Source organism: Caballeronia sp. BCC1704 (assembly GCF_902833455.1).
Lineage (GTDB): Bacteria > Pseudomonadota > Gammaproteobacteria > Burkholderiales > Burkholderiaceae > Caballeronia.
This window is the reverse complement of the sequence record NZ_CADFFT010000001.1, coordinates 230,687-288,357: the sequence shown is the minus strand read 5'-3', so window position 1 is coordinate 288,357 and position 57,671 is coordinate 230,687. Positions and strand designations below refer to the sequence as shown.

Genomic DNA, 57,671 nt, shown 5'->3' with positions numbered 1-57,671 from the left:
AGCGGTTCCAGCAGGCTCGTGAGGAACATCGTGCGGCGTTCGAGTTCGCGCGCTTCGCCTTCGGACGCGCGGTCGAGCATCGTGGTGACGTCGCCGGTGGCTTCGCCCGAGCGGATCAAATGCACCAGCACGGGCGGAAACGTCTTCGTATTGGCGAGCGCGCGCGAGAGCGCCGAGCCTTCGCGCACGCGCACGATGGCGTCGTCGACGTTCTGGCGCATCGCGGTATTGCTCAACGTTTCGCCCGCCGCTTGCAGCGCGCGCAGGATCGGCACGCCGGCGGCCGTGAGAATCGCGAGCGTGCTGGCAAAGCGCACGGTGTTATAGCCGCGCACCAGCTTGCCGACGAGTGGCGCCGTCAAGAGCCAGCGGTCGAACGCCAGGCGCGGTCCGGGCCGCGACAGAATGCGCCGCACGAGCCACGCGACCAGCACCACGCCGATCAGCACCGCCCACCAGTAACTGCGCACGAACGCGGACAGCGCCATCATCATGACGGTGAGGAACGGCAGCGCCTGCTTCGTGCTGGCGAACACGTTCACCACCTGCGGCACCACGTAGCTCAATAGGAACGTGACGATGCCGAACGCGATGATGGTCACGATGCCCGGATACGTGAACGCGAGCACGATCTTCTGCTTCAACGCGTTGCGCTGCTCGATGTAGTCCGCGAGACGCGAGAGCACGAGCCCGAGCTTGCCGGTATGCTCGCCCGCCGCGACGAGCGCGCGATAAATCTCGGGGAAATCCTTCGGATGCTGCGCGAGCGCGTTCGCGAACGAATGGCCGCCGAGCACTTCGGCGCGGATCGCGGCCATCAGTTCGCGAATGTAATCGCGCTCGGACTGCTCGGTCAGCACGGACAACGTTTCGCCGAGCGGCAGGCCGGCGATCAACAGACTCGCGAGCTGGCGCGTGAGAATGGCCTGCTCGCGCTGCGAGAGCCGTCGCCCGAGCGAGAGCCGCTGCTGCCGTTCGCCGCGCGTGCGCGTGCCCGCCGCCTCGACGACGAGCGGCGTCAGTCCTTGCGTGCGCAAATGGCTGCGCGCGGCGCGGGCGCTGTCGGCGTCGAGCACGCCGGTCTGCGTCTTGCCCGCCTGGTCGATGGCTTCGAAACGGAACGCCGGCATACGCTTATTCTCCGCCTGTCACGCGCAGCACTTCTTCGAGCGATGTCACGCCCGCGTTCAGCCAGCGGTTCGCGTCCTCGCGCAGCGTGCGCATGCCGTTCGCGCGGCCTGCGGCGAGAATCTCGGCATCGGCGGCGTTGCGATGGATCAGCGGGCGAATGGCGTCGTCGATCAGTAGCAGTTCGTACACGCCGCGCCGGCCCACGTAGCCCGACTGGCCGCATCGGTCGCAACCGACGGGATGCCAGTGCTTCACGCCGTCTTCTTCCTCGCGCGCTTCCTTGCATACCGGGCACAACTGGCGCACGAGACGCTGCGCGAGCACGCCGAGCAGCGACGACGCGAGCAGATACGGCTCCACGCCCATGTCCGTCAGACGCGTGACGGCGGAGGCGGCGTCGTTCGTGTGCAGCGTCGCGAGCACGAGGTGACCGGTCAGCGAAGCCTGCACCGCAATCTGCGCGGTTTCCAGGTCGCGGATTTCGCCGATCATGATGATGTCCGGGTCCTGACGCAGAATCGAGCGCAGCGCCCGCGCGAACGTCATGCCAATGCGCTCGTTCACCTGCGTCTGGCCGATGCCCGACAGATCGTATTCGATCGGGTCTTCCACCGTCATGATGTTGGTGGTCGTGGTTTCGAGCCGCGACATCGACGCGTAGAGCGTGGTCGTCTTGCCGGAGCCGGTCGGCCCGGTCACGAGCACGATGCCGTGCGGCCGGCCGATCAGCTTGTCGAACTGGACGAGCGTGTCGCGCGCCATGCCGAGCGTTTCGAGATTCAGCCGTTGCGCGTCCTTTTCGAGCAGACGCAGCACGGCGCGCTCGCCGTGGCCGGTCGGCAGCGTGGACACGCGCACGTCCACCGGGCGGCCGCCGACGCGCAGCGTGATGCGGCCATCCTGCGGCAAACGTTTCTCGGCGATATCGAGCTGCGCCATGATCTTGATGCGCGAGATCAGCGCGCCGTGCAGCGCCTTCTTCGGGCGCACGACGTCGCGTAGCGTGCCGTCGACGCGAAAGCGCACGACCGACGCGTTCTCGAACGGCTCGATATGAATATCCGACGCCTGCTCGCGCGCCGCCTGCGTCAGAAGCGCGTTGATCATGCGGATGATCGGCGCGTCGTCTTCCGATTCCAGCAGGTCTTCCACTTCGGGAATGTCCTGCATCAGGCGCGAGAGATCGACTTCGCCTTCCACTTCGCCGACCACTTGCGCCGCGCTGCCGTCGTTACGGGCGTACGCCGAGTTGATCGCGGCGGCAAGTTCGTCGCCGGACTTGCGGACAATCGTCAGCGCGCCGAAGTTGCGCGCGACTTCGGCGAGCGCCGCGTCGTTCGTGCGCTCGCTGATCCACACTTCGATGCCGTCGGCATGCTGCTGGGCGACCAGAATCTGGCCGGTACGCGCGAAGCCGTAGGGCACGAGCCGCGCTGCGAGCGGCGACGCGGCCGTTGCTTCCGTGGCGGTCGTGGTTTCGGCTTCGGCGTTCAGCGTGTTCACGGCTGTCCTCCCGTCTGATTGCCGCCGAGCGGCGCGGCGCTCGGCGCGTTGTTCGGCACCGCGTAGCCCGTCGCGGCGTTGCCAGGCATGGCGTTCGTCGCCGCGTTGCCGGGCATCGCGTTGGTCGCGCCGTTCGCGGGCGCCGGGTAAGTGCTCTGCGGCGCGCTCTGATACGGCTGCGGCGCGGGACCGGCGTTCGGATCCTGCGGCAGCGTGGTGCTCGGCACACCGCGCGTCAGGTTGTTCCAGTCGAGCAGATTCTGGGCCGGAGCGCCACCGCCTTCGCTCGGACCGAGCGGCTTCGGCGGCATCATCGGCACGTTCTGGTCCTTGATCAGGCGGTTGTCCGTCGTCGAACCGTACTGCTGATTGCGCAGATATTCATAGCGCGTATTGGCGATCTGCGAGGCCGTCGCCTGATCGCGAACGATCACCGGGCGCAGGAACACCATGAGGTTCGTCTTCGTGCGCGTCTTGCTTTCGCTGCGGAACAGGCTGCCGATGAACGGAATATCGCCGAGCAGCGGAATCTTGCTGTTGTTGTTGTTGTACTGATCCTGCATCAAACCGCCCAGCACGACGATCTCGCCGTCGTCGGCCAGAATGGTCGATTGCACCGAGCGCGTGTTGATGGTCACGCCGCCCGGATCGGTCTTGGTCGTCGCGTCGACGCTGGAATCTTCCTGATAGATCTGGAGCTTGAGCACGCCGCCGTCGGTGATCTGCGGCTTGACGTGCAGCGTCACGCCCACGTCGCGGCGGTCGAACGTGTTGAACGCGGTCACGGACGTGGCGGCGTTCGCGGTCGGCGTGGCATAGGAGCCCGTCACCACCGGCACGTTCTGACCGACGACGATCTTCGCTTCCTCGTTGTCGAGCGTGATCAGGTTCGGCGTGGACAGAATGTTCGCATCCGCCGAGGTGGAAAGCGCCTGAAGCAGGCCGCCGAGCCCGAACAGATTGCCGAAGCGGTGCAACAGACCGATGTTCAGGCCGTTGGCGAGGAGGCCCGTGGTCGAGGTGACCGCCGACGGATTCTGCGCGATCGCATTGCCCTGCACGGTCAGATCGAAGATGTTCGTGTTGCCGGAGCCGAAGCTCGTGCTGCCGTAGAGCGCGTTGTTGCCGCCGTTCGAGAGCAGCAGGCCCTGCCACTGAATGCCGAGATTCGCGCCGGTCGTGGCCGAGAGTTCGACGATCAGCGCCTCGATATAGACCTGAGCGCGGCGCGCGTCGAGCTGATCGATCACCGCGCGCAAGTTGCGATAGACCGGATCGGCTGCCGTGATGATGAGCGAATTCGTCGCGGAATCCGCCTGGATCATGCCGCCGCCGCCCGTGTCGTTGCCGGTGTCGTTGTCCTTGTTCGACGAAAAGCCCGCGTCGCGCGTGCCGCCGGTGCCGGACATCGGGTTGTTGCCCGTGCCGGAACCGCTGCTGCCGAGGCCGCCGGGCAGTGGCGGAACGCCGGACGTGCCCGTCGAGGTCGACGAGTTGCCGAGCCCGCTCTGCCCGAAGGAATTCGACGAGTTGGAGCCGGAACTGTTCGACGAGTTGTCCGAGTTGCCGCTGCCCTTGCCCAGCATGGCGCGCAGCGTCTTCGCGAGCCGCGTCGCGTCGGCGTTGCGCAGCGGAACGACGTGCATGTTGCCCGGTTGCGAGGTCGGCGCATCCAGCTTCCTCGCCAGTTCCTTGGCCGCCGCGAGCCGCGCGCTGCTGGAGGCGCGGAACATCAGCGAATTGGTGCGCGCATCGGGCGTGACGGTGACCTTCAGCGTCGCGTCCGTGCTGCCGATGGTGCCGGGATCGAGCAGCTTGTTCATCTGGTCCGCGACGTCGATTGCGTTCGCGTTCTTCAGCTGCACGATGTCGACTTCACGGCCCGCCGCCGTGTCGATGCCCGCGATGATGCCCGCGATGCGCCGCACGTTGTCCGCGTAGTCCGTCACGACGAGCGTGTTGTTCGCCGGATAAGCGGCGATGGTGTTGTTCGGCGAGATGAGCGGCCGCAGCACCGGCAGAATGTTGTTCGCCGACTCGTTGTGCAGCACGAACACCTGCGTGACGACCTGATCGCCGCGCGCCGGCGGCGCATTGCCGACGTAGGTCGGCACGCCTTGCAGCTTGGCGTCGGCTTCGGGCACGACCTTCAGAACGCCGTGATCCTGCACGAGCGAGAAGCCCTGCATCCGCAGCGACGCCTGAAGCGTCTTCAGCGCCTGCTCCTCCGGCACCGGATTTTCGGAGACGAGGTTGAGCTGTCCCTTGACGCGGGGATCGACGATGATGGTTTTGCCGGTGGCCGCGCCGATCGCCTTCGCGACCTGGTCGATATCGGCATTGACGAAATTCAACGTCACTTGCGCGTGCGCGGCTTGCGCGACGATAAGTCCCGCCGCCAGCAGTGCCGTCGCGATGCGACGCAGTGCCATAGGTTGTCTTCTCATGGATGTGATGTCTGAGCCGGAATACAAAGAACCGGCTAAGGCAGCACCGTTCGTCAATCCGAGGGCGCTGCCAACCGTGATGCGAACGTGTCCGCCCGACCACGATTATTTATAAAAATGTGACGATAGCAGCTTTGTGTAACGAAATAGTGCAACTTCGTTCGCCGCCGCTTTCGCCCGGCGGCTGCATGCCAAGTGTTCCAGCGCGCTCAAGCTTTCCGACGCCCTGCCGATAACCCATCGGAAGGCTTTTGTCAGACAAGCGACGCACACGGGACCCGAATTGTAACCCGATTAGATTACTTGATTATTCATACGTTTAAGAAACCGCCGATAGGCAGCCGATGATTCCCGTTGGTCCAATCCGCCCTCGGTTGGGCCTATGTCGGCTAGCCAACTTATGGTCGCAGACGTCAGCCGGTATCATACGGGCGGTTCCGTTCCCCAGGCGGCGACGCGTAGCTCGGGTTTTCCCGATGCCGCCGCGCCGCAGACGAGAGCGGACAACGAATCTTGGCGCACGCGCGAGGCGCGGCGCCAGCAGCATGACGGTTCCGCACAGGCGGATGGAGTAGAACGAAGATGAAGCGATTCCTGCGAATACTTGCGATGGGATGCGGCGCCATGCTGGCGGCCGCGTCCGCTCACGCCGACTGTTTCGACGAAGCAGCGAAGTATCAGAAGGTCAATCCGCTCATTCTGCGCGCCATCGCCTGGCAGGAATCCCACAACAAGCCCGACGCCATCAACAAGAACGCCAATGGCTCGACCGACTACGGGCTGATGCAGATCAATTCGATCCACCTCAACACGCTCTCCCAATACGGCATCTCCAGCGGCACGCTGATGGAGCCGTGCAAGAGCGTCTACGTCGCCGCATGGCATTTGCGCCAGAAGATGAACAAGTACGGCAATTCGTGGCAGGCCGTCGGTGCTTACCATTCCGAAACGCCCGCGCTGCGCGACAAGTACTCGGCGCAGATCATCGAGATTTTGCGGCGCTGGAAGTTGTTGCAGGCGTCGAAGTAATTCCCGGTTCTCCAGTGCGCGAGCCGCCGCGCCGCTCGGTGGCTAGCCTCCGCTCACCCCGCGTTTGATGCAGAATCGTGACTTCGATTCTCGTCCAGACGCCCGCAATGAACCAAACGCCACTGCCAGTCACCGTGCTCTCGGGTTTCGTCGGCGCGGGCAAGTCCACGCTCCTCGATGCATTGCTTAACAACAGCGAGGGCGTGCGCATTGGTTCCTTCGCTTGCAGCGCGGGCGATGACGCGATGCAGTCCATCGCCGATGCCATCACGCGGCTCACCGAGCAGCAGCCTCGTTTCGATGCGATCGTGATCGAAGCGCCGCCCGGCGTGAATCCGATGGATATCGCCGAGCACTTCGCTTTCGGCGACGACGAAGACGCGCCTTTCCGAGGCCGCGCGCAACTCGATACGTTCGTCAGCGTCGTCGATGCATCGACTTTCATGCGCGACTACGCGTCGGCGGAGTCGCTTGCGGAACGCGGCATCTTGCTCGGTGGCGAAGCGTCCGACGAAGACAAAACGGTCGTGGAGGCGCTCGTGGAGCAGATCGAATTCTGCGACGTGATCGTGATGAGCAAGACGGACCTCGTCGGCCAGGACGAAGTGGACCGGCTCGCGCACATCTTCCACGCGTTGAATCCGCGCGCTGTCCTCCTGCGGACGGAACACGGCAATGCGCTGCCCGGCGAACTGGTGAACACGGGCCGTTTCGATCTTGACGCAACCGGCAGCGCCGCAGGCTGGCTCGCGATGTTGAATGATGAACACGAAGCCAGCAGCGACGCGGATGCGTCGGGCGTCCGGCATTTCGTCTATCGGGCGCGTAGGCCGTTTCATCCGGAACGGCTGTGGAATCTGCTGCATGAGGAATGGCGCGACGTGCTGCGCGCGAAGGGCTTCTTCTGGCTCGCGACGCGCAGTGTCGTCGGCGGGTCGCTGTCGCAGGCGGGCGGCACGTTGCGGCATGGTCCGGCTGGCGTATGGTGGGCCGCGCAGGACAGAAGCGAATGGCCAACGGATGATCCGGAGCTGGAAGCGGAGATCGTCGCGGAATGGTTCGGCGATCCGGACGACAACAGCATCGGCGATCGACGGCAGGAACTGGTGCTGATGGGCGTCGATCTCGACATCGAGGCGTGGCAGCGAAAGTTCGACGCGTGCCTGTTGACCGACGACGAATGGACGCTCGGCAGCCATGCATGGCAGCAGTTCGACGATCCGTTTCCCGCGTGGGATGTCGAAGATCACGACCATGAGCACGATCACGACCACGGCCCCGACTGCGACTGCGAAGACCATCATCGACATTAGAAGATGAAAAAAAACCCGCCGATGGCGGGTTTCATGGTCCTCTTGGTCTCCGGCTTTTTTCCGCTCATGCGGACGAACCTGAGTAGCTTGCGCAAGACGGGCGCTATCAAGATACGAACACGGTACAACTAAACACGAGCGATGGCGCTGATAAACGCTGAAAGAGCTGCCAGGCGCTGCGCAGCGAGGCGGGCCGCGACGGGCCAGACGCTCAGCGCTTGTTGACTGCGTCCTTGAATGCCTTGCCAGCCGTGAACTTGACGGTCTTGGCGGCCGGAATCTTGATGGATTCGCCGGTCTTCGGGTTACGGCCCGTGCGTGCTGCGCGCTTTCCCGAACCGAAGCTGCCGAAACCGATCAACTGAACTGCGTCACCCTTCGAGACAGCCTTCTTGATGACTTCGAGCAACGTGTCCAGCGTCTCGCCGGTTTGAGCTTTGCTGGCGCCGGTCTGAGCGGCTACGGCGTCGATCAATTCCTGTTTGTTCATTAAGGTTCCTTTATCAGTTTAGGTTGACACGAACAGCGCGAACGCGCCGATTATACGTGCGCAAGCCGTGCAGTCGAGTAGGGACGGGCCTCTGGCGCGTCCGTCCGACGATTCGGCGCAGTTTCGCGCCATGTCACCGGCGTTGCATCCCATCAAATCCCTCGCGCCGCCTTCGAACGAGGCGCTTGGTATGATAGCGCAGCGCAAACCCAATCTGGACAAGGGTTTCAAAGATTTACCCTTATGTAACGGGCTGTTCCGGGCGGCCTCCGTGGGCCGATCACGCGCGGCTCGCTTTCGTGTGCCAAAGCCGCCTGATCGGACAGCGCGCCGTTGGTTTTTGCCAACGTTTCATCGCCAATTCCTTGGCCGTTTCGCGCTGTAAGCCTTGTCGGTACTGGCTTTCGCGGATGCAACCGGTCGTGCTTCAGTGCGGCGCGCGGCGGCGTTCGCCGACTATCCGACGCCTCACAGACGCCCGCTTTCCCTCCCAGGTTCGATGCATGACCGATACATCGCCCGTTAGCGAGCCGCTTCTCGCGCTGCACGATCTTCCGGCGCGCTGGAAGACGAAGCGCGTGTTCACCTTCGTCGATGCCGCCGCGCGCTTCGACACTCGCAGTCTCTTTCTGGCGCTATGGCGCCTCTGGCGCGACGACGCCTCGCGCTGCGAGCGTCTGCATGTGGTCGCGGTGGCACCGCTGCCCGCCCTCGATACGCCGCCGCCCGCCGACAGTGATCCTCTTTTAGCCGAACTCGCTCGCGTCTGGCCGATGCGCGTGCCCGGCGTGCATCGGCTCGAATTCGAAGCGGGGCGTGTCGTGCTCACGCTTGCCGTCGGCGACGACATGCTGTCGAAGCTCTGGCTGCGCGCCGACGCGTTTCATGTCGACGCGACGCCAGACGACGATCCGCGCAAGTGGAGCAAGACGCTCGCGCGCTTCGCGGGCGATGGCGCGACGCTCTGCGTCGACGTCGCCGAGCCAGGCCGCGACTCGTGGACGCGCGCGCTCGCTGCCTCCGGCTTCGAATGCCGTCCAAGCGACGGTCGAATCGCTGCGCATTTCGCGCCGCGCTGGCGCGTTCGACGTCACGAGCCGCCGCTGCCCGCGAATGTCACCACGCGCGAGGCCATCGTCATCGGCGCGGGACTGGCGGGGTGCGCGGTGACGTCGTGCTTCGCGTCGCGCGGCTGGCGCGTGACGCTGATCGACCGGCACGCATCGCCCGCGCGAGACGCGTCGGGTAATCCTGCCGGCGTCTTTCACCCGATCGTGTGGCGCGACGACAGCAGCGCCGCGCGCCTCACGCGGGCGGGCTTCCTGTGCGCGCTGCAACGATGGCAGACGCTCGAAGCCGCAGGCCACGACTTGGGGCGCAGCGCGGGTTTGCTGCAGATCGCCGATTCGGAAGAAGACGCAAAGGCGCTCGCCGACGCCATCGCGCGATTCGGCTATCCGCGCAACTACGTGACGCCGACGACGTGCGACGACGCATCGCGCGTGGCGGGCGTCGAAGTGGCGCGAGGCGGCTGGCTCTTTCCGCGCGGCGGCGCCATTTCGCCGGCCGCGGTCTGCGCGGCTCAACTCGCCGCTGCCGGCGACGCGCTCACCATGCGCATGAATTCGGCCGTCGCGCAGATCGCATTCGACGGCCGCGACTGGCGTGCTTTCGACGCCCGAGGCGAACTGATCGCGAAAGCGCCGGTTATGGTGCTCGCCAATGCGCACGACGCGGCGCGTCTGGCCAGCCTGCACGGAGATCCGACCCGCGGCGTGCGCGGTCAGCTTTCGATTGTCGAGATGAGCCCGCTCGATGCGCTGACGCTGCCCGTGGTCGGCGACGGCTATGCGGTGCCGCTCGGCGCGCGGCGCACGCTGATCGGCGCGACCTACGACATCGACGAGACTGATCCGCACGTGCGCGAAGCCGGGCATGCGGAGAACGTCGAGCGCGTCGGGCGCATGCTCGGCGGCATCGGCGATATACGCGCCTCGCAGGGCCGCGTCGCGTTTCGCTGCGTGACGAGTGATCGCATGCCGATGATCGGCGCGCTCGCCGACGAAACCGCCGCCCGCCGCGATGCCCGTCGCCTTTCCGGCGCATGGCCGCTCGACCTGCCGCGCATGCCGGGCTTGCACGGCGCGTTCGCCTTCGGTTCGCGCGGGCTCGTCTGGGCGACGCTCGCGGCAGAACTGATCGCGTCCCAAGCGGAGGGCGAGCCGTGGCCGATCGAACGCGAACTGGCCGAAGCCGTCGATCCCGCGCGATTCTTTTTACGAGCGTTACGTCACGGAGAAATCGGCCCGCCCTAGTTATCCTCGGAAATCTGTGGATAAGTCGGCGAAATCCGCAAGAAGGAGCTGTGGGCGCATTGTGTACGTAAACGGGACAAGCCGGAGACCGCCCGTTAACCGCCGAAAGTTGTTCCGAGTTAACGGCGCGGGACGACCGGGTTTACCGCGCGCTTTTTCGGTTGACATGTGCTTGATCGGAAAGCACAAAGACCAGTTGTCCACAGCGGCTGCGGCGCCTTGTTAACTACTACTACGTTTAAATACAGTAAACCTGTAAACACCTGGAGACGACGTCATCGGAAGCCCAGGAAACGCGTGGACTGCCGGTCAGCTTTTCCGAAGAAGAACGTCTGCGGTCGGCTTTACCTCATAAGAATCATAAACTTGCAGTTTTCGCCGGGGACATGACTGTGTGGCACAATCGCGCTTCTTCCTGCGTCGCGCCGTCCAGACGGCGGACGCCTCAATGGAACGACGCTTGCAACGCGAAACTCCGATCATCGCGCTGCAACGCCGTTCGCTGCGTCCGGCCAGTCTCGCTCTAAGCGTCGCACTGGACCGGGACGCATCGTCTAATCCGTGCACGGCCGGTTCCGTGACGCCGTGTTCGTTCGTATTCGTTTCGCCTGAATGAACTACGCCCGTGGCGGGAGCGGGTCGTGAGCATGCGTGCCGTCCGCTGACGTTTTTCGCCCACCGCGCGGCCGGACGTGCCCCTCTGCCTGAAGCAACGAAGGAGAAGCCCACACGATGAATTCGGCATTTTCATTTCTGCCCGCCTGGCCGCTCGAACCCGACGCCATTCTCTGGGCCGGTCTCGCGCTCGTCACCGCGGGGCTCGCCGGAGAACTGCTATGGCGCGCGTGGCGTCTGCCGCGCATCACCGGCTATGCGGTGATCGGGCTGATCGCGGGCAACGCGGGCCTCGGCGTGATCGACGCGAGCGCGGGCGGTCTGTCGCGTCCGCTACTTGACGTCGCGCTCGGGCTGCTGCTTTTCGAACTGGGCGGCCGGCTCGATTTGCGCTGGATCCGCCGCAATCCGTATCTGATTCTGTCGAGCATCGCGGAATCGACGCTCACGTTCGGTCTCGTGCTGATCGCGCTGATCCTGTTCCATGTGCCGACGATGCCGTCGGTGGTGATCGCCGCCATCGCGATGTCCACGTCGCCGGCCATGGTCATTCAGCTGAAAACCGAGCTGCGCGCGGAAGGCCAGGTGACGCAGCGCCTGATGACGCTGACCGCGCTAAACAGCATGTACGCGGTGATCGTCGAAAAGCTGGCGGCGGGCGTGCTGCATCAGGAGATCTACGGCAATCCATTCGCGACGATCCTTCAGCCGCTTTATCTGCTGATCGGGTCGCTTGTGCTGGCGTTTTTGCTGGCGCGCGGCTGCAATCTGCTTTATCGACGCCTGAACGCCAACGATGAGCATTCGTTCGTGGCGCTCTTCGGACTCGTGCTGCTTGCCATCGCTATCGCTCACCTCTTCAAGCTCTCGACGATCTTCGCGTTGCTCGCGGCCGGCATCATCGTGAAAAACGCGGACGAGCGGCCGCAGTTGTGGCCATCGCACTTCGGTTCCGCGGGATGGCTGCTCACCGTCATTCTGTTTGCGCTCACGCTGACATCGTTTGCGTGGCGAGATATCGCGCTCGGCGGCGTCGCGGCGCTGGGCCTCGTGCTCGCGCGCTTCATCGGCAAGCTGATCGGCGTGCTCATTTTCGCGAAGCCGAGCGGGCTGGAATGGAAGCAGGGCGTGGCGCTCGGCGTGGCGTTGACGCCGATGTCGGCGCTCGCGTATCTGCTCGTCGACGATATGTATGTGCTGTATCCCGACTATGATCCGACGCTGCGCGCCATCGTGATGTGCTCGATCGTGCTGCTGCAGATCGTGACGCCGTTCGTGGTGTACCGTAGTTTGTCGGCGGTGGGCGAGCGGCGCGAGTAAGCGCATTCGAGTATCGCCCGGCCGGCAAAGCATTGATTCAACAAGAGGCGTCATGGCACTAGAACCCTTCATCAACTCGGAACCGTTCACGTTCGGCGTCGAGCTAGAAATCCAGGTCGTGAATACGCACGACTACGATCTGACCAAGGCCGCGTCCGACCTCATGCGTCTTATCAAGGACGAGAAGATTCCGGGCAACATCACGCCCGAGATCACCGAAAGCATGATCGAGCTGTCGACCGGCATTTGCACTACGCACGAACAAGCCGTGACGGACCTGCGCAAGATTCGCGATACGCTCGTGGCGGCGGCCGACCAGCTGAATGTCGGGCTGGCCGGCGGCGGCACGCATGCGTTCCAGCAATGGAGCGACCGCCAGATCTACGACGCGCCGCGCTTTCAGTACATCTCTGAGCTGTACGGCTATCTCGCCAAGCAGTTCACGGTGTTCGGTCAGCACGTGCATATCGGCTGCCCCGACCCGAACAGCGCGCTTTTCCTGCTGCATTCGATGTCGCGCTACATTCCGCACTTCATCGCGCTCTCGGCTTCTTCGCCGTATATTCAGGGCGTCGATACGGGCTTTCACTCCGCGCGGCTCAATTCGGTCTTCGCGTTTCCGTTGTCCGGCCGCGCGCCGTTCGTGCTGACGTGGGACAGCTTCGAGGAATATTTCTCGAAGATGGTCCACACGGGCGTCGTGAACAGCATGAAAGACTTCTACTGGGACATTCGCCCGAAGCCCGGCTTCGGCACCATCGAGGTCCGCGTGATGGATACGCCGCTTTCGGTCGATCGCGCGGCAGCCATCGCGTGTTATATCCAGACGCTCTCGCGCTATCTCCTGCTCGACAAGCCGCTCATGCCGCAGGAAGACGATTACCTCGTCTATACGTTCAACCGCTTCGAGGCATGCCGCTTCGGGATGGAAGGCACGTGCGTCCACCCGCAGACGGGCGAGCGGCGCACGGTCGCCGAAGACATTCTGGCGACGCTCGACGTGCTCGCGCCGCATGCGGAAGCGCTCGGATCGCAGGCCGCGCTCGCGCAGATCGCCGACATCGCGCGCGGCGGCGTCAACGATGCGACTTGGCTGCGCGGCGTGTTCGACAAGGAAAAGTCCCTGCATGAAGCTGTGAGACAGCAATGTCTGCAATGGCGTGCGTGACCGAAGGACGTGAATGCACAAGTCACGGAAATCCTTAAGGCACGCTTAAGACTTTTCGCGCATCGTGATGCTTTGACGGTTGCCCCACATAGGCCGCTTGGAACAAATCCTAAGCGGCTTTATTGTTTTCCGTGTGTATGGAATGCGTGCATGCCGCAGTGAGAATGAAATGCGCGCGCCAACGTTTGAGCAGAAGCTAATGCACTCTCCTCAAGATTTCTGTGAAGCGTCCGTATACATCGAGAAGGCTTCCGGCAATCGCAAACTTAGTCCGGACAACGCAGGAATCCTGTAGCGGTAAGAGTCGTTACCGTGCGTTACGGTCTGTGGAGCCGCTGGCAAAAAACCAGGCACCATGACGGTAATTGGCAATGAAGTCCTCTTGGCTTGAACGGCAGGTGCTTGGTGGTCCAGAGCGCAGTCTCAACGAAATACCGCGCTTTTCCACGGGTTATCCACAGTTTTGCGTGGATAATTAAGGTGTACGTTTGGTCTCAGTCGCTTAGAATGGCGACTTCGCTGATGGCGGGGTATAGTCGGCGAAAAAGCAGCGCCGGCATCACACAAGAAGGCGCAAAACGAAGAGGGTTGCAATGTCCCCATTCAGGCAAACCGAATTGGCTTGGTACGCCTGAATTTTGAGACGGCGGGGACCACAAACCGGGAGTTATCCCGAAGAACGGGCAACGTGAATCGGGGCGGCTTTCGGGGCGAGGTGTTCGCTTAACAGCGAACGGGCTGTCGAAACCCATAAAGCGGAAAACAAGCGAAATATTATGAGTGAAGGCGTTTACGGAGAGCAGGCGACGGGGCGGGTGACCCACGGCCTGCTGCGGCTGAGCACGGCGATGCGCAGCCAGGCATGGGAATGGGCGGAAGGTGCGGGGCTGACGCCTACCCAGGGTGAAATTCTCGTGTTGCTGATGCAGCGCAAGGGGCCCATGCGCCTCGGCGAGATCGCACGCGAAACGGCGCTGACGGCCGCGACCACGAGCGATGCCGTGAGCACGCTCGAAGGCAAGGGACTCGTCGAAAAGCGCCGCGCGCTGGACGACGGCCGCGCGCTAGCCGTGCGCCTGACGTCGCGCGGACGCACAGCGGCGAAGAAGGCGCTGCAATGGCCCGACTTCCTGTCGAAGGCGGTCGGCACGCTGCGCGAAGACGAGCAGGCGACGTTCTATCGCACGCTGCTCAAGACCATTCGCCAACTGGAAGCCCAGCAGCACATTCCGGCGCATCGCATGTGTCTCTCGTGCACGCACTTCGAGGTCAGCAAGAACCCGAAGAAGGTCCCGCACCATTGCGCGCTCCTGCAGATCGACATGGCGGACACCGATCTTCGTCTCGACTGTTCGGTATACGAAGAAGGCGATCTGAACACGCAGAAGAAAAGCTGGAAGGTCTTCGCGCAGATCGCCTGAGTTCGGGCGCAGCGGCATTTGCGGCATTCCACGCTGTGAGGCGGCGGCCAGTCGGTTAGACTGTGCCCGTCGCGCCTCGCCGCGAGGCGCGGCTCGTCATGTAGAGACGTTCCGAGCCACGCACGCCGATCCACGGAAAGCCGCCGATGAAACCTGAAGTCTTGGCCATTCGCCACGTTCATTTCGAAGACCTCGGCAGTCTGGAACTCGTCGTCGGCGATCGCGGGCATCTCGTGCGCTATCTCGATGTCGGGCGCGGGCGCATCGGCGCGCCCAATCCGCTCGATCCGTCGTTGCTCGTCGTGCTCGGCGGGCCCATCGGCGCGTATGAAGACGCGCAGTATCCGCATCTCGCTCCGCTTTTGTCGATGCTCGAAAAGCGCATCGCCGCGGGGCTTCCCACCATCGGCATCTGTCTCGGCTCGCAACTGATCGCGCGGGCGCTTGGGGCGCGTGTCTATTCATCGAATGATCTCGAACTCGGCTGGTCGCCGCTCACGCTGACCGAAGCGGGGCGCGCGTCGCCGTTGCGTCATCTCGAAGCGGATGGTCACGCGGTGCCCGTGTTCCACTGGCACGGCGACACATTCGATCTTCCGGACGGCGCGACGCTGCTCGCGTCCACCGAGCGATGCGCGCATCAGGCGTTCTCTTGGGGCGACCATGTTCTCGCGCTCCAATGTCACGCCGAAGTGCTTGCGGATCGCTTCGAGAACTGGCTCGTCACTTATCCGGGCGATCTCGCCCGCAGCGGCACGACCGCCGCCGCCTTGCGTGAAGCCACCGCGCAGCATGGCCCCGCGCTGGAACGCGCCGCGCGCGCGATGTTCGGCGAATGGCTCGACCGCTTTCCGGTCGACGCGCATCGCGACTAAGCCCGGCGGCGCTGCACGAACAAAACGCAGGTGCTATTCTCGTTCGCTTCTTTCTTCGCGACGGGCTTAACACATGAGCGCGCTGTTCACTCCGGCCACCCTGCGCAGTCTGCAGTTGCCGAATCGCATTGTCGTTTCGCCGATGTGCCAGTACTCCGCCGAGCGCGGCGAAGCCACCGCGTGGCACATGATCCATCTCGGCCATCTGGCGCTCTCCGGCGCGGGCATGCTATGCATCGAGGCGACGGCCGTGGAGCCGGACGGACGCATCACGCCGGGCGATCTCGGCCTCTGGGACGACGCGACCGAAGCGGCATTGCGTCCGGTGCTCGCCGCCATTCGCCAGCATTCGAACATCGCGGTGACGATGCAGCTCGCGCACGCGGGCCGCAAGGCATCGAGCCAGAAGCCGTGGGAAGGCGGCCAGCTCGTTCCCGTCGCGGATGGCGGCTGGATGACGCATGCGCCGTCCGCCATTGCTCACAAGCCGGAAGAAACACCGCCGCTCGCGCTCGATACCGCCGGCCTCTTGCGCGTGAAGGAAGCGTTTGCGGCGTCGGCGCGGCGCGCGGCGCGGCTCGGCATCGACGCGCTCGAAGTTCACGCGGCGCACGGTTATCTGCTGCACCAGTTCCTGTCGCCGCTCGCTAATCAGCGCACGGACGAGTACGGCGGCTCGCGCGAGAACCGCATGCGCTATCCGCTCGAAATCTTCGATGCGGTGCGCGCCGCGTTTCCCGCCGACAAGCCGGTCGGCGTGCGCGTCTCGGCGACGGATTGGGTCGAAGGCGGATGGGATATCGAAGACACTATCGCGTTTGCCGCGCGACTGAAGGAGCGCGGTGTCGACTGGGTCGACGTTTCCTCGGGCGGCGTATCGCCGCAACAGAAGATTCCGCTCGAGCCGGGCTATCAGGTGCCGTTCGCCAAAGCCGTGAAGGAAGCGACCGGCGCGAATACCATCGCCGTCGGTCTCATCACGGATGCGAAGCACGCGGAAGAGATCGTCGCGAGCGGGCAGGCCGATTTTGTCGCGATGGCGCGCGCCATGCTCTACGATCCGCGCTGGCCGTGGCACGCGGCGGCCGAACTGGGCGCGACCGTCAGCGCGCCGCCGCAGTATTGGCGCTCGCAGCCGCGCGAGCAGAAGCATCTGTTCGGCGACATCTCGTTCGGACAGCGTTGATGCCGAGCGGTTGAGATCGAAGCGCGCGGGAGTGTACGATACCGTGCTGACGGTCGAACGCGGCGCCTTCGAGGCCACCGCGTTTTTTTATTGCCGCAGGCCAAAGCGCCCCACATAGATTCGATATAGAAGGACCATTCGATGAGTTCACGGAGGATCACCGTTCGCCGCTCGGGCGTGCATGGCAAGGGCGTGTTCGCCGCGAAGCCCATCGCGGCCGGCGAAGAGGTGATGGAGTACAAGGGCGAGCGCATCTCGTGGAAAGAGGCGCTGCGCCGGCATCCGCATAACCCGGACGAGCCGAATCACACGTTCTACTTTGCGCTGGAAGACGGGCGCGTGATCGACGGCAAGATCGACGGCAACAGCGCGAAATACATCAACCATTCGTGCGCGCCGAATTGCGAGGCCGAGGAAATTGAAGGGCGTGTGTTCATTCGCGCGCTGCGCGACATCGAGCCGGATGAAGAGCTCAATTACGACTACGGGCTCGTGATCGAAGGGCGCATCACGAAGAAGCTCAAGAAGGAATACGAGTGCCGCTGCGGCGCGAAGAAGTGTCGCGGAACGATGCTCGCGTTGAAGCCGGAAAAGGAGGCGAAGAAAGAGAAGAAGTAAGCGGACCGCGCCGCCTAGTGCCGCGCGGAATCCGTCGCCGATGCATGCGCTTTGACCGGCAGACGCACGATGAACCGTGCGCCGCCTTCCGGCGCATCCTCGTAATGCACGCTGCCGCCGTGCAGCGCGACGATGTCGTGCACGATGGCGAGCCCGAGGCCCGCGCCGCCTTCCACGCTTTGTCCGTCGCCACGGAAAAATCGCTTGAAGAGATCCGGCTGCTGGTCGCCCGGCACGCCCGGACCGTTGTCCTCGATCACCACTTCGCCGAAGCGCGCGCCCGTCGCGTCGCGCCATTCGCCGACCGTCAGCGTGATGCGCGCGCCGTCATAGCGCGAAGGCGGCACGTACTTGAGCGCGTTGTCGATCAAGTTGGCGATCACTTCCCGCGCCAGCACGACATTGCCGCGCACGACGATCGGATGTTCGTTCTCGGGATCGTCCGTGCGCTGAAAGCCGAGATCGACGCCGGCCGAAAGCGCGCGCGGCACCCATTCCGCGCCGGTTTCGAACGCGAGCGCGGCGAGATCGAAATCCGCGAAGCGCGCCGCCTGCTCGCCCGGTTCGGCGCGTGCCAGCGACAACAACTGATTCGACAGCCGCACGGCACGGTCCGCCGACGCGCGCAGTTCCTTCACCGCTTCGAGTGCCTTCGCGGGATCGCGTGAACTGAGCGCCTGCTCCGCGTGCAGCTTGACGGCGGTCAGCGGCGTGCGCAACTGATGCGCGGCATCCGCGATGAACTTGCGCTGCGCATCCAGCGCCGCCTGCAAACGCACGAGCAGCGCGTTCATCGCGCTCGTGAGCGGACGGACTTCGCTCGGCACGTGCGATTCGTCGACCGGTTCGAGCGAGATATGCGTCTGCCGATTGAGCGCGTCGGCCAGATCGGTGAGCGGATTCAGCTGCTGGTTCACGACGCGCCACACGATGACCCAGCCGGCGAGCAGCAACAACAGCAGCGGCATCATGATCGCGACGAGAAACTCCACCGCGATGCGATACCGCGACCCCACGCGCTGCGCCACTTCGACGACGATCGGATTGCCGCGCGGCTGCGGCACGCGAACCTGCGCGGCCCGCACGCTGGTGCCCTGATAGTGCGTCTCGAAGACGTAGGCGTAGTGAATGCGCCGCACGGAAGTGCCCGTGAGCGGCAAGTCGGAATCGCCGGCGATTTCCTGATCGCCCGTGCTGATGCGATAGACGAGCTGCTCGATGGGATCGGAGAACATTGCCTGCGCGAGCGGCGGCACGGTGACGGGCGCATCGACGCCGGCAAGCTGAATCTGCTTCGAGATGGCCGTGGCGAGATCCGCGAGCGAGCGGTCCACCACATGCTGCGTGTACTGCCACGCGAGCCAGTACGCCATGAGCCCGCTCATCAGCGCGAGCAGGGACAGCGGCGCGGCGAGGCGGCGCAGCAGTGTGCGCCGCAGGCTCGGAGGCGCGGCAGGGTGAGCGGGCTTCGATCGCGCCAGATCGAGCCAGTCTTCGCGGGCGAAACGCTGATCGCCCGCGCGCCGGGTGGGAAGTCGCAAAGCGTTCTAGGGCAGAAGCGGCCGGTTCCTCACGCCGCCTGCCGGATCTCCTGAAGCAGATAGCCGAAACCGCGCACCGTGACGATTTCCACGCGCGTGTTCTCGAGCTTCTTGCGCACGCGGTGAACATAGACTTCAATCGCCGTGTCGCCGAGATCGCCGCCGAAGTGCGTCAGATGATCCTGCAACTGCGCCTTGCTCACGACGCGGCCATGACGCAGCAGCAGCATTTCGAGCACCGCGAATTCGCGCGGCGAGAGTTCGAGCGGGCGCTCGTCGTTGAAGATGCGGCGATCCACGCCCGAGAGCCGCAAGCCGCCGAGCGTCACTTCGGGGCGCGGCACGTCGCCGTGCGGGCCGCTACGGCGCATCACGGCGCGAATGCGGGCTTCGAGTTCCTGCGGCTCGAACGGCTTGAGCATGTAGTCGTCGGCGCCGCTGTTCAGGCCCTGCACGCGGTCATGCAGTTCGTCGCGCGCGGTCAGGATGATGACCGGCGTATGCCGGTTGCCCTGGCGAAAGCGCGAGAGCAGCGTCATGCCGTCGATGCCGGGCAGGCCCAGATCGAGAATGACGAGCTCGTGGCGGTTTTGCGCGAGCGCCTGCTCGGCGAAGATGCCGTCGTGAACCATGTCGACGGTGAAGCCGGATTGCTCCAGGCTGCTTTGAATGCCGCGCGCAATAGGGCGGTCGTCTTCAATCAGAAGGATTCGCATGAAGTCGCTCAGTACAATTGGGTTGCGCTCGAGCCGGGCGCCCAGGCCGGTGATTGACGACGCGGCGGCGCAGGTTCGAGCCGGATCAAAACCGTTACCTCTTATGCGGCGCCGCCGGCGCCTCGTTCGCGCGAGCGGCTATACACCGAATGCCTGTCCCTGGACGTGGCTGTCTGCCACTCGGCGCACCGTCGAGCCGAATTTTCGTGGATGCGGCCGCTTGCCGTCTCTCAGCGGCACTGCGCTGTCCGTGGTGCGCTGCTGATTGTACAGCTTCAAAGTCGCCAGCCTCGTCGACCGGCGAACGCCCGCCGGCAATGGAGTCGAGCAAGTTTACGCCGACTTGAAATTCCGCCTACATGAATGAAAGATAGGCTGCGCGGCGGCTTACGGTCTATCTTTTTTTGGCTTGCAGAGCGCGTGACACCGGGCGCGGACGGCATGCCGTGCCTTTCGGCAATGTCATGGTTGGTAATACGCCCGTTACCTTGTTGGCTAGCGTAAGCCGATGTTCAGGTCATGCGCGAACGGCGCGCTTCCCGCGTGGTTATGGCGGTTTTCCAGAGTCGATGCGCTAAAGTCGCATCTTCTCCCGTCTTCGCGCGCGCCCGCCATGCTGGAACTGGACCATTTCGACCTCGCCCTGCTGGACGTCCTGCAACGCTTCGGGCGCGCGACGCATCAGCAGCTCGGCGAGCAGGTGCCGCTGTCGCCGTCGCAGATCGGACGGCGCTTGCAGCGGCTCGAAGCCATCGGCGTCATCGAAGGCTACCGCGTGATGTTGCGGCCTGAGAAGCTTGGGCTCGGCGTGACCGCGTTCACCAGCCTCAAGCTGAAGCATCACAGCGATTCGGTGATCGAGCAGTTCCAGCAGGAAATCGACACGCTGCCCGAAGTGCTCGAATGCCACGCGACCGTCGGCGATGCGGATTATCTGCTGCGCATCGTCGCGCCGGATCTGAACGCGCTTTCCGGCTTCGTCATGAAGAAGCTGATGCGCGTGCCGGGCGTCGACAGCGTGCGCTCGAACATCGTGCTCACGACGTTCAAGCGCAACGGCCCGTTGCCGCTCGCTCACCTCGCGGCGGACGCGTCCTGACCGGCGTTCAGCAGATCGACATACGCGACCGGCACGAGATCCGCCGCGCCCACGCCGAGGCGCTCGAACATGGCGTGCGCTTCCGCTTCGCCGCCGGCCTCGTCGTCGTCCTGCCCGAGCAGCACTTCCAGTTCGACGAAATCGCCGAGACCGTCCACGCGATCCAGATGAATGCGCGTGCGCCCGACCAGAAACACATGCCGCTCCTTCGAAACGATGCCGCGCGTGGTGAGCGCCTGCGCGAGCAGCGCGTGCATGGCTTCGGGGTTCGTCACCGGGCTGCGCGAGTAGTACGAGACTTTCGGGCCGTCGCGGTCGTCGCGCTGATAGAAGATCAGTTCGGACGGCGTGCCGTCGTCGAACTGGCGCAGCTTCAGGCGGCCGGTCGGCACGTCGTAGAAAAAGTCCTGTTGGCGAAACACGAGCGGCGTATCCGTGGCGAGCGCGGCAGCGCGTTCCCGCAGTTGGTCGAATTGATGCGCGCGTGCCTTGATTTCGATGTTGCGTGCCATGAACGAGGTCTCCGGTTGTCCTTCGGGTGAGGGCGCAACAGCGAGACTAGCAAAGAATCCGTGAAGCTTGGGTTACACGGACCACTGTGAATCGATCAGGCGCAGCGCCGCCGCGATGGCCGGTTCCTCGCGACGCTCGGCGAGCGCGACGAACGAAAGCTGCGTCGGCACGGTGACGCCCTCGACGATCGTGAGCGCGTGCGCATGCGCCTCCGCAAGCGCGATGGAGTCCCGCGCGAGCGACAATCCCACGCCCGATTTCACGAGATCGAGCATCGACGGCTCCTGATCCACTTCCGCGACGATCACCGGCGTCGCGCCCGCCTCGCGGAACACGCGCGACAGCAGACGGTTATGTGCGGATTCCGGCGGCGTCCAGATCCACGGCAGCTTGGCGAGCGTCGCCCACGCGCGCTTGCCCTTGTTCACGCGGTTGTGCCAGCCGGCCGGCGCGAGCACGCGATACGAGAACGGCGTGAGCCGCACAACATGAAAACGCTCGCCGTCGCGCGAACCGTCTTTTGTCGGATCGCCGATGTAATAGCCGACGTCCAGCTCGCGCGACCGCACGCGTTCCAGCACCCAGCCCGACATGCCGTGACGCAGCGCCGTTTCGATGCGCGGATGCGCTTCGCCCAGTTGCCGCAAAAAGCCGCCGAGCCGCAGGAACTCCGGATCGAGAATAGTCCCGATGCGCAGCGTTCCGCTGACGTCATGCCGCAGCGCAGCGGCCGCGCGCTGCACGTCGGCGGCGGCGGCGAGCGCGCGTTCGGCGTGCGGCAGCAGGGCTTCGCCATCGCGTGTCAATAAAAGACCATGCGACGTCCGCGCGAACAGCACGACGCCCAGCGTCTCCTGCAAGTTTTTGATCTGCAGGCTGACCGCCGGCTGCGTCAGATGCAGTTGCGCCGCGGCGCGCGTGAGGTTGCCTTCACGCGCCACGGTCAGAAACGCGCGGAGCAGGGTGTAGTCCATCGGCTGATATTAGCGCGTCTTATATCGCTCTTGAACATATCTCATTGGATCGGCGGACGGCGACCGCAGTACGCTTGGAAGAAAGGCGCAGACAAAGAGACACGCAGACGCCACGCAGAACAGGAGACACGTCATGAAACAGAACGCCCGCAAGCTCGAAGGCGAATTCGACTACATCATCGTCGGCGCGGGCACGGCCGGATGCGTGCTCGCCAATCGCCTCACCGAAGACCCCGACGTTACCGTGCTGCTGCTCGAAGCAGGCGGCAAGGACGATTACCACTGGATCCACATTCCGGTCGGCTATCTGTACTGCATCGGCAATCCGCGCACGGACTGGCTGTACAAGACGCAAGCCGAACCCGGCCTCAACGGACGCGCGCTGTCGTATCCGCGCGGGCGCGTGCTCGGCGGCTGCTCGTCGATCAACGGCATGATCTACATGCGCGGCCAGCGCGAAGACTACGACGAGTGGGCGCACATCACGGGCGATTCGAACTGGTCGTGGGATTCGGTGCTGCCCGTTTTCATGCGCAGCGAGGATCACCACGGCGGGGCGAATCCATGGCACGGCGTGGGCGGCGAATGGCGCGTCGAGAAGCAGCGGCTCAAGTGGAAGATCCTGGAGACGTTCGCGCAAGCCGCGCAGCAAAGCGGCATTCCCGCCACCGACGACTTCAATCGCGGCGACAACACAGGCGTCGGTTACTTCGATGTGAACCAGCGCGGCGGCATTCGCTGGAATGCAGCGAAAGCGTTCCTTCGCGAGGCGATGAAGCGCCCGAATCTCACGACGATCACCGGCGCGCACACGCAACGGCTCGTGTTCGAAGGCACGCGTTGCGTGGGCGTGGAATATCGCGGCGACGATGTCGAGTACATTGCGAAGGCGCATCGTGAGGTGGTGCTGAGCGCAGGCGCGGTGAACTCGCCGCAGATACTGGAACTCTCGGGCATCGGCAATGGCGCGCGCTTGCAGCGGCTCGGCATCGACGTAGTGCGCGATCTGCGCGGCGTCGGCGAGAATCTGCAGGATCACTTGCAGTTGCGCATGGCGTACAAGGTCAACGGCGTGCGCACGCTCAACACGCTTTCGGCGCGCTGGTGGGGCAAGCTTTTGATCGGCATGCAATACGCGTTCATGCGCAGCGGTCCCATGTCGATGGCGCCTTCGCAACTCGGCGTGTTCGCCAAGTCTGATCCGGACGATGCATCGATCAAGCGGCCCGATGTTCAGTATCACGTGCAGCCGTTGTCGCTCGAACGCTTCGGCGAGCCGCTGCATGCGTTTAATGCTTTTACGGCGTCGGTTTGCAATCTGCGGCCGACATCGCGCGGAAGCATCCATATCACGTCGCCGGATGCGCATACCCCGCCGCTCATCGCGCCGAACTATCTCTCGACCGACCGCGACCGCGAAGTGGCCGCGAACTCGCTGCGTCTCACGCGGCGCATTGTCAGCGCGCCGGCGTTGGCGCGCTATGCGCCGGAGGAGATTCTGCCGGGCGTGCAGTATCAAACAGAAGAAGAACTCGCAAAGGCGGCGGGTGATATCGGCACGACGATCTTTCATCCGGTCGGCACATGCCGCATGGGCATCGACAACGATCCGGGCGCGGTCGTCGACAGCCGCTTGCGCGTGCTCGGCGTGCAGGGTTTGCGCGTAGTGGATGCATCGGTGATGCCGGTCATCACTTCGGGCAACACCAATTCGCCGACGTTGATGATCGCCGAACGCGCGAGCGACATGATTCGCGAAGACCGGCGCGCGGTGCGGTCGCAAGAAGTCATCGCGGCGGCGCTCGCATAGCCTGAAGCCGTCGTGCAGCACGTGTCATGCCTTCGACGCGTGCAGCGACGGCACTTCGAGGCTTGCATGAGTCAGTGCAAATCCCTTAGTGCAAATCCCAATGATTGCGCTGCATCATTGGCGCGACAATGGCCCCGGATCACGTGATGCTCGCTGTTTGTCGCGCCTGCTTTCCTGCGGTGCGCAACCGGCTACGAAGCGAAGCGGCATCGTGACGGAGACACCGTCCGGTGCGCGCGACAGAAAAATAAAGCGCAGGCGAACACATCGTTCAGCGCCTCACTTCGCATGGAAGGGGACATGATTCTCGGCGACACCATTCTGGAAACGCGAGGGCTCACGAAAGAATTCAAAGGCTTCACGGCCGTGAATGACGTGAACCTGCGCGTGCGTCGCGGTTCGATCCACGCGCTGATCGGACCGAACGGCGCGGGCAAGACCACTTGCTTCAATCTGCTCACCAAATTTCTCGAACCGACTGCGGGCCAGATCGTCTTCAATGGCACCGACATCACGCGTGAGCGCCCGGCGCATATCGCGCGGCGCGGCATCATCCGCTCGTTTCAGATTTCCGCTGTGTTTCCGCATCTGACCGTGTTGCAAAACGTGCGTATCGGCTTGCAGCGGCAACTCGGCACGTCGTTCCAGTTCTGGCGCAGCGAACGTTCGCTCGACGCCTTGAACGATCGCGCGATGGACCTGCTCACGCAAGTCGGCCTCACCGATTTCGCGGATGTGAAGACCGTCGAGCTTTCGTACGGCCGCAAGCGCGCGCTCGAAATCGCCACGACGCTTTCGATGGAACCCGAACTCATGTTGCTCGACGAACCGACGCAAGGCATGGGACACGAGGACGTGGATCGCGTGACCGCGCTCATCAAGAAGGTATCGGCGGGACGCACCATTCTCATGGTCGAGCACAACATGAACGTGATTGCCGGCATCTCCGACACCATTACCGTGCTTCAACGCGGCGAAGTGCTCGCGGAAGGCAGCTACGCGGAAGTATCGAAGAATCCGCTCGTGATGGAAGCCTACATGGGCAGCGCCGACGCGGCGCTCACCGGAGCGCACGCATGAGCACGATCGCGGAAGAACGCCGCTCGCGCGAGGCGAACGGCGCGGCGGGGAATGCGCCGGCGCTGGAAATCGAAGGCTTGCAGGCGTGGTACGGGGAATCGCACATTCTGCATGGCGTGGATCTGAAGGTGAATCGTGGCGAAGTCGTCACGCTGCTCGGCCGCAACGGCGCGGGACGCACGACGACGCTTCGCGCCATCATGGGTTTGACCGGGCGGCGCACCGGCTCGATCCGCGTGGGCGGACGCGAGACCATTGGGCTGCCCACGCACAAGATCGCGCATTACGGGGTCGGCTATTGTCCGGAGGAGCGCGGCATTTTTTCGAGCCTGTCGTGCGAGGAGAACCTGCTCTTGCCGCCGCTCATTGGCGATCCGAAACAGGCAATGTCGCTCGACGAGTTGTACTCCATGTTCCCGAACCTCAACGAGCGGCGCGCGAGCCAGGGCACGCGTCTGTCGGGCGGCGAACAACAGATGCTCGCCGTCGCGCGAATCCTGCGCACGGGGGCGAACCTTCTGCTTCTCGATGAAATCTCCGAAGGCCTCGCGCCCGTCATCGTTCAGACACTCGCGCGCATGATCCTGATGCTCAAGTCGCGCGGCTACACGGTCGTGATGGTCGAGCAGAACTTCCGGTTCGCAGCACCGCTCGCGGACCGCTTCTATGTGATGGAACACGGGAACATCGTCGAGCATTTCGGCGCGGGGGAACTCGAAGCGAAGATGCCGGTTCTGCACGAACTGCTCGGCGTGTGAGAACGCGTCGCGCAGGCAGCACGGCAATGCAAGCAACACCAGCAGCGCAGCAACAATCAAAAACTCATGGAGACTGGAATGAAAAAGAAGACCCTCGCGCGCCTCTCTACTCTTTGCTTTGCGGCTGCGGCGGCGAGTGTGACGCTCATTAGCAGCGGCGCGCAGGCTGCTGATGGCAATAGCGTCAAGATCGGGTTCGTCACCGACTTGTCGGGCCTCTATGCCGACATCGACGGACAAGGCGGGCTCGAAGCCATCCGCATGGCGATCGCGGACTTCGGCGGCAAGGTGAACGGCAAGCCCATCGAACTCGTGTATGCGGACCATCAGAACAAGGCGGATATCGCGGCATCGCGCGCGCGTGAGTGGATCGACCGCGACGGCGTGAACGCGATCATCGGCGGCACGAACTCGGCCACCGCGCTCTCCACCGCGCAAGTCGCGGCGGAAAAGAAGACGCCGTACATCAACATCGGCGCGGGCGCGGACAACCTCACGAACGAACAGTGCTCGCCGTACACCGTGCACTACGCATACGACACGATGGCGCTCGCCAAAGGCACCGGTTCCGCGGTGACGAAGCAGGGCGGCAAGACATGGTACTTCCTGACCGCCGACTACGCGTTCGGCAAGGCGCTGGAGAAGAACACGTCGGATGTCGTGAAGGCGAACGGCGGACAGGTGCTCGGCACGGTGCGTCATCCGCTGTCGGCGTCGGACTTCTCGTCGTTCCTGTTGCAGGCGCAGGGATCGAAGGCGCAAGTCCTGGGTCTGGCGAACGCCGGCGGCGACACGATCAATTCGATCAAGGCCGCAAAGGAATTCGGCATCACCAAGTCGATGAAAATCGCCGCGCTGCTGATCTTCCTCTCCGATATTCACAGCCTGGGACTTGAGACGACGCAAGGTCTCGTCGCGACGGATAGCTGGTACTGGAACAAGGACGACAAGACGCGCGAGTGGGCGAAGCGCTACTTCGCGAAGATGAAGAAGATGCCGACGAGCCTGCAAGCCGCCGACTATTCCGCCGTCACGACGTACCTGAAGGCCGTGCAGGCCGCCGGCACGACGGACAGCGACAAGGTCATGGCGCAGATGAAGAAGGCGAAGATCGACGACTTCTACGCGAAGGGCTACGTTCGCGAGGACGGCGCGATGATTCACGACATGTACTTGATGGAAGTGAAGAAGCCGTCGGAATCGAAGGAACCGTGGGACTACTACAAGATCACGGCCACCATTCCGGGCGATCAGGCGTTCGGCACGAAGGCCGAGTCGCGCTGCGCGGCCTGGAAGTAAGTTTCTCGGCGACTGACGCCGCAAGCGGTCCCGCGCGACTGCTTGCGGCCATGCTTCGATCCAACCCTCGGCAGGTTCAATGGAAATATTCGGCATCCCGCTCGCCGCGATGATGAGCCAGTTGCTGCTCGGACTGGTGAACGGTTCGTTCTACGCGATCCTGAGTCTCGGGCTCGCGGTGATCTTCGGCTTGCTCAACGTCATCAACTTCGCGCACGGCGCGCTCTTCATGCTGGGCGCCATGCTCGCGTGGATGGGCTATTCGTACTTCAACGTCCCGTATTGGGCGATGCTGCTGCTCGCGCCGATCATCGTCGGCTTGCTGGGCGTGGTCATCGAGCGATCCATGCTGCGCTGGCTGTACAAGCTCGACCATTTATACGGGCTCCTGCTGACTTTCGGGCTGACGCTCGTGATCGAAGGCGTGTTCCGTTCCATCTACGGTTCGTCGGGCCAGCCGTACGACGTGCCGTCGCTCCTGTCCGGCGCGACGAATCTCGGCTTCATGTTCCTGCCGAACTATCGCGCGTGGGTCGTGGTGGCGTCGCTCGTCGTGTGTTTCGCGACGTGGTTCGTCATCGAGAAGACGCGCATCGGCGCGTATCTGCGCGCGGGCACGGAGAACCCGAAGCTCGTCGAAGCGTTCGGCGTCAACGTGCCGCTGATGATCACGCTGACCTACGGCTTCGGCGTCGCGCTCGCGGCGTTCGCGGGCGTGCTGGCCGCGCCGGTCATTCAGGTATCGCCGCTCATGGGCCAGTCGATGATCATCACCGTGTTCGCGGTCGTGGTGATCGGCGGCATGGGCTCGATCATGGGCTCGATCCTCACGGGCCTGCTGCTCGGCGTGATCGAAGGCTTCACGCGCGTGTTCTATCCGGAAGCGTCCGCGACGGTCGTCTTCGTCATCATGGCGCTGGTGCTGCTCGTGCGCCCGGCGGGACTCTTCGGCAAGGAAAAATGATGCAGAGAAAAGTGCTCTACGCGCTGTTGCTGGTCGCGTTGATCGCGGTGCCGTTCGCGGGCGTGTATCCGGTCTTCATGATGAAGGTGCTCTGCTTCGCGCTCTTCGCGGCGGCGTTCAACTTGCTGATCGGCTATACGGGCTTGCTGTCGTTCGGGCACGCGATGTTTCTGTCGAGCGCGGGCTACACGGCGGGCTATGCGATCCAGACGCTCGGCTTCACGCCCGAGCTCGGCATCGTGCTCGGCACGGCGGTCGCGACGCTGCTCGGCGTGATCGTCGGACTGCTCGCGATCCGGCGGCAAGGCATCTATTTCGCGATGGTCACGCTCGCGCTCGCGCAGATGGTCTACTTCGTGTTCCTTCAAGCGCCGTTCACGCACGGCGAAGACGGCTTGCAAGGCGTGCCGCGCGGCAAACTGTTCGGCGTGCTCGATTTGAGCAGCGACGTCACGCTCTATTACGTCGTGCTCGTGTTGATGCTGCTCGCATTCGCGCTGATCGTGCGCATCGTGCATTCGCCTTTTGGGCAGGTGCTGATCGCGATCAAGGAGAACGAGCCGCGCGCGGTCTCGCTCGGTTACGACACCGCGCGTTACAAGCTGCTCGCGTTCGTGTTGTCGGCGGGGCTCGCGGGCCTCGCGGGCGCGACGAAGACGCTGGTGCTCGGCTTCGAAACGCTCGGCGATGCGTACTGGACGATGTCCGGCCTCGTCGTGCTGATGACGCTCGTCGGCGGCATGAGCACGATGTTCGGGCCGCTGCTCGGCGCCGCCATCATCGTGGCGCTGGAAGACCGGCTCGGCGATATCGGCGCGGGCATCGCGAAGGTGACGGGTGTCGCGTGGTTCAACTCGCTCGGCGAATCGGTGACTATCGTGACGGGCATCATCTTCATTGCGTGCGTGCTGGCGTTCAGGCGCGGCATCGTGGGCGAAATCGTCGCGCGGGTGAGGCCGTTGCAGGGATAGGATTTAATTTGGTATCCGAAATAAACGTGATCAGCAAGCCGGTAGTTAACGGCGCATGAAGCGCCCTTTTAAGGTGCTTGTATGCACCACTAGGGTAAATGCTAGGTTGTGGCGAAATGATACGGCCATTAATATCCGTCCTAGTTCTGAAGCACCCAGATTTTTGAGGTGGAGAACGAGGAGACATGAGGCACGAAGTGCCCGAGACGAAAGGCGCTGTTGGATGAGTCCAACGGCGCCTTTTTATTTTCCGGTCGATAATCTGAATCGCCTGACGGATTCATTCGCGCCGCGCATCGAGCGCGATTCATCGGTCAGAGCATAGCCACTAAAACGTCTGCCGGATGTGGCCGAAACGCTTGATGCGTGGCGCTTGCATGGCTACACTGCATTTCCCGACTCTTCGGTCGGCGATTCGCAACAGATAATCCGCAGTAAAGAATCAGGCGTTACTTCTATTCGGACACACGATCGACGGGGTGGAAATCAATGAAGTGGGCATTACGCTGTAAGGCGGTCGCAATGGCCGTCGCGGGATTATCGGCGGTATTCAGCACTCAGGTTTTTGCAGACGTGAAAATAGGCGTGACGGTATCGGCCACGGGGCCGGCCGCATCGCTCGGCATTCCCGAAAAGAACACCATCGCGTTATTGCCGAAGGAAGTCGCAGGGCAGAAAGTGCAGTACATCGTTCTGGATGACGCCACCGATTCCACGCAAGCCGTCAAGAACGCGCGCAAGCTCACGAGCGAAGATCACGTCGATGCGCTGATCGGTTCCACGGTCGTTCCGAACTCGCTCGCGATGATCGACATCGCCGCCGACACCACCACGCCGATGATCTCGATGGCCGCGGCCGCGAGCATCGTCGAACCGATGGACAGCAAGCGCGCGTGGGTCTTCAAGACGCCGCAGAACGACATTCTCATGGCAACGGCCATCGCGCAGCACATGTCGAATCACGGCGTGAAGACGGTGGCGTTCATCGGCTTCTCGGACGCGTACGGCGAGAGCTGGTTCAAGGAGTTCTCGAAGGCGGCGGACCTCGCCAAGATCCGCGTCGTCGCCAATGAACGCTTCGCGCGCAACGACGCGTCGGTCACCGGCCAGGTGCTCAAGATGATGTCGCAGAACGCGGACGCGGTGCTGATCGCGGGCGCGGGCACGCCGGCCGCGCTGCCGCAGAAGACGCTCAAGGAGCGCGGCTACAAGGGCAAGATCTATCAGACGCACGGTGTCGCGAACAACGACTTCCTGCGCGTATGCGGCAAGGATTGCGAAGGAACGTTCCTGCCCGCCGGGCCGCTGCTCGTCGCCGAACAACTGCCGGACAGCAATCCCGTGAAGCAGGCCGCGCTGACCTACAAGAAGGCGTACGAAGGCGCGTATGGCGCGGGATCAGTGTCTACGTTCGGCGGTCACGCCTGGGACGCGGGCCTGATTCTGCAACACGCGATTCCGGTCGCGCTGAAGAAGGGGCAGCCGGGCACACCCGCGTTTCGCGAGGCATTGCGCGCGGCGATCGAAGACACGAAGAATCTCGCGGCATCGCACGGCATTTTCAACATGAGCGCGAACGACCACTCGGGCCTCGATCAGCGGGCGCGGGTGATGGTGGAGATCGTCGGCGGCAAGTGGAAGCTCTCGGGCAACTGACCGTCGATATGTGAGTCGATTCCAACCAAGGCGCGTTTCAACGAACGCGCCTTTTTTTCGTTCGAACGAAGAGGGCGCGAAGCCGCGCGCGGCGGCCCGATTGGTCAGGGAAAACGAGCCTAGGCATGCGCCGGGGCGCTCCATAGATTGAGGCGGCTGAATCGCCGGGGTTATCGATAAGCATTCGCAGCAGCGCACCACGGGGGTGCGCCAAAAGCAAGATCGCGTTTGGAGACGAGCAATGAAAACGAAGAAAGCATGGGTCAAGAGCAGCATTGCGCTGGCAGTCGCCGGCAGCGCGATGCTCGGCGCGGGCGCAGTGTTAGCGCAAGTGAAGATCGGCGTGACGCTGTCGGCGACGGGGCCGGCCGCATCGCTCGGGATTCCCGAGAAAAACACCGTCGCGCTGCTGCCGAAGGAAATAGGCGGCAAGTCGGTCGAATACATCGTACTCGACGACGGCACCGACACGAGCCGCGCCGTGCAGAACACGCGCAAGCTGATCGACGAAGATCACGTCGATGCGATCATCGGCTCGACGGTCACGCCGAATTCGCTCGCGATGATCGATCCGGCGTCGAGCGCCAAGACGCCGATGATCTCGATGGCCGCGTCCGCGTCGATCATCGCGCCGATGGACGCCAAGAAAGCGTGGGTCTTCAAGACGCCGCAAAACGACGCGCTGATGGCCGACGCGATCGCGAGTCACATGGAAAAGCACGGCGTGAAGACGGTGGGCTTCATCGGCTTCGCGGATGCGTACGGCGACGGCTGGTACTCGGTCTTCAACGCAGCGGCGGCCGCGCACAAGCTGAAGATCGTCACGAACGAGCGGTACAACCGTCCCGATACATCGGTGACGGGTCAGGTGCTGAAGACGATGGGCGCGAATCCCGATGCCGTCCTGATTGCGGGCGCGGGCACGCCGGCCGCGTTGCCGGCCAAGACGCTGAAGGAGCGCGGCTATAAGGGCAAGGTGTATCAAACGCACGGCGTCGCCAATAACGACTTCTTGCGCGTGTGCGGCAAGGACTGCGAAGGCGAGATTCTGCCGGCCGGACCCGTGCTCGTGACCGAGCAATTGCCGGACAGCAATCCGGTGAAGAAGTCGTCGGCTGCGTACAAGAGCGCGTATGAGAAGGCGTACGGCGCGGGCTCGCTCTCGACCTTCGGCGGCCACGCCTGGGATGCCGGACAGATGCTTGCCCGCGCGATTCCCGAGGCGCTCAAGAAGGGCCAGCCGGGCACGCCCGAGTTCCGCGAGGCATTGCGCGCGGCGCTGGAGAACCTGAAGGACCTGCCGGTCTCGCACGGCATCATGAACACGACGCCGAACGACCACAACGGCTTCGACGATCGCGCGCGCGTGATGGTGCAGATCGTCGACGGCAAGTGGAAGCTGCTGAACGACTGACCGCGCAGGGCAATTTCAAGACAGAAGAGCGGCGCGCCGGTGGTGCGCCGCTTTTCCCATGTTCATCGGCCGATTACGGCCCTCACGTTTCGAAGAAGCTCTGAAGAGGAAGTATGGACTTATCGATTGCGGCGATTCTCGCGCAAGACGGCATCACGACGGGCGCCATCTACGCGTTACTTGCGCTCGCGCTTGTGCTGGTGTTTTCCGTGACGCGCGTCATCTTCATTCCGCAGGGCGAGTTCGTCGCCTATGGCGCGCTCACGCTGGCGGCGCTGCAAACGCAGAAGCTGCCCGCGACCTGCTTTTTGCTCATCGCGATGGGCGTGGGCTGCTTTATCGCCGAAGTCGCGGGTATCGTGCGGCATCCGGCGCGGCATGATCGGATAGGGCGGCTCCTGGCCGTGCTCGCGGGCAAGTATCTGCTGTTCCCGGTCGCGGTGTGGGCGCTGACCCAGGCGGTGTTCGCACAGACGCTGCCGATGCTCGCCCAGATCGCGCTGACGCTTTTAATCGTCGTGCCGATGGGACCGTTCGTGTACCGGCTAGCGTATGAGCCCATCGCGGAGGCGAGCACGCTGCTGCTGTTGATCGTCGCGGTGGCCGTGCACTTCGCGATGGTCGGGCTCGGGCTCGTCATGTTCGGCGCGGAAGGTTCACGCACCACCGCGTTTTCCGACGCCAGCTTCAACGTCGGCAGCGTGTCGATATCGGGGCAGAGTCTGTGGGTCGTCGGCACAGCGCTCGTGCTGATCGTCGCGTTGTACTTCTACTTCGACCGCTCGATTTCCGGCAAGGCGTTGCGCGCGACGTCGGTGAACCGGCTGGGTGCGCGACTCGTCGGCATCGGCACGGCGCAGGCCGGGCGTCTCGCGTTCACGCTCGCGGCGGGTCTCGGCGCGCTGTGCGGCGTGCTGGTCGCGCCGATCACGACCATCTACTACGACTCGGGATTCCTGATTGGTCTGAAGGGTTTCGTCGGCGCGATCGTCGGCGGTCTCGTCAGCTATCCGCTGGCCGCGGCCGGCTCGCTGCTCGTCGGGCTGCTGGAGTCGTATTCGTCGTTCTGGGCGAGCGCCTACAAGGAGGTCATCGTCTTCACGCTCATCATTCCGGTGCTGTTATGGCGAAGCCTGGCCAGCCCGCATTCCGACGAAGACGAGGAGTAAGCCATGACCTTTCTCCATCGATATCGCTTCTTCTGGCTGTTCCTGCTCGTCGTCTTCGCGCTGCCGGTGCTGCCGGGGCCGGTCGCCGTGCCGGAATACTGGATCACGCTTCTGAACTACATCGGCCTGTATTCGATTGTCGCGATCGGGCTGGTGCTTCTGACCGGCATCGGCGGCATGACGAGCTTCGGACAGGCGGCGTTCGTGGGTGTCGGCGCCTACGCGACCGCGTTTCTGACGACGCGCTATGGCGTCTCGCCGTGGCTCGCGCTGATCGCAGGCGTCGTGCTGACAGCGTTTATCGCGCTGCTGCTCGGCCTAATTACGATGCGGCTGTCCGGGCACTTTCTGCCGCTGGGCACAATCGCGTGGGGGCTCTCGCTGTTCTATCTCTTCGGAAATATGGAACTGCTGGGCAAGTACGACGGCATCAACGGGATTCCGGTGCTGAACCTGTTCGGCTGGCAGCTCGAATCGGGGCGCAGCATTTACTACCTGATCTGGGTCGTGGTGCTGCTCGCGGTCGTGTCTGTTCAGAATCTGCTTAATAGTCGCCCCGGCCGCGCGATTCGGGCGCTGCGCGGCGGCGGCATCATGGCCGAAGCGATGGGCGTCAACACGGCCTGGATGCGTGTCGTCATCTTTATCTACGCGGCGGTGCTCGCGGCTATCTCGGGCTTTCTCTACGCGCATTTGCAGCGCGCCGTGAATCCAACGCCGTTCGGCCTCAACCACGGCATCGAATTCCTTTTCATGGCGGTTGTCGGCGGGGTGTCGCATGTGTGGGGTGCAATTTTGGGGGCGACGATCCTCACCGTGCTGCAGGACTATCTCCAGACGCTGCTGCCGAAGCTTATCGGCGCGAACGGCAACTTCGAGATCATCGTTTTCGGAGTCGTGATGGTCCTGCTATTGCAATACGCGCGGCAGGGCGTATGGCCATTCGTAGCACGTGTGTTTCCGCGAGGGCCGCGCGCGCACGCGCCGGACCACGGCGAGTCTTTGCCGCAGCGCAGCAAACCGGCGGCGGGCGAGCCGCTGCTGATCGTCAATACGGCGCGCAAGCAGTTCGGCGGCCTCGTTGCCGTGAACGACGTCAGTTTCGATGTGAAAGCCGGCGAGATCGTCGGCTTGATCGGGCCGAACGGGGCCGGCAAGTCGACCACGTTCAATCTCGTCACGGGCGTACTGCAGGCGACGAGCGGGGCGATCACGTTCCACGGCGAGCGCATCGACAAGCTGACGTCTCGGGAGATTGTGAAGCGGGGCATCGGACGAACGTTTCAGCACGTCAAGATGCTGCCTGGCATGACCGTGCTGGAGAACGTGGCGATCGGCGCGCATCTGCGCGGCAACACTGGCGTCTGGCGCAGCGTTGTCCGACTCAACGCGGCGGAGGAAGCGCGACTAATGTTCGAAGCGGCGAAGCAGATCGCTCGCGTCGGGCTGGAGAAGCATCTCTACGCCGAGGCGGGCAGTCTCGCGCTCGGTCAACAACGGATTCTCGAAATCGCGCGGGCGCTGTGCTGTGACCCGACTTTGCTGTTGCTCGACGAGCCGGCGGCAGGGCTTCGTTATCAGGAGAAGCAGCAACTGGCCGACTTGCTCCGGAAACTGCGGTCGGAAGGCATGAGCATCTTGCTGGTGGAACACGACATGGACTTCGTGATGAACCTGACCGACCGGCTCGTCGTCATGGAGTTCGGTACCAAAATCGCCGAGGGCTTGCCGAAGGACGTGCAGGAGAACCCGGCTGTGCTCGAAGCTTATCTTGGCGGGGTAGAGTAATGGCTGAAACCATTCTTGAAGTCAGCGACCTGTCCGTGCGTTACGGCAAGGTCGAAGCCCTGCACAACGGAAAGCTGCAAGTAGCCGCCGGGCAGATCGTATCGGTCATCGGACCGAACGGCGCCGGGAAGTCGACGCTGCTCAACGCCATTATGGGCGCGTTGCCGCAGAGCGGCCATGCGAAGGGCGTGGTTCGCTGCATGGGCGATGATGTGTCGGCGCTGGCGATCGAACGGCGCGTTTCACGTGGAATGTGCCTCGTGCCGGAAAAGCGCGAGCTCTTTTCGACGATGACGGTGGAGGACAATCTCGTGCTTGGCGCATACCGCCGTAAGCGGGCGGGCGAGCGCGATTACCTGGATCAGTTGAGCCACGTTTTCGAATTGTTTCCCCGGCTCAAGGAGCGACGCAAACAGGCAGCGGGGACGCTCTCCGGCGGTGAGCGGCAGATGCTCGCTGTGGGCCGGGCTTTGATGGGGAAGCCGCGGCTTCTGATGCTGGACGAGCCGAGCCTCGGACTCGCGCCGTTGATCGTCAAGGAAATCTTCCATATCGTCAGCGCGCTGAAGCAGACCGGAGTCGCCACGCTTCTGATCGAGCAGAACGCTCGCGCCGCGTTGCAGATATCTGACTATGGATATGTGCTCGAGACCGGCGAGTTCGCCTTGGAAGGGGAGGCGGAAAGTCTGCGGCACAATCCGCGGGTGATCGAGACGTACTTGGGACTGGCGAAAAAGGCGGCGTAACGTTTCAGTCGGGGCAACTTCTGATGGCGTGTTTCACGTGAAACACGCCATTTTTTTCGGCCGTACGTACGGGCGTCGAAAACGACGGCGCGCGATGCCTATATAATCTTGCGATATTCCTTCTTCGGTTCGTGTCGTCCGCACACGAAATCTCCATGCTTTATCCCACAGAATTTGACGTGATCGTCGTTGGCGGCGGTCATGCAGGCACTGAAGCCGCGCTGGCTTCGGCAAGAATGGGCTGCAAAACGCTGCTTTTGACCCATAACATCGAAACGCTCGGGCAAATGAGCTGCAATCCGTCGATTGGCGGTATCGGCAAGGGTCACCTCGTCAAGGAGGTCGACGCCCTCGGCGGTGCGATGGCAGCGGCCACCGACGAGTCCGGCATCCAGTTCCGCATCCTCAATTCGTCGAAGGGCCCGGCCGTGCGTGCCACGCGTGCCCAGGCGGATCGGGTGCTCTATAAGCAGGCTATCCGGCATCGGCTCGAAAACCAGCCGAACCTTTGGCTGTTCCAGCAGGCGGTCGATGACTTGATGGTCGAAGGCGACCGCGTGGTCGGCGCTGTGACGCAAGTAGGACTGCAGTTTCGCGCGCGGGCAGTCGTGCTCACCGCCGGGACGTTCCTCGATGGGAAGATTCACGTAGGTCTGAATCACTACGTCGGGGGGCGGGCGGGCGATCCGGCCGCAGTCTCGCTATCGGCGCGCCTGAAGGAGTTGAAGCTGCCGCAAGGGCGGTTAAAAACGGGAACGCCGCCGCGTATCGACGGGCGGACGATCGACTTCTCCGTACTGGAGGAGCAGCCCGGCGACCTCGATCCGATTCCGGTCTTTTCCTTCTTGGGACGCGTCGAGCAGCATCCGCGGCAGATGCCCTGCTGGGTGACGCACACGAATTCGCGCACGCACGACATCATTCGTTCGGGACTCGACCGCTCGCCGATGTACACGGGCCTTATCGAAGGCGTCGGGCCGCGTTATTGTCCGTCCATCGAGGACAAGATTCACCGGTTCGCCTCCAAGGACGCGCATCAAATCTTCCTCGAGCCCGAAGGGTTGACGACCAACGAGTTTTACCCGAACGGAATCTCCACCAGCCTGCCGTTCGACGTACAGCTCGAACTCGTCCGGTCTATGCGTGGCTTGGAACACGCCCATATTCTGCGTCCGGGCTACGCGATCGAGTACGACTACTTCGATCCGCGCGCTTTGAAGGCGTCGCTAGAGACAAAAGCGATCAACGGCCTGTTTTTCGCCGGGCAGATCAACGGCACGACGGGCTACGAAGAGGCTGCGGCGCAGGGGCTGTTGGCCGGCATCAATGCGGGATTGCAGGTTCAAGGGAAGGACGCGTGGTGTCCACGGCGGGATCAAGCCTACCTCGGCGTGTTGGTCGATGACCTTGTGACGCGCGGGGTGTCGGAGCCGTATCGCATGTTCACGAGCCGCGCCGAGTATCGGCTGTCGCTCCGCGAAGACAACGCAGACATGCGATTGACTGAAATCGGCCGCGAAATCGGCGTCATTGACGACGGGCGCTGGGACGCGTTCAGCCGAAAGCGCGACGCTGTTTCACGTGAAACAGAGCGGCTGCGTTCGACATGGGTCAACCCGAAGACGTTGCCGGCGGAAGAAGCGACCGCGTTGCTTGGCAAGCCGATTGACCACGAGTACAGCTTGGCAGACTTGCTGCGTCGCCCCGGCGTGTCGTACGACGGCGTTTGCGCGCTGCGCGGCGGCACGTCCGGTCCCGACGCTCCGCTTGCAGACGATCCAGTCCTTCTCGAGCAGATCAAGGAACAGATCGAGATCGGCGTCAAATATCAGGGCTACATCGAGCGGCAAGCCGACGAAATTGTACGCAACGGCGCGCAGGAGAACACGCGTTTGCCCGAAGGCATCGACTATAACGACGTCCGAGGCCTGTCATTCGAGGCGCGCCAGAAGCTGATGCAACATCGTCCGGAGACGATTGGGCAGGCGTCGCGGATCTCGGGCATCACGCCCGCTGCTATCTCGCTGCTCATGGTTCATCTGAAACGCGGGCTCGGCCGTCGGGGCAAGGGGAGCAGTGGCGACGAGCAGACGCCTACGACGTCGGCGGTGCAATGACGGATCTCGCTGCGTTGTTGAATGAGGGCGCCGGCGAGCTAAGCGTCGCGCTCTCCGACGAACAGAAACAGAAGCTGCTCGACTATGTCGCTCTGTTGAGCAAATGGAACGCGGTATACAACCTGACTGCGATCCGCGATCCACGGCAGATGCTCATCCAGCACATCCTGGATTCGCTCGCGATCGTGCCCGCAGTCTCGAGCCGAAACGCATCGACGTTGCTCGACGTGGGTTCGGGAGGAGGTCTGCCGGGCATCGTGCTGGCCATCGCGTTACCGGACCTGCACGTAACGCTGAACGACATCGTTCATAAGAAAACGGCATTCCAGTCGCAAGCGAAAGCCCAGTTGGGACTGACGAATTTGTCTGTTGTGACCGGCCGCGTCGAAACGCTGAGGCCGGGAATCGACGTGCCGGAAAAATTCGATGTGATCGTCTCTCGCGCGTTCGCAGAGCTCACGGATTTCGCTACACTTGCCCGACATCTGGTTGCGGACCACGGTTGCATCCTTGCGATGAAAGGCGTGAAGCCCGACGCAGAAATCGCGCGCCTGCCGCAGGGCGCGGCCGTCAGAAGTATCGAGCGCCTGGCGGTGCCGTTCCTCGACGCCGAGCGACATCTCGTCGAGATTCGATTCGATGCGTGAGCCCCTGCCGCACTCCAGCCATGCTGATCTTCTGACAGCGAAGAAACGAGGACATTAAACGATGGCAAAAATCTTCTGCGTCGCGAATCAGAAGGGCGGCGTTGGAAAGACGACGACAGCAGTGAACTTGGCAGCTAGTCTCGCGGGTCTCGGCCAGCGCGTGCTGTTGATCGACCTCGATCCGCAGGGGAACGCGACGATGGGCAGCGGCGTGGACAAAGCCGCCTGCGAGAACACGGTGTACGAGGTGCTGGTAGATGGCGTCACGTTGCGCGAAGCACGCGTGAGTCCGGAAGCCGTGGGCTACGATGTGCTGCCGGCAAATCGCGAACTGGCGGGCGCGGAAGTGGAGTTGGTCGGCATGGAGAACCGCGAGCGCATTCTACGCGCCGCCATTGCCGACATAGCGCCGGACTATGATTTCGTGCTGATCGATTGTCCGCCCGCATTGTCGCTGCTTACGCTGAACGCGCTGTGCGCGGCGCACGGCGTCATCATCCCGATGCAGTGCGAATACTTCGCGCTCGAAGGTCTCTCGGACCTCGTCAACACCATCAAGCAGATTCACGCCAATCTCAACCGCGACCTCAAGGTGATCGGACTGTTGCGCGTGATGTTCGATCCTCGGATCACGCTGCAGCAGCAGGTATCGGATCAACTCAAGGCGCACTTCGGCGACAAGGTGTTCGACGTCGTCATTCCGCGCAACGTGCGTCTCGCCGAGGCGCCCAGCTACGGCTTGCCCGGCGTCGTGTTCGACAAGGCGTCGCGCGGCGCGCAGGCGTACGTCCAGTTCGGCGCGGAGATGATCGAGCGCCTGCGCGCGCTGCAACCCCAATCGATGCGGCAGGAAACGCCGACGGAGGAACCGAAATGAACGCTGTGATGAAGAAAAAGGGTTTGGGCCGCGGTCTCGACGCATTGCTCGGCGGCAGCGTCGACATCACGGAAGCCGTGCGCGGCGAGGGCACGCCGACGGTGCTGGCGCTCGACAAGCTGCAAGCAGGCAAGTACCAGCCGCGCACGCGAATGGACGAAGGCGCGTTGCAGGAGCTTGCCTCGAGCATTCGCGCGCAGGGCTTGATGCAGCCGATTCTCGTGCGCTCCGTCGGCGACGATCATTACGAGATCATCGCGGGCGAGCGGCGTTTCCGCGCGGCGCGTCTTGCCGGTCTCGACGAAGTGCCGGTGCTGGTGAAGAACGTCCCTGATCAGGCCGCCGCGGCCATGGCGCTGATCGAAAATATCCAGCGCGAGGACCTGAATCCGCTGGAAGAAGCGCAGGGCATCCAGCGTCTCCTCGACGAATTCAGCTTCACGCATGAGCAAGCCGCCGAAGCAGTCGGGCGTTCGCGCAGCGCAGTATCGAACCTGCTGCGTCTGTTGAATCTGGCGTCGCCCGTTCAGACGATGCTGCTTGCCGGCGATCTCGACATGGGGCACGCGCGCGCGCTGTTGTCCGTCGACGCCGCCACGCAGATCCAGCTGGCGAACCATGTGGTGAACCGCCGCTTGTCGGTGCGGGAAACGGAGCGCCTCGTTGCCGCGACGCTGAAGCAGACGCCCGCGAAGGCGCGCCCGCCAAGCGACGGCGGACGCGACACGCGTCGTCTCGAAGAGGAGTTGTCGGATCTGCTCGCGGCCAGTGTGAAGATCAAGGTCGGCGGCCGGGGGCGCGGTAAGGTCACGATCGACTTCGGCAATCTGGACGCGCTCGAAGGCATTCTGACGAAGCTGCGCGGCAGCATCGAAACGCCGACGCCCGCAGCGTAAAGGCAAGGGTCGATCTTGTCCGAGCTCGATGCCAAGGGCGTGCGCCCCGACTTCCCGGCACGCATCTGGAAGACGATTTCGAAGGAACCGGTGCTCGCGATACTCGTGCTCGCGCTGGTTCTCATCGAGGTCGTCCGTCCCCAGCCGTTGACGGCGCTGCCCGGTCTGGTCGACTGGCAGACGGTGCTCACGCTCGCCGGTCTGCTGATCCTGACCAAAGCGATCGAATTGTCAGGATTCCTAATTTGGGCGGCGCATCGGCTGGTGCATCACATACATGGCGAGCGCGGGCTCGCGCTGCTGCTCGTCGCGCTGGCGGCCGGCCTGTCCACGCTGCTGACCAACGATGTCGCGCTGTTCGCCGTCGTCCCGCTCGCGCTGTCGCTCAACAAGCTGGCGCCGCTGCCGATCAAGAAGCTCGTGATCGTGATCGCGCTGGCAGTCAATGCCGGCTCGATTTTGACTCCGCTCGGCAATCCTCAGAACCTGTTTCTCTGGCAGACGAGCGGCGTTCCCTTCGGCGTCTTCGTGTGGAACCTGCTGCCGTTGTGCGCGGCGCTGATGGCATTGTTGTTCGCGCTGACATTCGCGATGTTTCGCGCGACGCCGCTCGACCTCTCCGGCGATGCGGAGGCGCATCGCGTGGACCGGAGACTATGCGGCATCAGCATCGTCGCGTTCGGCGTTTTCGTGGCGCTGGCGGACGCGCATCACGCGGGTCCGGCGCTGGCGGCGCTGGCCGTCGGCTTCCTCCTCTGGCGACGCGAGGTCGTGCTGAAGATCGACTACCTCCTGCTGCTCATCTTCGTGCTGATGTTCATCGTGCTTCGCAGTGCTGCCGCGTTGCCGACCATCCACGATGCCATTGCGCGCATCGGCATCCACTCGCCGGTGCGCGCGTTCGCCGCCGGCGCGGTGCTCTCGCAGGGCATCAGTAACGTGCCGGCGGCCATCGTGCTCGCGGAGTTCTCGAAGGACTGGCGCGCGCTCGCGTTCGGCGTGAGCGTCGGCGGGTTCGGCGTGGCAATTGGCTCGCTCGCGAATCTCATCGCTGTGCGTCTGTCGGGCGAGAAGGGCATGTGGACGCCGTTCCACGTCGTGTCGATACCGTTCTGGATCGCGGCCATGGCGATCGGCTGGGCGCTCGTTTGAAGTGTCCGACGCAATCGGTTTCAATCTGAAAATCTGCTTGCAATCGCAAGAAAAATCTCGCTTTTGAGACCGTTTTTTAAGGTTCGTCCGCTTGGCTTTTGACGCACCTAAACTATTGAATCCGTGACAACAATCGCTTACAATCCCCCGGATTTATCAGCTAGGCCACCTCGAAAGCGCCGCGAAAGCGCAAGGTGATTCTCCGGACACTGGGTTGAAGGCCTGAAGCCGAGCGCGAGTACTTCGCGCGAGGACCTCGGGCAAATGCGACGCACATGCGCAAACGAAACATGCAAGTCAGTGCTCGCTCGACCGGCGATAACCACGCCACCGGAAATCAGCCGCGCAATTCGCCTGACGACTCGTGGGACGCCGAAGCGCAAGATAACAATATCGTTCCGCTCACACGGGATCAGGCAGAAAAGCTGTTCGGCCCGCAAGTGAGTCGTCCATCGCGTGTCACGCCGTATCGCGTCGTGGCGGCGCAAATGGTTTTGTCCCTGGGTGCGACGCTGCTTTGGTGGCTGTTTTACAAGCCGCCGGGCGATGCTGCGCTGTCCGCCTTTCTGGGAGGAGCGATCGCCTGGGTGCCCGCGGCTCTGTTCGCCGCGCGCCTGAAGGCGAAAAGCGGCGCGGAAACGATCATGAGCTGGATGATCGGCGAAGGCGTCAAGATGGGAGCGACGATTGCTATGTTCGTCGCCGTCGCGCTCTGGTATAAGAGCGCGCTGTGGCTGCCGTTGCTCGTCACGTACATCGTCGCGCTGAAAGCGTACTGGGTGGCCATGGCGCTGCGATGACCTTGCGCCGGCCGGTCTTCATGACCTCCCGGGTAGGTGCGGCGCAGCGTTGCCGTAGGTAGCATGAACATGAGTGCGGAACGCGTTCCGCACACGGGCCTCTCGCCCCGGAGCCGCGACGCGAAGCGGCGGCTCGGAAGCGAAGGCGGCGAAAGATTTTTGACAATTTGGGTGGCTTTAACGATATGGCAGCTAGCGAAGGAACGCACGCTCTGGATCCGTCCGAGTACATTGCGCACCACTTGCAGAATCTTTCCACGCATCCGCAGACGTCGATCTTCGACATCCACGTCTGGAATCTGGACACGCTGTTCTGGTCCATCGTATGCGGCCTTTTGACCATCATCATTCTGGGCCTCGCGGCTCGTCGGGCGACGTCCGGGGTGCCCGGCCGTTTCCAGTGCGCAATCGAAATGCTCGTGGAAATGGTCGAAGACCAGTCGAAGTCGATGATTCACGGCAGCCGCCGTTTCATCGCGCCGCTCGCGCTGACCGTGTTCGTCTGGGTCGCGCTGATGAACTCGCTCGACTTCATCCCCGTTGACTTGCCTGGCCGCGTGATCGGCTGGCTCGGGCTCGAGCACGCGCTTCCGCATCATCGCATCGTGCCGACGGCCGACCTGAACGGCACCATCGGCATCGCGCTGGGCGTCTTGCTGCTGATGCTCTACTACAACATCAAGATCAAGGGCGCCGGCGGTTTCGTGCACGAACTGCTGTCCGCTCCGTTCGGCTCGCATCCGGTTCTGTGGATTCCGAACCTCGCGCTGAACATCATCGAGTTCGCCGCCAAAACGGTTTCCCTCGGCATGCGACTTTTCGGCAACATGTACGCCGGCGAGCTGCTGTTCCTGCTGATCGCGCTTCTCGGCAGCATGTGGACCTTCGGTGCGAACCTGTCCGTGCTCGGCTTCATTGGCCATGTGATCGCGGGCACGGTGTGGGCAGTGTTCCACATCCTGATCGTGTTCCTGCAGGCCTTCATTTTCATGATGCTGACGCTGGTGTATCTCGGCCAGGCGCATGACACGCACTAACGTGAGCGTGCCGGGGTCCGGAATCGTCAAAGAATCACAGTTTTAATTTTTATAAATCCAGTTCCAAAGTCTTTAATCAAAGGAGTGATCATGCAAGCTTTCATCGCCAACATCCAGGGTCTGACCGCCGTCGGTATCGGCATCATCATCGGCCTGGGTGCAATCGGCGCCTGTATCGGTATCGGTCTGATGGGCGGCAAGTACATTGAAGCATGCGCCCGCCAGCCGGAACTGATGAACCCGCTGCAGACCAAGATGTTCCTGCTGGCTGGTCTGATCGACGCGGCGTTCCTGATCGGCGTTGGTGTGGCAATGCTGTTTGCGTTCGCGAACCCGCTGCTCGCGCGTCTCGCAGGCTGAGGTTTCTCGGAAGTGCGCGTCCGAATTTTTGACAGGACGCAGAACGGAACGGGTGAGGCGCTGATCGAGCACAACAGCCGGTTAGCGCCTTTTAACCGTTTCACTCTCCGATCAAGCAACGTTTAAGGAAACACCGTGAATCTCAACGCAACCCTGTTTGCGCAAATGGTCGTGTTTCTGATCCTCGCGTGGTTCACGATGAAGTTCGTGTGGCCGCCGTTGATCAACGCCCTCGACGAGCGCTCGAAGAAGATTGCCGACGGCCTCGCCGCCGCCGACAAGGGCAAGGCGGAACTGGAAGCCGCGCACAAGCGCGTCGACCAGGAACTCGCGCAGGCTCGCAACGACGGCCAGCAGCGCATTGCTGACGCCGAGAAGCGCGCCGCAGCCGTCGCCGAAGAAATCAAGGCCAACGCGCAAGCCGAAGCCGCGCGCATCATCGCGCAGGCCAAGGCGGACGCCGACCAGCAAATCGTCAAGGCGCGTGAAGCCCTGCGTGCCGAAGTCGCGGCGCTGGCCGTGAAGGGCGCAGAGCAAATTCTGAGGCGCGAAGTCGATCAGAAGGCTCACGCCGATCTGCTGAATCAACTCAAAACCGAGCTCTGATCATGGCCGAATTTGCAACCATCGCTCGTCCTTACGCAGAAGCGCTGTTCCGCGTGGCCGAAACCGGCGATCTCGCGGGCTGGTCCACCTTCGTCGAGGAGCTGGCACAGGTTGCGCGTCTGCCCGAAGTGGAATCGGTCGCCTCGAGCCCGAAAGTGAGCCGCGAGCAGATCACGGACTTGCTGCTCGCCGCGGTGAAGTCGCCGCTCGCTCAGGGCAACGCTCAGGCAAAGAACTTCGTGCGCATGCTGGTGGACAACCATCGTCTGCCGCTGCTGCCGGAAATCGCCGTCCAGTTCGACGAGCTGAAGAACGCCCGTGAAGGTGCGGCCGACGCGCATATCGTCAGCGCGTTCCCCCTCGAAGGCGCACAGTTGAACGACCTGGTCGCAAGCCTCGAACGCAAGTTCGAGCGCAAGCTGAAACCGATCGTCGAAATCGATCAGTCGCTGATCGGCGGCGTTCGCGTGACGGTCGGCGACGAAGTGCTCGATACCTCGGTCCGCGCGCGCCTAGCCAGCATGCAGACGGCGCTCACCGCCTGACGCTTCTTGGAAGCGCCTTAGCTGGCACGCAACAGAATTGACTATCAGGAGCGAATAATGCAACTCAATCCCTCTGAGATCAGCGAGCTGATCAAGAGCCGGATCCAGGGCCTTGAAGCGAGCGCGGACGTTCGCAACCAGGGCACCGTGATCTCCGTGACCGACGGTATCGTGCGTATCCACGGCCTGTCGGACGTGATGCAGGGCGAAATGCTCGAGTTTCCGGGCAACACCATCGGTCTTGCACTGAACCTCGAGCGTGACTCCGTCGGCGCCGTTATTCTCGGTGAGTACGAGCACATCACGGAAGGCGACATCGTCAAGACGACGGGCCGCATTCTGGAAGTGCCGGTCGGCCCGGAACTGATCGGCCGCGTGGTCGACGCGCTCGGCAACCCGATCGACGGCAAAGGCCCGATCAACGCCAAGATGACCGACGCTATCGAAAAGATCGCACCGGGCGTGATCTGGCGTAAGTCGGTGTCGCAGCCGGTGCAGACGGGTCTGAAGTCGATCGACGCGATGGTGCCGATCGGCCGCGGCCAGCGCGAGCTGATCATCGGCGACCGTCAGTGCGGCAAGAGCGCCGTGGCTGTCGACGCGATCATCAACCAGAAGGGCAAGAACCTCATCTGTATCTACGTCGCGATCGGCCAGAAGGCTTCGTCGATCATGAACGTGGTGCGCAAGCTCGAAGAAACCGGCGCAATGGCTTACACCATCGTCGTCGCGGCTTCGGCTTCGGAATCGGCAGCGATGCAATACCTCGCGCCGTACGCCGGCTGCACGATGGGCGAATACTTCCGCGATCGCGGCGAAGACGCGCTGATCGTCTATGACGACTTGACCAAGCAAGCATGGGCGTATCGCCAGATCTCGCTGCTGCTGCGCCGTCCGCCGGGCCGTGAAGCGTATCCGGGAGACGTGTTTTATCTGCACTCGCGTCTGCTCGAGCGCGCGGCTCGCGTCTCGGAAGAGTACGTCGAGAAGTTCACGAACGGCGAAGTGAAGGGCAAGAGCGGTTCGCTGACGGCGCTGCCGGTCATCGAAACGCAAGCCGGCGACGTGACCGCGTTCGTTCCGACGAACGTGATCTCGATTACCGACGGCCAGATCTTCCTGGAAACCGACCTGTTCAACGCCGGTATCCGCCCTGCGATCAACGCGGGCGTGTCGGTGTCGCGCGTCGGTGGCGCGGCTCAGACCAAGGTCGTGAAGAAGCTGTCGGGCGGTATCCGTACCGACCTCGCGCAGTATCGTGAACTGGCGGCGTTCGCGCAGTTCGCGTCGGACCTCGACGAAGCCACCCGCAAGCAGTTGGAGCGCGGCCGCCGCGTGACGGAACTGCTGAAGCAGCCGCAGTATCAGCCGCTGCAAGTGTGGGAACTGTCGGTGTCGCTGTTCGCGGCCAACAACGGCTATCTCGACGATCTGGAAGTTGCGCAAGTGCTGCCGTTCGAAAAGGGCCTGCGCGAATACCTGAAGACGAGCCATGCCGATCTGATTAAGCGCATCGAAGACAACAAAGACTTGTCGAAGGACGACGAAGGCGCGCTGCATGCCGCGCTGAAGGACTTCAAGAAGTCGGGCGCTTATTGATCGGGACTGAGGAGCAACGCGCGGCGCGTCATCGGATGGACGCCGCGCGGCTTCGATCAAGGAGTAAGCAATGGCTGGAATGAAGGAAATTCGCGGCAAGATCAAGAGCGTGCAGAACACGCGCAAGATCACGAAAGCGATGGAAATGGTCGCCGCATCCAAGATGCGCCGCGCCCAGGAGCGCATGCGTTCCGCCCGTCCGTACGCTGACCGAGTCCGCGCAATCGCAGCGCACATGAGCGCCGCGAATCCCGAGTATCGTCACCCGTTCATGGTGAAGAACGACGGCGCGAAAGCGGCTGGCCTGATCCTCGTCACGACCGACAAGGGTCTGTGCGGCGGCATGAACACGAACATCCTGCGTGCGTCGCTGAACCGCATCAAGGAACTGGATCAGAGCGGCGTGTCCATCGAGGCGTCGGCCATCGGCGGCAAGGGACTCGGCTTTCTGAACCGGCTGCGCGCCCGTGTCGTGTCGCAAGTCACGCAATTGGGCGACACGCCGCATCTGGAAAAGCTGATCGGGGCGATCAAGGTGCAGCTCGACTTGTACTCGGAAGGCAAGGTCAACGCGGTGTACCTGGCGTACACGCGCTTCGTCAACACGATGAAGCAGGAGCCGGTGATCGAGCAACTTCTGCCGCTGTCGATCGACGATCTCCATAAGCAGGAAAGCGAAGCCGAAACGCCGAAGACGTCGTGGGATTACATCTACGAGCCGGACGCGCAAACCGTGGTGGACGACCTGCTCGTGCGCTACGTCGAGGCGCTCGTCTATCAGGCGGTCGCGGAAAACATGGCGTCTGAGCAATCGGCGCGCATGGTCGCGATGAAGGCGGCGTCGGACAACGCGAAACAAGTGATCAACGAACTGCAGCTCGTCTACAACAAGAGCCGTCAGGCTGCGATTACGAAAGAATTGTCGGAAATCGTCGGCGGCGCCGCGGCGGTCTGATTTTGCTGACCGCGTGAAAGAACACAGTATCTAAAGGAAATGCGATGAGTACTACTGCTTTGGTAGAAGGCAAGATCGTACAGTGCATCGGCGCCGTTATCGACGTGGAGTTTCCGCGTGCGGAAATGCCGAAGATTTACGACGCGCTCATTCTGGAAGGCACGGAACTGACGCTCGAAGTCCAGCAGCAGCTGGGCGACGGCGTGGTCCGCACCATCTGTCTGGGTGCATCCGACGGCCTGCGCCGCGGCACGATGGTCAAGAACACCGGCAAGCCGATCAGCGTGCCGGTCGGCAAGCCGACGCTCGGCCGAATCATGGACGTGCTCGGCCGTCCGATCGACGAAGCGGGCCCGATCGAATCGACGAACCTGCGTTCGATTCACCAGCAAGCGCCTTCGTTCGACGAGCTGTCGCCGTCGACCGAACTGCTCGAAACCGGCATCAAGGTTATCGACTTGATCTGCCCGTTCGCGAAGGGCGGTAAGGTCGGTCTGTTCGGTGGCGCCGGCGTGGGCAAGACCGTGAACATGATGGAACTCATCAACAACATCGCGAAGGAACACGGCGGTTACTCCGTGTTCGCGGGCGTTGGTGAGCGTACCCGTGAAGGGAACGACTTCTATCACGAAATGAAGGACTCGAACGTTCTGGACAAGGTCGCGCTGGTGTACGGCCAGATGAACGAGCCGCCGGGCAACCGTCTGCGCGTCGCGCTGACCGGCCTGACGATGGCCGAGCACTTCCGTGACGAAGGTCTCGACGTGCTGTTCTTCGTGGACAACATCTACCGTTTCACGCTGGCAGGCACGGAAGTGTCGGCACTGCTCGGCCGTATGCCGTCGGCAGTGGGCTATCAGCCGACGCTGGCTGAAGAAATGGGCAAGCTGCAAGAGCGCATCACGTCGACCAAGACTGGCTCGATCACGTCGGTTCAGGCCGTGTACGTCCCTGCGGACGACTTGACCGACCCGTCGCCGGCTACGACCTTCGGCCACCTGGACGCAACCGTCGTGTTGTCGCGTGACATCGCTTCGCTCGGTATCTATCCGGCCGTGGACCCGCTCGATTCGACCTCGCGTCAGATCGACCCGAACGTGATCGGTGAAGAGCATTACTCGATCACGCGCGGCGTGCAGCAAACGCTGCAGCGCTACAAGGAACTGCGCGACATTATCGCGATTCTGGGCATGGACGAACTGTCGCCGGAAGACAAGCTGTCGGTCGCGCGCGCTCGCAAGATCCAGCGTTTCCTCTCGCAGCCGTTCCACGTCGCTGAAGTGTTCACGGGTTCGCCGGGCAAGTACGTGCCGCTGAAGGAAACCATTCGCGGCTTCAAGATGATCGTGGAAGGCGAATGCGATCACCTGCCGGAACAGGCGTTCTACATGGTTGGCACGATCGACGAAGCCTTCGAAAAGGCCAAGAAGATCCAGTAAAGGTCGGGTGTAACGAAGCGGACGCCGGCTCACGCCGGCGTCCTCGAACTACGCTCAACCCAGGAGTTGGACAACATGGCAACCATCAAAGTAGACGTCGTCAGCGCGGAAGAGCAGATCTTCTCGGGCCAGGCGAAGTTCGTCGCGCTGCCGGGCGAGTCCGGTGAGCTCGGCATTCTGCCGGGTCACACGCCGCTCATCACGCGCATTCGTCCGGGCGCGGTGCGCATCGAGGCGGAAGACGGCTCGGAAGAGTTCGTGTTCGTCGCGGGCGGCATTCTGGAGATTCAGCCGGGCATCGTGACCGTGCTGGCCGACACCGCCATTCGCGGCGCCGATCTGGACGAAGCCAAGGCCGAGCAAGCGAAGAAGCGCGCCGAGGAAGCGATGCAGAACAACGCATCCGAACTCGAGTACGCTACGGCGCAAGCCGAGCTGGCGTATGCCGCAGCGCAGCTCGCAGCGATTCAGCGTCTGCGCAAGGCGCACGCGAAGCACTGAGCGAGACGCACATTCGCGAGTCAAGAAAGCAGCCTCCGGGCTGCTTTTTTTATGCGGGCATGCCTCGGCAAATGTGCATATCGGATGCGCGACGTTTCCGCTATGCGCCTAACGCATTGATTCGACGAAGCCTCGACCGATCCGACCGACAAGCATTGCGGGTAACACTGAATGCCCGCTCGCGGCGTCGCCATGCACAATGGCCTTCCAATTAGCCTTCATCCGGGCGGAGTCCATCGATGGCACACGAACCGACGCACGCCGGCGCGCAGATCGAACCGCGCGACGGCCTCTCTTATGTCCGCGGCGCGACCCATATCCCGCTCAGCGATGCCACCGTCTCGCGCTTTCTGCTGGAAACGGTCGCGCGCTTTCCAGACCGACCGGCCGTCGTGTTTCGCGAACAGAGCATCCGCTGGACGTGGCGTGAGTTCGCCAATGAGGTCGACGCGCTCGCGACCGCGCTGCTGCAACTCGGCCTCAAAGCGGGCGATCGCGTCGGCATCTGGTCGCCGAATCGCGCTGAATGGCTGCTGACACAATTCGCCACCGCGCGCATCGGCGCCGTGCTGGTCAACATCAACCCGGCGTATCGGCTGGCCGAACTGGAATACGCGCTGCAGAAGGTCGGTTGCACGGCCATCATCGCGGCCGAGCAATTCAAGACGTCGAAATATCTCGACATGCTTCAGGCACTCGCGCCCGAGTTGGCCGACGCCGAGCTCAACGACCTGCACGCGGCCAAGCTGCCTGCGCTGCGCACAGTGGTTCGCATGGGCGACGGCACCACGCCCGGCATGCTGAATTTCGACGACGTGATGCGCCGGGGCCGCGCCGCGGTCGACACCGCGCGGCTCGACTCGCTCGAAGCCAAACTCGACGCCCACGACGCGATCAACATCCAGTTCACGAGCGGCACGACCGGCAACCCGAAGGGCGCGACGCTGACGCATCGGAACATCGTGAACAACGCGCGCTTCATCGCGATGGCCATGCGCCTGACCGAGGCCGATTCGCTCTGCATTCCCGTGCCGCTGTATCACTGCTTCGGCATGGTGCTGGCGGTGCTCGCGTGCGTATCGACGGGCGCGGCGATGGTCTTTCCCGGCGAAGCGTTCGATCCCGCTGCGACGCTCGCCGCCGTTCACGAAGAGGGCTGCACCGCGCTGCACGGCGTGCCGACGATGTTCATTGCGGAACTGGATCACCCCGATTTCGCGAAGTACGACCTGAGCCGCCTGCGCACCGGCATCATGGCGGGCTCGCCGTGCCCGATCGAAACAATGAAGCGCGTGGTGTCGAAGATGCACCTGAGCGACATCACCATCGCCTATGGCATGACGGAGACGAGCCCCGTTTCGTTCCAAAGCTCGACGACGGACCCGCTCGACAAGCGCACGGCCACCGTCGGCCGCATTCAGCCGCATCTAGAGGTAAAGATCGTCGATGCGCTCGGGCAAATCGTGCCGGTCGGCGAAACGGGCGAACTTTGCACGCGCGGTTATTCGGTGATGAAAGGCTATTGGGGCGATGAAGCCAAGACGCGCGAGGCGATCGTCGATGGCTGGATGCACACTGGCGATCTCGCGACGCTCGACGCCGAGGGTTACTGCAATATCGTCGGGCGATTAAAGGACATGCTGATACGCGGCGGCGAGAACATTTATCCGCGCGAAATCGAAGAATTTTTGTTCCGCCATCCCAAGATCCAGTCGGTTCAGGTTTTCGGCGTGCCCGACGCGAAATACGGCGAGGAAGTCTGCGCATGGATCGTGGTGCGTCCGGGTGAGCAGGCGACGGAGCAGGAAATCCGCGCTTTTTGCGAAGGGCAGATCGCGCACTACAAGATTCCGCGCTATATCCGTTTCGTCGACGAGTTGCCGATGACGGTCACCGGCAAGGTGCAGAAGTTCGTGATGCGCGCGCAGATGATCGACGAACTGAAGCTGACCGAAGCGAAGACCGCCTGATCGAGATGTCTAGACGGCCGGCAAACGACAAAGGGAGCGCAGCGCGCTCCCTTCTGTCATGGGCAAACGATACGACAAACGCCCGAAGCGCAAGCGCGCAAACGTTTGTCGAGGCGAAAAAAAAGCGGGCCTGGAGCCCGCTAAAAACCACACGCTACGGGGTTAGCGCGAGGAGACCAACTGTGGGAGCTTCGGTCTTGCCTTCAAACCGAAGAACGATCCCAACACGGATGCCCCCTATTCGGAGCGCCGGACCATGCCGGCTTGCGATTTGCGTTGCGGTTTCCGCAGCGCAATCGAGACCACCCGTGTTGAAACCGTTTGAACAGATTGTGGGCGAATTGATTGACGGCGGCCGTAACAAAGTGTTTCAGGTTGTAACCCAAGGTGCATAATCGTCGAGCTAAACATTCTCCCCTGAAACCGCTAATGTCTGGCCATTTATTGCGAGTTAATTGGGCCATTTATTCGTTTGCCCGGACGCCAGTGCAAAATGCAGTTCAAACGGCGGCGGCCGGTTTCGCTATTCTTCAGAAAAATAGCACGGGCGGACGCATGAAAACGATTTTTTGGTGTGTTTTCAATGCGCCTCCACTACGCAAAACACTAATTGGAGACGTGCATGACGATCGATTCGGACCTTCTTCAGTATTACAGCCGCGTCGCGGAAGCCTTCCCGCCGCTCGGCCCCGACGCGGACGCATCGGCCGTGCGTCAGCGCTTCAAGGCGGTCGCGCAGGCGTATTCGGGCGAGCGCGACGACGCGATCGCCGTCGAGGACATTGACGTTTCTTTACAAAGCCGCACGATTGCCGCGCGCATTTATCGGCCGAAGGCGGCGAGCGGACCGCTGCCGTTGCTCGTTTACTTTCACGGCGGCGGCTGGGTGGTGGGCGACATCGAGACGCACGACGGCCTCGCCGCGCGGCTCGCGCTCGATGCGCAGTGTGCCGTCGCGAGCGTCGATTACCGGCTCGCGCCGGAGAATCCGTTTCCCGCTCCGTGCGACGACGCATTGGACGCGCTTCTGTGGCTGGCCGAACATCGCTCGCGGCTTGGCTTCGCGACGGACAGGCTGGGCGTCGGTGGCGACAGCGCGGGCGCGCATCTGGCGGTCGTCGCGGCGCGCGGCGCGAACCAGCGCGTGGCGGGCCTCGTCAACATGCAACTGCTGCTGTATCCGGTGATGCGACGCCAGTTCGACAGCCCGAGTTGTCTTGCGAATGCCAATGGACCGGGCCTGACCAACGACGAAATGCGCTGGTACTGGACGCAGTTCCTGTCCGGCGCCGCGCCCGACGAGCACGACGTGCGCGCGTTCCCGCTCGCCGAGCCGTACGAGCGGACGCCCGCGCGCGCCTTGATCGTCGCGGCCGCCTACGATCCGCTCTACGACGACGCCTACGAGCTTCAGCGTTTCCTCGAAGCCAACGGCGGACGCGTCGAGATGATCGACGCGACGAACATGACGCATGGCTTCGGCCGCCTGCATGCGCAGTCCGGCGCGGCGCGCGACTGGTTGCGGCAAATCGGCGAGCGCGCGGGCGAACTGCTGCGCGCGGATCGCTGACGCGTTACTTCAACCACTTGTCGACGACAGTCTGAAACTCGCCGGTCGAGCGGGCGAGATGCAGCCACTGATCCACATACTGCTGCCACGCGACGTCCCCGCGCGGCAGCAGATACGCCTTCTCGCCGAACTGGAACGGCTTGTCCGGATGCACCGAGCACAGACCGGGATTCAGCTTCTGCTGAAGCAGCGTCTCGGAGGCGTCCGTGACCATGACATCGGCGCGGCCGTCGAGTATCTGCTTGAAGATCGTCACGTTGTCCGGATACTCGATCAATTGCGAGTGCGAGAAGTACTGCTTCGCGAACCGTTCGTTAGTGCCGCCCGGATTGACGATCGTGCGCACGTTTGGCTGGTCGATCTGCGCGACGGTCTGATACTTGTCGACGTCGCCGCAACGCACGATCGGCGTCTTGCCGTCTTCCATGTACGGCGCGGTGAAGAACGCGCGCTTCTGCCGCTCGAGCGTCGTCGACACACCGCCGACCGCGATATCGCACTTCGCGACAAAGTCGTTCATCAGATTCGACCACGACGTCTTGACGTAATCGGCTTTCGCGCCGAGCGACTTCGCGAGACTGTCCGCGAGATCGATGTCGATGCCTTCGAACTGACCGTCCGGCCGCAAGAACGAATACGGCTTGTAGTCGCCGGTCGTGCAGACGCGCAGCGTGTGGCGCGCGAGCACTTCGTCGAGCCGCGAGGCGTACGCGGGCGCGGCCTGCACGACGCTGCCGCCCTGAACGGTCTGGGCGTGCGCGACGCTCGATGCGAGAAGCGGCCAAGTCAGCGCGCAGGCGGCAAGACTGAAGGACATGCGTTTCATCGAATCTCCTGGTTCTAGTTGTGATGGGCCGCGACGACGCCCGCGGCCATCGATGATAACGAGCGTCCGTGCGTCTGCAAATCATCTCGAAAAGCTCGCGACGCGCGCCGATTTGCCGCCGCGCTGCCGCGAAAACGGGCAGCCGGTCCGGTAGAATGGACGATTCTTCAGGCTTCGGCACCGAGCGACGTGGCACACACTCTTCTCAACGACACCTTTTTGCGTGCGCTGCTGCGCCAGCCGACCGAATACACGCCGATCTGGCTGATGCGTCAGGCCGGCCGTTATCTGCCCGAATACAACGCCACGCGCTCGCGCGCCGGCAGTTTCCTCGGTCTTGCGAAGAACCCGGATTTCGCCACCGAAGTCACGCTGCAACCGCTCGAACGCTATCCGCTCGACGCCGCGATTCTCTTTTCCGACATCCTCACCGTTCCTGACGCGATGGGCCTCGGCCTGAATTTCGTGCAGGGCGAAGGTCCGCGTTTCGAACGCACGGTGCGCACGGAAGACGACGTGAAGCGTCTCTCGGTGCCGGACATCGACGCGACGCTGCGCTATGTCACCGACGCCGTGAGCCAGATCCGCCGCGCGCTCACCGACGCGCAAGGCCGCCAGAAGGTGCCGCTCATCGGCTTTTCCGGCAGCCCGTGGACGCTCGCGTGCTACATGGTCGAAGGCGGCGGCTCGGACGATCACCGGACCGTGAAGGCGATGGCCTACGCGCGGCCCGACCTTATGCACCGGATTCTCGACATCAATGCGCAGGCCGTGACCGCGTATCTGAACGCGCAGATCGAGGCGGGCGCGCAAGCGGTCATGATTTTCGATACGTGGGGCGGGGCGCTTGCCGACGGCGCGTATCAACGCTTTTCGCTCGACTACATTTCCAAGGTCGTCGCGGGTCTGAAGCGCGAACACGACGGGGCGCGCGTTCCGGTCATCACGTTCACGAAGGGCGGCGGGCTGTGGCTCGACGAGATCGCCGCCACGGGCGTGGATGCGGTCGGCCTGGACTGGACGGTGAACCTGGGCGCGGCGCGTGAGCGCGTGGGCGGTCGCGTTGCGCTACAAGGCAATATTGATCCGGCCGTTCTCTTTGCCCCGCCAGAAGCCATTCGCGCCGAAGCGCGCGGCGTCCTGGACAGCTTCGGGAATTTTCCGGGCCACGTGTTCAATCTGGGACACGGCATCTCGCAGTTCACGCCGCCGGAGCACGTCGCGGAACTGGTCGACGAAGTGCATCAGTACAGTCGGGACATGCGCGCGCGCGGCGTGCCCCGTTAGTCCGCGATGCTGCATTGCAGCGAACGTCGACAACTGCGGTAGCCGGCGCGTGCGGCCCTGCAATCGCAATCGCCCGCCGTTCGCGGACTCCCCGGATGTCAAGGTGGACTTATGCACATTTTGTTCGTTGCGTCGCGCCATCAGACATATCGGCGGGCGCAGGCCATAAAACCCGGCTATGCTTCCTGTAACTCCTTGATTTAAAACAACTTATAAGAGTCTTGTCCGATATGTGGACAAACGCACATAAGGGATCCGTGACATTGTTTGCGGCGGCCCGAACGGCACTTCTCAACAAAGTTATCCACAGGCCTGTGGAAAGCAGCGGAACACGAGAAAAAACCGGCCACTTCTCGGCGACTTTGACACTCCACTTTAAGTTCGAGCGGCCTCGCCTTACGCGGCCGTCGCACGGCCGCAGGGCCGCCTCTCGCGGGCGCTTCGCACAATGACGGACGTGTTCGTGCGAGTCGCCGTCGATCAGCCCATGCCCGTGCTGTTCGACTACCGCTATGCGTTGGCCGGCGAACCGGCCGTCGGCGCACTCGTCGAGGTACCGTTCGGACGGCGCGACGTCGTAGGGCTGATCTGCGAGGTCACGTCCGCCACCGACGTGCCGCCGAATAAGTTGCGCGACGTGACCCGCATGTGCCGCGAATGCCCGCCGCTTTCCACGCAGTGGATCGCGCTCGCGCATTTTGCGGCGGAATATTATCAGCGCGGACTGGGCGAAGTGGCGCTGCCGGCGCTTCCGCAAGCCTTGCGCGACGCCTCGCGCTGGGATCGACTGCTCGCGGTCGAGGAGCGTTTCCGGCTGCTCCCCGCCGGTCGCGATGCACTCCCGGACGCGCTGCCGGTGCGCGCCCACGGGCTGCGCCGTCTCGCCGCGGCGCTCGCGGAACATGACTTGTTGACCGTATCCGACGCTCGCGCGATGCATCCGAAGGCGTCCGCCACTTTCGACGACTGGCTCGCGCGCGGCTGGATCGAACGCGCCGCGCAAGGCGAAGCGACACGGCCCGACGCGCCGTCTTCGCCGACCGGCGGGGCGTCGCTCCCGCAACTCACCGACGAACAACGCGAAGCCGTCGATGCGATCGCGGGCGCGCAGGGCTTCGCGCCATTCCTGCTGCACGGCGTGACGGGCAGCGGCAAGACCGAGGTCTATCTCCACGCGCTGGCCGCGTTGCTCGCGGCGCGGCCCGACGCGCAGGCGCTCGTCCTCGTCCCCGAGATCAATCTCACGCCGCAGTTCGAAGCGGCTTTTCGCCAGCGATTCGCCGTGCTCGCGCCGGATTCCATCGTCACCATGCACAGCGGCCTGGCCGAAGGCGAGCGCGCGCGCAACTGGCTCGCGGCTCACACCGGCAGCGCGCGAATCGTGCTCGGCACGCGGCTCGCCATTCTCGCGTCGATGCCGAGCCTCGCGATGATCGTCGTCGACGAGGAACACGATCCGGCCTACAAGCAGCAGGAAGGCTTGCGCTATTCGGCGCGGGATCTGGCGGTGTATCGCGCGAAGCAACTGGAAATTCCGGTGGTGCTCGGGTCCGCGACGCCCTCGCTCGAAACCTGGTGGCAGGCCGAGCAAGGCCGTTACACGCGACTGACACTGACGCGCCGCGCGGTGACCGACGCCGCCCTGCCGACCGTGCGGCTCATCGATCTGGAGGAAGAGCACCGGCGCGGCCGGGCGTCAGTCGAAGGGCTGTCGGGGCCGCTCATCGCGGCGCTGAAATCGCGGCTGGAGCGCGGCGAGCAGAGCCTCGTCTTTCTGAACCGACGCGGCTACGCGCCGATCCTCTCGTGCGATGCCTGCGGCTGGGTCGCGGGCTGCCCGCGTTGCAGCGCCTATGCGGTGCTGCATAAGCCGGAGCGCGCGCTGCGCTGCCACCACTGCGGCTGGGAATCGCGCATTCCGAAGTCGTGCCCGGATTGCGGCAACATCGATATCGCGCCGATGGGCCGTGGCACGCAACGCGTCGAGGAAACGCTGGCGAGCGTGGTGCCGGGCGCGCGCGTGCTGCGCATCGACGCCGACAGCACGCGGCGCAAAGGCAGCGCGCAGGCGCTGTTTTCGGACGTCCACGCGGGCGAGGTCGATATTCTCGTCGGCACGCAGATGATCGCGAAAGGACACGACTTCCGGCGCGTGACGCTCGTCGGCGTGCTGAACGCGGACACGGCGCTCTTCTCGCACGACTTCCGCGCGAGCGAACGGCTCTTCGCGCAACTGACGCAGGTCAGCGGCCGCGCGGGCCGCGCCGGGCTGCCCGGCGAAGTGCTGATCCAGACGCGCTATCCGCGCCACGCGCTTTACCTCGCTTTGTCGCGACAAGACTACGTCGGATTCGCAAACGCCACGCTTGCCGAGCGACGGGACGCGCGCCTGCCGCCCTTCGTCTATCAGGCGATGCTGCGCGCCGAAGGCCGCACGCTCGAAGCCGCGATCGCGTTTCTCGAAGACGCCGCCGCCGCGTTCGCGCCGTTGCCCGGCGCGGAACGCGTGACCGTCTACGATCCCGTGCCGCTCACCATCGTCAAGGTGTTCAACGTGC

At 63.3% G+C, this 57,671-nt stretch carries 48 protein-coding genes (2 of these 48 running past the window's edge); 39 read left to right on the top strand and 9 right to left on the bottom strand.

What is annotated here, in order from left to right; translation table 11 throughout:
• The 3 genes in view from gspF to gspD are tightly spaced (at most 5 nt apart) and all read right to left on the bottom strand, a layout consistent with a single transcriptional unit that may run on beyond the window.
• On the bottom strand, positions 1-1,130 hold the 5' portion of the coding sequence (gene gspF / locus HWX53_RS01305; RefSeq protein ID WP_175938722.1) for a type II secretion system inner membrane protein GspF. Its footprint begins 88 nt before the window's first position; the window shows 1,130 of its 1,218 coding nt (coding positions 1-1,130); its start codon is at positions 1,128-1,130; its stop codon lies beyond the left edge, outside the window.
• A gap of 4 nt (positions 1,131-1,134) precedes the next feature.
• Complete coding sequence (gene gspE / locus HWX53_RS01300; protein WP_175940558.1) at positions 1,135-2,625, bottom strand: type II secretion system ATPase GspE; 1,491 nt, start codon at positions 2,623-2,625, stop codon at positions 1,135-1,137.
• Between the two features lie 5 nt (positions 2,626-2,630).
• Positions 2,631-5,066: a type II secretion system secretin GspD gene (gene gspD, locus HWX53_RS01295; protein WP_244139977.1), complete on the bottom strand. Its 2,436-nt coding sequence runs from the start codon at positions 5,064-5,066 to the stop codon at positions 2,631-2,633.
• A 597-nt stretch (positions 5,067-5,663) separates the two neighbouring features.
• Here gspD and HWX53_RS01290 point away from each other — a divergent pair.
• Complete coding sequence (locus HWX53_RS01290; RefSeq protein ID WP_175938720.1) at positions 5,664-6,110, top strand: lytic transglycosylase domain-containing protein; 447 nt, start codon at positions 5,664-5,666, stop codon at positions 6,108-6,110.
• A gap of 107 nt (positions 6,111-6,217) precedes the next feature.
• Entirely contained in the window at positions 6,218-7,423 is a 1,206-nt protein-coding gene (locus tag HWX53_RS01285) for a GTP-binding protein (protein ID WP_175938718.1), read from the top strand.
• A gap of 211 nt (positions 7,424-7,634) precedes the next feature.
• On the opposite strand, the gene HWX53_RS01280 is transcribed toward HWX53_RS01285, so the two are convergent.
• Positions 7,635-7,913 (bottom strand): HU family DNA-binding protein, encoded by a 279-nt coding sequence (locus HWX53_RS01280; RefSeq protein WP_008352404.1) that lies wholly within the window; start codon positions 7,911-7,913, stop codon positions 7,635-7,637.
• Positions 7,914-8,416: 503 nt separating this feature from the next.
• Between HWX53_RS01280 and mnmC the strand changes: the two genes are divergently transcribed.
• From mnmC to HWX53_RS01245, 7 genes are all read left to right on the top strand, one after another.
• A complete protein-coding gene (gene mnmC, locus HWX53_RS01275; protein WP_175938716.1) occupies positions 8,417-10,228 on the top strand; it encodes a bifunctional tRNA (5-methylaminomethyl-2-thiouridine)(34)-methyltransferase MnmD/FAD-dependent 5-carboxymethylaminomethyl-2-thiouridine(34) oxidoreductase MnmC in 1,812 nt (603 codons plus the stop codon).
• A 732-nt stretch (positions 10,229-10,960) separates the two neighbouring features.
• The gene (locus tag HWX53_RS01270) at positions 10,961-12,163 is read left to right on the top strand and encodes a cation:proton antiporter (RefSeq protein ID WP_175938714.1); all 1,203 of its coding nucleotides are present in this window, start codon (positions 10,961-10,963) and stop codon (positions 12,161-12,163) included.
• Positions 12,164-12,215: 52 nt separating this feature from the next.
• Positions 12,216-13,331, top strand: coding sequence for a YbdK family carboxylate-amine ligase (locus HWX53_RS01265; protein WP_175938712.1), 1,116 nt, complete (start codon positions 12,216-12,218; stop codon positions 13,329-13,331).
• A 776-nt stretch (positions 13,332-14,107) separates the two neighbouring features.
• Positions 14,108-14,752, top strand: coding sequence for a MarR family winged helix-turn-helix transcriptional regulator (locus HWX53_RS01260; protein WP_175938710.1), 645 nt, complete (start codon positions 14,108-14,110; stop codon positions 14,750-14,752).
• A gap of 146 nt (positions 14,753-14,898) precedes the next feature.
• Positions 14,899-15,627 (top strand): glutamine amidotransferase, encoded by a 729-nt coding sequence (locus tag HWX53_RS01255; RefSeq protein ID WP_175938708.1) that lies wholly within the window; start codon positions 14,899-14,901, stop codon positions 15,625-15,627.
• 73 nt (positions 15,628-15,700) lie between these two features.
• Positions 15,701-16,813, top strand: coding sequence for an NADH:flavin oxidoreductase/NADH oxidase (locus HWX53_RS01250; protein ID WP_175938706.1), 1,113 nt, complete (start codon positions 15,701-15,703; stop codon positions 16,811-16,813).
• A gap of 141 nt (positions 16,814-16,954) precedes the next feature.
• Positions 16,955-17,431 carry an SET domain-containing protein-lysine N-methyltransferase gene (locus HWX53_RS01245; RefSeq protein ID WP_175938704.1) on the top strand — a complete coding sequence of 159 codons (477 nt, stop codon included), beginning with the start codon at positions 16,955-16,957 and terminating at the stop codon, positions 17,429-17,431.
• Between the two features lie 14 nt (positions 17,432-17,445).
• On the opposite strand, the gene HWX53_RS01240 is transcribed toward HWX53_RS01245, so the two are convergent.
• On the bottom strand, positions 17,446-18,972 hold the full coding sequence (locus HWX53_RS01240; RefSeq protein ID WP_241269809.1) for a sensor histidine kinase: 1,527 nt from the start codon (positions 18,970-18,972) through the stop codon (positions 17,446-17,448).
• Between the two features lie 29 nt (positions 18,973-19,001).
• Positions 19,002-19,688: a response regulator transcription factor gene (locus HWX53_RS01235; RefSeq protein WP_035962098.1), complete on the bottom strand. Its 687-nt coding sequence runs from the start codon at positions 19,686-19,688 to the stop codon at positions 19,002-19,004.
• Positions 19,689-20,301: 613 nt separating this feature from the next.
• Here HWX53_RS01235 and HWX53_RS01230 point away from each other — a divergent pair.
• Positions 20,302-20,787: an Lrp/AsnC family transcriptional regulator gene (locus HWX53_RS01230; RefSeq protein ID WP_175938702.1), complete on the top strand. Its 486-nt coding sequence runs from the start codon at positions 20,302-20,304 to the stop codon at positions 20,785-20,787.
• Here HWX53_RS01230 and HWX53_RS01225 read toward each other — a convergent pair.
• Together HWX53_RS01225 and HWX53_RS01220 are read right to left on the bottom strand one after the other, a co-directional pair.
• Positions 20,763-21,299, bottom strand: coding sequence for a class IV adenylate cyclase (locus HWX53_RS01225; RefSeq protein ID WP_175938700.1), 537 nt, complete (start codon positions 21,297-21,299; stop codon positions 20,763-20,765). The genes HWX53_RS01230 and HWX53_RS01225 overlap by 25 nt on opposite strands.
• A 72-nt stretch (positions 21,300-21,371) precedes the next feature.
• Positions 21,372-22,274 (bottom strand): LysR family transcriptional regulator, encoded by a 903-nt coding sequence (locus tag HWX53_RS01220; protein WP_175938698.1) that lies wholly within the window; start codon positions 22,272-22,274, stop codon positions 21,372-21,374.
• Between the two features lie 133 nt (positions 22,275-22,407).
• Between HWX53_RS01220 and HWX53_RS01215 the strand changes: the two genes are divergently transcribed.
• The 27 genes from HWX53_RS01215 to HWX53_RS01085 all read left to right on the top strand — a co-directional run bounded on the left by HWX53_RS01215 (position 22,408) and on the right by HWX53_RS01085 (position 53,000).
• Positions 22,408-24,084, top strand: a complete 1,677-nt coding sequence (locus HWX53_RS01215) for a GMC family oxidoreductase N-terminal domain-containing protein (protein WP_175938696.1) — start codon at positions 22,408-22,410, stop codon at positions 24,082-24,084.
• Positions 24,085-24,384: 300 nt separating this feature from the next.
• Positions 24,385-25,164, top strand: coding sequence for an ABC transporter ATP-binding protein (locus HWX53_RS01210; RefSeq protein ID WP_175938694.1), 780 nt, complete (start codon positions 24,385-24,387; stop codon positions 25,162-25,164).
• The gene (locus HWX53_RS01205; protein ID WP_175938692.1) at positions 25,161-25,922 is read left to right on the top strand and encodes an ABC transporter ATP-binding protein; all 762 of its coding nucleotides are present in this window, start codon (positions 25,161-25,163) and stop codon (positions 25,920-25,922) included. Before HWX53_RS01210 ends, HWX53_RS01205 begins: the two co-directional genes overlap by 4 nt.
• A gap of 78 nt (positions 25,923-26,000) precedes the next feature.
• Complete coding sequence (locus HWX53_RS01200; protein ID WP_175938690.1) at positions 26,001-27,221, top strand: ABC transporter substrate-binding protein; 1,221 nt, start codon at positions 26,001-26,003, stop codon at positions 27,219-27,221.
• Between the two features lie 79 nt (positions 27,222-27,300).
• Positions 27,301-28,185, top strand: coding sequence for a branched-chain amino acid ABC transporter permease (locus HWX53_RS01195; RefSeq protein WP_175938688.1), 885 nt, complete (start codon positions 27,301-27,303; stop codon positions 28,183-28,185).
• A complete protein-coding gene (locus HWX53_RS01190; RefSeq protein WP_175940556.1) occupies positions 28,185-29,156 on the top strand; it encodes a branched-chain amino acid ABC transporter permease in 972 nt (323 codons plus the stop codon). Before HWX53_RS01195 ends, HWX53_RS01190 begins: the two co-directional genes overlap by 1 nt.
• Positions 29,157-29,645: 489 nt before the next feature.
• Entirely contained in the window at positions 29,646-30,812 is a 1,167-nt protein-coding gene (locus tag HWX53_RS01185; RefSeq protein WP_175938686.1) for an ABC transporter substrate-binding protein, read from the top strand.
• A 241-nt stretch (positions 30,813-31,053) separates the two neighbouring features.
• On the top strand, positions 31,054-32,226 hold the full coding sequence (locus HWX53_RS01180; protein ID WP_175938684.1) for an ABC transporter substrate-binding protein: 1,173 nt from the start codon (positions 31,054-31,056) through the stop codon (positions 32,224-32,226).
• A gap of 113 nt (positions 32,227-32,339) precedes the next feature.
• Positions 32,340-33,395, top strand: a complete 1,056-nt coding sequence (locus tag HWX53_RS01175; protein WP_175938681.1) for a branched-chain amino acid ABC transporter permease — start codon at positions 32,340-32,342, stop codon at positions 33,393-33,395.
• A 3-nt stretch (positions 33,396-33,398) separates the two neighbouring features.
• The gene (locus HWX53_RS01170) at positions 33,399-35,183 is read left to right on the top strand and encodes a branched-chain amino acid ABC transporter ATP-binding protein/permease (protein ID WP_175938679.1); all 1,785 of its coding nucleotides are present in this window, start codon (positions 33,399-33,401) and stop codon (positions 35,181-35,183) included.
• Positions 35,183-35,929 (top strand): ABC transporter ATP-binding protein, encoded by a 747-nt coding sequence (locus HWX53_RS01165; protein ID WP_175938677.1) that lies wholly within the window; start codon positions 35,183-35,185, stop codon positions 35,927-35,929. Before HWX53_RS01170 ends, HWX53_RS01165 begins: the two co-directional genes overlap by 1 nt.
• 155 nt (positions 35,930-36,084) lie before the next feature.
• Positions 36,085-38,046 (top strand): tRNA uridine-5-carboxymethylaminomethyl(34) synthesis enzyme MnmG, encoded by a 1,962-nt coding sequence (gene mnmG, locus HWX53_RS01160; RefSeq protein ID WP_175940555.1) that lies wholly within the window; start codon positions 36,085-36,087, stop codon positions 38,044-38,046.
• Positions 38,043-38,693 (top strand): 16S rRNA (guanine(527)-N(7))-methyltransferase RsmG, encoded by a 651-nt coding sequence (gene rsmG, locus HWX53_RS01155; protein ID WP_175938676.1) that lies wholly within the window; start codon positions 38,043-38,045, stop codon positions 38,691-38,693. The genes mnmG and rsmG overlap by 4 nt, the downstream gene beginning before the upstream one ends.
• A gap of 61 nt (positions 38,694-38,754) precedes the next feature.
• Positions 38,755-39,570, top strand: a complete 816-nt coding sequence (locus HWX53_RS01150; RefSeq protein ID WP_175938673.1) for a ParA family protein — start codon at positions 38,755-38,757, stop codon at positions 39,568-39,570.
• The gene (locus HWX53_RS01145) at positions 39,567-40,466 is read left to right on the top strand and encodes a ParB/RepB/Spo0J family partition protein (RefSeq protein ID WP_175938671.1); all 900 of its coding nucleotides are present in this window, start codon (positions 39,567-39,569) and stop codon (positions 40,464-40,466) included. Before HWX53_RS01150 ends, HWX53_RS01145 begins: the two co-directional genes overlap by 4 nt.
• Positions 40,467-40,505: 39 nt before the next feature.
• Entirely contained in the window at positions 40,506-41,618 is a 1,113-nt protein-coding gene (locus HWX53_RS01140) for an SLC13 family permease (RefSeq protein ID WP_175940554.1), read from the top strand.
• 275 nt (positions 41,619-41,893) lie between these two features.
• A complete protein-coding gene (locus HWX53_RS01135; protein WP_175938669.1) occupies positions 41,894-42,418 on the top strand; it encodes an ATP synthase subunit I in 525 nt (174 codons plus the stop codon).
• A gap of 185 nt (positions 42,419-42,603) precedes the next feature.
• Positions 42,604-43,455: a F0F1 ATP synthase subunit A gene (atpB, locus tag HWX53_RS01130; RefSeq protein WP_175938667.1), complete on the top strand. Its 852-nt coding sequence runs from the start codon at positions 42,604-42,606 to the stop codon at positions 43,453-43,455.
• Positions 43,456-43,545: 90 nt separating this feature from the next.
• Complete coding sequence (atpE, locus tag HWX53_RS01125) at positions 43,546-43,815, top strand: F0F1 ATP synthase subunit C (RefSeq protein WP_175938665.1); 270 nt, start codon at positions 43,546-43,548, stop codon at positions 43,813-43,815.
• A 135-nt stretch (positions 43,816-43,950) separates the two neighbouring features.
• Complete coding sequence (locus HWX53_RS01120; protein ID WP_175938663.1) at positions 43,951-44,421, top strand: F0F1 ATP synthase subunit B; 471 nt, start codon at positions 43,951-43,953, stop codon at positions 44,419-44,421.
• A gap of 2 nt (positions 44,422-44,423) precedes the next feature.
• On the top strand, positions 44,424-44,966 hold the full coding sequence (locus HWX53_RS01115; protein ID WP_175938660.1) for a F0F1 ATP synthase subunit delta: 543 nt from the start codon (positions 44,424-44,426) through the stop codon (positions 44,964-44,966).
• 57 nt (positions 44,967-45,023) lie between these two features.
• Positions 45,024-46,565 (top strand): F0F1 ATP synthase subunit alpha, encoded by a 1,542-nt coding sequence (gene atpA / locus HWX53_RS01110; RefSeq protein ID WP_175938658.1) that lies wholly within the window; start codon positions 45,024-45,026, stop codon positions 46,563-46,565.
• Between the two features lie 70 nt (positions 46,566-46,635).
• A complete protein-coding gene (gene atpG / locus HWX53_RS01105) occupies positions 46,636-47,520 on the top strand; it encodes a F0F1 ATP synthase subunit gamma (RefSeq protein ID WP_175938656.1) in 885 nt (294 codons plus the stop codon).
• 44 nt (positions 47,521-47,564) lie between these two features.
• Positions 47,565-48,959 carry a F0F1 ATP synthase subunit beta gene (gene atpD, locus HWX53_RS01100; protein WP_175938653.1) on the top strand — a complete coding sequence of 465 codons (1,395 nt, stop codon included), beginning with the start codon at positions 47,565-47,567 and terminating at the stop codon, positions 48,957-48,959.
• Positions 48,960-49,034: 75 nt separating this feature from the next.
• Positions 49,035-49,460, top strand: a complete 426-nt coding sequence (locus HWX53_RS01095; RefSeq protein ID WP_175938650.1) for a F0F1 ATP synthase subunit epsilon — start codon at positions 49,035-49,037, stop codon at positions 49,458-49,460.
• Between the two features lie 239 nt (positions 49,461-49,699).
• Positions 49,700-51,430 carry an AMP-binding protein gene (locus tag HWX53_RS01090; RefSeq protein WP_175938649.1) on the top strand — a complete coding sequence of 577 codons (1,731 nt, stop codon included), beginning with the start codon at positions 49,700-49,702 and terminating at the stop codon, positions 51,428-51,430.
• Positions 51,431-52,052: 622 nt separating this feature from the next.
• Positions 52,053-53,000 carry an alpha/beta hydrolase gene (locus HWX53_RS01085; RefSeq protein ID WP_175938647.1) on the top strand — a complete coding sequence of 316 codons (948 nt, stop codon included), beginning with the start codon at positions 52,053-52,055 and terminating at the stop codon, positions 52,998-53,000.
• A 4-nt stretch (positions 53,001-53,004) separates the two neighbouring features.
• Here HWX53_RS01085 and HWX53_RS01080 read toward each other — a convergent pair whose 3' ends face one another.
• Positions 53,005-53,826 carry a transporter substrate-binding domain-containing protein gene (locus HWX53_RS01080; protein ID WP_175938645.1) on the bottom strand — a complete coding sequence of 274 codons (822 nt, stop codon included), beginning with the start codon at positions 53,824-53,826 and terminating at the stop codon, positions 53,005-53,007.
• 189 nt (positions 53,827-54,015) lie between these two features.
• Between HWX53_RS01080 and hemE the strand changes: the two genes are divergently transcribed.
• On the top strand, positions 54,016-55,113 hold the full coding sequence (hemE, locus tag HWX53_RS01075) for a uroporphyrinogen decarboxylase (protein ID WP_175938643.1): 1,098 nt from the start codon (positions 54,016-54,018) through the stop codon (positions 55,111-55,113).
• Between the two features lie 448 nt (positions 55,114-55,561).
• On the top strand, positions 55,562-57,671 hold the 5' portion of the coding sequence (locus tag HWX53_RS01070) for a primosomal protein N' (protein WP_175938641.1). It continues 134 nt past the right edge of the window; 2,110 of the gene's 2,244 nt are visible here — the first part of the coding sequence; the start codon lies at positions 55,562-55,564; its stop codon lies beyond the right edge, outside the window.

Bases quoted from the DNA above. Each gene is read 5' to 3' on its own strand.
- HWX53_RS01080 (WP_175938645.1), bottom strand. From the start codon at position 53,826: ATGAAACGCATGTCCTTCAGTCTTGCCGCCTGCGCGCTGACTTGGCCG.
- HWX53_RS01185 (WP_175938686.1), top strand. From the start codon at position 29,646: ATGAAGTGGGCATTACGCTGTAAGGCGGTCGCAATGGCCGTCGCGGGA.
- HWX53_RS01230 (WP_175938702.1), top strand. From the start codon at position 20,302: ATGCTGGAACTGGACCATTTCGACCTCGCCCTGCTGGACGTCCTGCAA.
- HWX53_RS01135 (WP_175938669.1), top strand. From the start codon at position 41,894: ATGCGCAAACGAAACATGCAAGTCAGTGCTCGCTCGACCGGCGATAAC.
- HWX53_RS01195 (WP_175938688.1), top strand. From the start codon at position 27,301: ATGGAAATATTCGGCATCCCGCTCGCCGCGATGATGAGCCAGTTGCTG.
- HWX53_RS01210 (WP_175938694.1), top strand. From the start codon at position 24,385: ATGATTCTCGGCGACACCATTCTGGAAACGCGAGGGCTCACGAAAGAA.
- HWX53_RS01180 (WP_175938684.1), top strand. From the start codon at position 31,054: ATGAAAACGAAGAAAGCATGGGTCAAGAGCAGCATTGCGCTGGCAGTC.
- atpE (WP_175938665.1), top strand. From the start codon at position 43,546: ATGCAAGCTTTCATCGCCAACATCCAGGGTCTGACCGCCGTCGGTATC.
- HWX53_RS01190 (WP_175940556.1), top strand. From the start codon at position 28,185: ATGCAGAGAAAAGTGCTCTACGCGCTGTTGCTGGTCGCGTTGATCGCG.
- HWX53_RS01270 (WP_175938714.1), top strand. From the start codon at position 10,961: ATGAATTCGGCATTTTCATTTCTGCCCGCCTGGCCGCTCGAACCCGAC.
- HWX53_RS01200 (WP_175938690.1), top strand. From the start codon at position 26,001: ATGAAAAAGAAGACCCTCGCGCGCCTCTCTACTCTTTGCTTTGCGGCT.
- HWX53_RS01205 (WP_175938692.1), top strand. From the start codon at position 25,161: ATGAGCACGATCGCGGAAGAACGCCGCTCGCGCGAGGCGAACGGCGCG.
- mnmC (WP_175938716.1), top strand. From the start codon at position 8,417: ATGACCGATACATCGCCCGTTAGCGAGCCGCTTCTCGCGCTGCACGAT.
- HWX53_RS01280 (WP_008352404.1), bottom strand. From the start codon at position 7,913: ATGAACAAACAGGAATTGATCGACGCCGTAGCCGCTCAGACCGGCGCC.
- HWX53_RS01115 (WP_175938660.1), top strand. From the start codon at position 44,424: ATGGCCGAATTTGCAACCATCGCTCGTCCTTACGCAGAAGCGCTGTTC.
- HWX53_RS01285 (WP_175938718.1), top strand. From the start codon at position 6,218: ATGAACCAAACGCCACTGCCAGTCACCGTGCTCTCGGGTTTCGTCGGC.
- HWX53_RS01150 (WP_175938673.1), top strand. From the start codon at position 38,755: ATGGCAAAAATCTTCTGCGTCGCGAATCAGAAGGGCGGCGTTGGAAAG.
- HWX53_RS01145 (WP_175938671.1), top strand. From the start codon at position 39,567: ATGAACGCTGTGATGAAGAAAAAGGGTTTGGGCCGCGGTCTCGACGCA.
- HWX53_RS01245 (WP_175938704.1), top strand. From the start codon at position 16,955: ATGAGTTCACGGAGGATCACCGTTCGCCGCTCGGGCGTGCATGGCAAG.
- mnmG (WP_175940555.1), top strand. From the start codon at position 36,085: ATGCTTTATCCCACAGAATTTGACGTGATCGTCGTTGGCGGCGGTCAT.
- HWX53_RS01090 (WP_175938649.1), top strand. From the start codon at position 49,700: ATGGCACACGAACCGACGCACGCCGGCGCGCAGATCGAACCGCGCGAC.
- rsmG (WP_175938676.1), top strand. From the start codon at position 38,043: ATGACGGATCTCGCTGCGTTGTTGAATGAGGGCGCCGGCGAGCTAAGC.
- HWX53_RS01095 (WP_175938650.1), top strand. From the start codon at position 49,035: ATGGCAACCATCAAAGTAGACGTCGTCAGCGCGGAAGAGCAGATCTTC.
- HWX53_RS01215 (WP_175938696.1), top strand. From the start codon at position 22,408: ATGAAACAGAACGCCCGCAAGCTCGAAGGCGAATTCGACTACATCATC.
- atpG (WP_175938656.1), top strand. From the start codon at position 46,636: ATGGCTGGAATGAAGGAAATTCGCGGCAAGATCAAGAGCGTGCAGAAC.
- atpB (WP_175938667.1), top strand. From the start codon at position 42,604: ATGGCAGCTAGCGAAGGAACGCACGCTCTGGATCCGTCCGAGTACATT.
- HWX53_RS01235 (WP_035962098.1), bottom strand. From the start codon at position 19,688: ATGCGAATCCTTCTGATTGAAGACGACCGCCCTATTGCGCGCGGCATT.
- HWX53_RS01265 (WP_175938712.1), top strand. From the start codon at position 12,216: ATGGCACTAGAACCCTTCATCAACTCGGAACCGTTCACGTTCGGCGTC.
- atpA (WP_175938658.1), top strand. From the start codon at position 45,024: ATGCAACTCAATCCCTCTGAGATCAGCGAGCTGATCAAGAGCCGGATC.
- HWX53_RS01290 (WP_175938720.1), top strand. From the start codon at position 5,664: ATGAAGCGATTCCTGCGAATACTTGCGATGGGATGCGGCGCCATGCTG.
- HWX53_RS01260 (WP_175938710.1), top strand. From the start codon at position 14,108: ATGAGTGAAGGCGTTTACGGAGAGCAGGCGACGGGGCGGGTGACCCAC.
- HWX53_RS01165 (WP_175938677.1), top strand. From the start codon at position 35,183: ATGGCTGAAACCATTCTTGAAGTCAGCGACCTGTCCGTGCGTTACGGC.
- HWX53_RS01225 (WP_175938700.1), bottom strand. From the start codon at position 21,299: ATGGCACGCAACATCGAAATCAAGGCACGCGCGCATCAATTCGACCAA.
- HWX53_RS01085 (WP_175938647.1), top strand. From the start codon at position 52,053: ATGACGATCGATTCGGACCTTCTTCAGTATTACAGCCGCGTCGCGGAA.
- HWX53_RS01170 (WP_175938679.1), top strand. From the start codon at position 33,399: ATGACCTTTCTCCATCGATATCGCTTCTTCTGGCTGTTCCTGCTCGTC.
- HWX53_RS01250 (WP_175938706.1), top strand. From the start codon at position 15,701: ATGAGCGCGCTGTTCACTCCGGCCACCCTGCGCAGTCTGCAGTTGCCG.
- atpD (WP_175938653.1), top strand. From the start codon at position 47,565: ATGAGTACTACTGCTTTGGTAGAAGGCAAGATCGTACAGTGCATCGGC.
- HWX53_RS01175 (WP_175938681.1), top strand. From the start codon at position 32,340: ATGGACTTATCGATTGCGGCGATTCTCGCGCAAGACGGCATCACGACG.
- gspD (WP_244139977.1), bottom strand. From the start codon at position 5,066: ATGGCACTGCGTCGCATCGCGACGGCACTGCTGGCGGCGGGACTTATC.
- HWX53_RS01220 (WP_175938698.1), bottom strand. From the start codon at position 22,274: ATGGACTACACCCTGCTCCGCGCGTTTCTGACCGTGGCGCGTGAAGGC.
- HWX53_RS01255 (WP_175938708.1), top strand. From the start codon at position 14,899: ATGAAACCTGAAGTCTTGGCCATTCGCCACGTTCATTTCGAAGACCTC.